The following is a 57,328-nucleotide window of genomic DNA, read 5'->3' as shown; positions in this document are numbered from 1 at the left end:
ATTACAGAGACTATTGGCATCTTTGTAACTAAACCGCCCAGAAGTGGGATTTCCCTTGTTCCGGCTTTGTGCTGGAACATACCGCATACCATGAAGAGTACAGCCGCGATGATACCATGGGCAAACATCTGGAATATTGCTGCAGCGATTCCAAGCTCTGAGAGAGTGGCGATTCCTAGCATCACAATACCCATGTGGCTGATTGATGAGTATGCAACCATTTTCTTGAGGTCTGTCTGCGCGAGACAAGCAAAGGCACCATATACCATCGAAACGACACCTATGGCGGCCAAGATCATCTGCCAGTTGATTACAACTCCAAATATCTCGTACGAAACATCGACCGGGAAGATTGGAAGACAGACACGAATTATTCCGTATGCACCCATTTTAAGCAGAATACCTGCAAGTAGCACGGATCCTGCTGTAGGCGCCTGCACGTGAGCATCTGGAAGCCATGTATGGAATGGAACCATAGGCATCTTGACGATGAATCCAAAGAACAGGGCTGCGAAGATCAGAGTCCTCATGCCGGATTCCAAAGATCCAGATACAGATGCTATCTGAGCCATGTCAAATGTGTAATAGCCTAGATCTCCTGCAGCTGTGAAGTACAGTGCAAAGATACCAAGCAGCATTACCAAAGACGCTACGTGTGTGTATATAAGGAATTTAATTGATGCGTATGATTTGTTTGGTCCTCCCCATATAGATATGAGGAAGAACATTGGAATAAGCACGATCTCCCAGAAGATATAGAAGAGGAAATAGTCCAGAGACATGAAGACTCCGAGTACACCTACTTCTAGCACTAACATGAGAGACATGTATGTTCTTGTTTTCTCTGAGACGTCCCAGGAGAACAAAGTTGCAAGGAATACCAGCAGAGTAGACAGGAAAACCATTGGAAGGCTTAATCCGTCTATTGCAAGGTTGTAGTTGATACCAAGCTGTTCTACCCATACGTAGTTCTCAGAGAACATGAAGCCCCCATTGCCTGAGCCGTAGTATGCAATCAGCACAAGGGCTGAAAGAACCAAGGCTACGAATGAGAACGCCAATGCTATTGATTTGGCGAGCTTAGCGCTCTTCTTTCCAAAGAAGAAGGCAGCTAATGCCCCGATTAAGGGAATTATGATTAAGAGGGACAATACTGGAATGCCCTCTAGAGTATCAGCCAGAGATGTGGCGAGATTATCTAACATTAGAACATACCTCCGAAAGCAAGGAGGAGAATCACAACTAGCGACACTCCAACCACAACGATACTAGCATAGGTCTGGACAAGACCGTTTTGTACGAATCTCAGTAATTTTCCAACAAGTGTACAGATCAATGAGATCAGTTTGACAATTCCATCGATGATGTTTCTGTCAAACCAGTCAACTGCCTTTGCTATACCGTATATCACTTTTGTTCCGAAAAGGTCGTAACCGGCAGTAAATCCATACCTGGCCAGTAAGACATTTCCGAGTTTCTTTCCGATTTTGCTTTCAGAAATCCTTGCAGGATCGATTGTCTTGGAGTAGTACATCAGATATGCTACTGCAATACCAAGGATTGCAACGACTATTGACACATACGTAAGCGGCTGCTGGAACATGTCAATGATCATGTCTGTTCCTGAAGCAATGTGCATTGTTTGCAGGTATGCCGCAGGTTCAAGTGTACCTTCCATTCCAAGGAGAATACCGGCAAGACCAGATCCTACTGCTAATACAGCTAAGATCACGAGTGGAATCCACATCACTTTTGGAGCTTCGTGGGCGTGATCATAGATCTCCTGATCTCTCGGCTTTCCGCTGAAAGTAAGGAACCATAGCCTGAACATATAGAATGCTGTGATGAATGCTGCAATGATACCAAATGCATACAGCAGGTAGAATCCTGTATTATACGCACCAGTTTCAAACACAGTCGCCAAGATTTCATCTTTAGACCAGAATCCGCTGAACGGCGGAATACCTGCTATAGAGATACAACCCAGCAACATCACAGTAGACGTGATTTTCAGCTTCTTTGACAAGCCTCCCATCCGCATCATATCTTCCGTATGCACAGCGTGTATCACCGCACCTGCGCTTAAGAAGAGCAATGCTTTGAAGAAAGCGTGGTTCATAAGATGAGACATACCAGCCATGTATCCAGTGTTTGGATCTCCAGATACTGCAAAGAGATAACCTGAAGCTCCTAATGCAAGGAACATGTAACCAAGCTGGCTGATTGTAGAGTATGCAAGGACTCTCTTGATGTTTGTATTGTTGAGAGCCATTGTTGCAGCGAACAGCGCTGTGAATCCACCTACTGCTGCGATGATTATCAGAGTGTCTGGTGTTTCTATGAGCACTGGATAGGACCTTGCTACTAAGTATACACCAGCTTTAACCATTGTTGCTGCGTGGATTAAAGCAGATACTGTAGTTGGACCTTCCATAGCATCTGGAAGCCAGTCGTGCAGAGGGAACTGCGCAGATTTACCGATTGCACCTCCAAAGATCATGAAGGTACCGATTGTCAGTAATGTGTCGCCGCCTGTGAACAAGTCTACATTGTTGAAAATGTAGTCAAAGTCCAGATTGCCTTTGAATCCTACAAAGAAGATTATCAGGCCGAGCATTAACATTATGTCACCGATTCTGGTGACGAGGAAAGCCTTCTTTGCTGCAGAAGCAGCAGACGGCTTTGTGTTCCAGAATCCGATTAACAGATAGGAACACAGACCAACTAACTCCCAGAAGATAAACATCTGCAGATAGTTGGATGCAAGGACTAATCCAAGCATTACACCAATGAACAGGGAGATGATTGCATAGTATCTGCGTTTCTTTTCTCCCTCATCATGCATGTATCCTATTGAGTATATTACAACAAGAGTTGCAATGAATGATACTACAATAAGCATCAATGCAGTCAGGTTGTCGATGTAGATACCCATGTTGAATGTGAATCCATCAACGATCATCCACTCAAGAGATGCTTTGTAAACATCACCGGTGGTTAAAGTTTCATAAGCTACTAACAGAGAAAGAACACAGGATATAGCTGCCATTATGATGGCGATTGGTGCTCCTCCTTCCGCTTTTTTAAACAATTTGTTTCCCAGGAATCCAACGACTACAAATGCAATCAATGGAAAGATGGGAATTAACCAGGAATATTCAGCGAACACTTTACCACCTCAAGAGTTTGACTTCGTCAACGTTGACAGTGTCCCTGGCTTTGTACAAGGTCATTACGATAGCAAGACCTACTGCTACTTCAGCTGCAGCTATTGCAATAGCAAATACCGCAAACACTTGTCCAGTCAATCCTCCAGTGTATGAGGAGAATGCGACAAAGTTTATGTTGGCTGCATTCAGCATAAGTTCAACACACATCAGCACGATGATTGCATTTCTTTTTGTGAGAACTCCTACTGCTCCGATTACGAAGAGAATCGCTGAGAGACAGATGAACCATTCCAATGGAATCATTCCTTATCCTCCTCCTCTTCTTTTGCAAGATATACGCCTCCAAGCATAGAGACGAAAAGCACAATTCCTACTCCGATCAGAGCTAGTCCGTAGTTGTCAAACATCAGTTTACCAAGCTCGTAAGTGTCGGTATTCTGCTGAGTGTATCCTGTTGAAAGATCGCCTGTCAGTATAGGCCACAGCAGTACTGATAAGAACAGTATTCCGACGAGGACCATCACGACTGAGTATACTACACGCTTATTCATCGCGATCACCACCCAACAGCTTGCGCTTTGTCAGCATGATACCGAACAGCATCAGAACTGAAACTGCTCCGACATAGATCAAAATCTGAATCAACGCAAGGAATTCAGCTCCTAAGAAGATGTAAGTAAACGCTACGCCCATGAACGCCAAAGCGAGCCACATAACGCTACGTACAATTTCTTTGGAATACAACACTAATATTGCTCCAGCGATTGTCACTATAGCAAAGAATAGGAAGAAGAATTCGTCCCAGCCTATGGATGCTCCTAAAATCTCCCAGGCCATTACTGCACCTCCTTCATACAGAGCGCACTCTTGGGGCAAACTTCTACGCAGTTTTCACAAGATACGCACTTATCATTATCGAAAACAGGCCTTTTAATCGGACGGCCTTTTTCATTTACGCCCATCTCCTTCATTTCAACAGCGTTTACCGGGCAGATTTTTACACATTTTGAGCATCCGATGCACTTGCTGTCTTCAAGGGATGGCAGATCCTTGTTCTCCAATGCAGGTCTGGGAGCTGCTCCAGTATGAAGTTCTGCTGGCAAGACTTCCAGAATATGAACTTCATTTCCAGGTACTCCCTCATATTGCAACTGATAAGGATCGTAGATTAATGCTCCACGTGTAAAGGAGGCTAGCTCGTATTCGGGCGTGACGATCATGGCATCAGTGGGACAATATTCCGCACAGTAACCACACATCATGCAGCGACCGACATTTACTCTCGGCCTCTTTACTTTAGCAGGAGTCTCGACACCATCTTTTGGAAGATCGTCGACTTCCATCATATCAATGCATCTGTTGGGGCAGATACGCATGCATACTCCGCAACCTATGCACTTGTCAAATCTAAGTCCGGGACGACCGCGGTATACATCAGGAAGAACTAGTTTCTCCCATGGATACAAGACGGTTGTCGGTTTATGGATTGTAGACTTGAGTGTTTGTTTTAATGTAAGGGCAAGAGGCTTCAGGAGGAAACCTGTCAGGCCTAGCTCTTTAGACCTTTGTTTATTGGATCTTTTTGCTTCAGCCATTTTAGAACACTCCTGTTGCTTTTAATGCGATTGCAATGAACACGTTGATTGCAGCCAGAGGCAGGAGTCTCTTCCACCCGATGCTCAGGATCTGATCGGTCCTGACACGAGGCAGAGCACCTCTTACCCAGATCATAACGGCAAACACGATGAATGCTTTGAGTAAGAACCAGACTTCCTCCGGTATGATATTCGGGAATGGTCCGTCCCATCCGCCAAGGAATAACAAAGCAACTACTGCACAACCGGCATAACCACGGAAGTAATCAGTAAGCATCATCAAACCAAATCTGAAACCACCATATTCTGTACCCCATCCTTCTACAAGTTCTGCTTCTGCTTCAGGAAGATCGAAAGGAACCCTTTCCGCTTCAGCAGTAATTCCTATGAAGAATACTATGAAACCAATAATCAATGGTATTCCTAACCACATATTGGCTTGCTGCCAGGCTACAATGTCACCGTAGTTCATGCTTCCAGTCAGAATAATAACTGATACTACAGCCAAGAACAACGGAATTTCATAAGAAATAATCTGTGCGGCTGCACGCATTCCACCGATGAGGGTATATTTGTTGTTTGAAGCCCAGCCACCGAGCAGAATAACGAACGGTGCAATACAGAAGATTGCAAAAGTCAGAAGCACACCGAGTTCTGAATTGGACATATACCACTGAGTACTCAGTGGAAGAGTACCTAGCAAAAGTACAGATGTTCCAATGTATAGAACAGGCACTAAGTTGAAAACGCCTTCATCAGCATTTTCGGGAATGATTGTCTCTTTCAAGAAGGTCTTCAAACCATCAGCGATGTTCTGGAAATAACCCAAAGGACCAACCATTGTACCTCTGCGGTCCATCAACCTTCCCAGCATCTTACGTTCCTGCCAGATCATTGTGATATCCACAAGGAATCCGACAATGAAGACGAAGATACCAATGAGCAGCAACATAATTACTGTTCCCAAGGTATCGCTCATCAGGAAGTCGGCGAATCCATGAAGACCCAGCCAGTTGAAGAATGCGCCTAAGACGTCATCCATCAACCAGTTAGCTAAGGCATCCATTCCGCCCCATAAGTCAATAGATACACTGCTCATCTAAATCACCTGTCCGTTTCACCCATGCAGACATCGATCATACCCATGATGGATGGGACATCTGCTACCTTGCATCCGTTTACCATGACAGGTGCGGCAGAAAGCGTAACGAAGAAAGGACTTCTTACTTTCAGTCTGAATGGCTTCTCTGTTCCATCACCTATAACATACATCAGACTCTCTCCACGAGGGTCTTCCATTCTAGCCATACCTGTGCCTTCTGGAGCATAGCGCGGAGGCTTTACTCTGACAGGACCTTTGGGCATCTTTTTGAGAGCGTCACGGATAATTTGAACAGACATTCTCATTTCATCCATTCTTACTCTGTATCTTGCGTAAACATCACAATCAGGCTGTACGCAGGAATGCCAGTCTAAGTTTTCATAGACTTCATATGGATCATCTTGACGGACATCAAAGTCCACACCGCTTCCACGCAGGCTTGGTCCTGTAACGCCGAGGTTAATGGCGTCTGCTGCAGAGAGAGGTGCTAGATCTTCCATTCTCATTCTGAAAACAACGTTACGATCGACGAGGTCTTCGTACTCATCCATACGCTTTTCAAAAAAGTCTAGAGTTCTAACAAGGTCTCTTTCCCACTCAGGGGTCGTATCATTTCTGACACCGCCGATACGAGTGTAATTATATGTCATCCTCGCACCGCACAATGACTGGAAAAGATCCATGAAAAGCTCTCTTTCCCTCATTGCATAAAGGAAAATAGTCAGGTTACCAAGATCTGGACCGATAGCAGCCAACCACATCAGGTGTGATGCGATTCTCTGCAGTTCATCAGCGATTACACGGATGTATTTAGCACGCTCAGGAACTTCCAGTTCCATGAGGTCCTCTACTGCCAAGCAGTATACGTGGCTCCATGTATATGATGAACCATAACAGAGTCTGTCGGCCATGGGAATGATCTGCGGATATGTTCTGTCTTCCACCATCTTTTCCCATCCGCGGTGAAGATATCCAATGACTGGCTCAGAATTTGTAACGGTTTCTCCATCTACTTCGATACGAAGATTCCAGAGACCGTGTGTCATAGGGTGCTGAGGACCCATGTTAATCCACATCTTTGCCATTTCAGAGACCTCCACTCTTGAAGTCCTTCCTCATCGGGAAGAACTGAACATCCTCATCCAGCAGAATCCTCTCAAGTTTTGGATGATTCTTGAAAATTATACCAAACATATCATAGGCTTCTCTCTCGTGCCAGTTAGCTCCACCCCACAAAGGAGTGATGGAGTCTACTTCTGGATTGTCACGAGGCAGATCAACAACAATCTCAATTGTGATTTTGTTGACATATGATGTGATGTGGTAGACTACCTGGAAGCGATCCATACGATCTACACCAGATACACATGAGCAATGTTCAAAGTTAAGCGCGTCTTTAAGGAACGTGCAGAGTTTTAAAATCGAGTCTTTGTCCGCAGTAGAATATATTCTACGGGGTTTATTTTTATCAAGGATTTTTACTTCATCTGATGAAAATTCTGAAGTGATTTTTTCCTTGACCTGGTCAATTGTAAACGCATCAGCCAAATATATTCACCTCAGTCATCCAAAAATGTACCTTGCTGTTCTACCTTGATTTTCTCTTGCAGTTTCAAGAAACCATCAATCATGGCTTCAGGCCTAGAGGGGCATCCGGGGATGTAAATGTCGACTGGAATAAAAGTGTCGACACCCTGCACAACATTGTATGAATCATACCAGGGTCCACCTGAAATTGCGCATTCTCCCATAGCCACGACCCATTTTGGATCGGGTATTTCCTCATAGAGACGACGAAGAGCAGGACGAAGTTTTTTTGTTACCCATCCATTCACAAGAAGAACATCAGTCTGTCTTGGTGAAGAACGGTACACAACACCGACTCTCTCTGCATCGAATCTAGGGGCAGACGCAGCAGCCATTTCCAGAGCGCAGCATGCAATACCAAAGTGCAGAGGGTGCAGAGAGTTTCTCTGTGCCCAACTCCAGATCGGAGCTGTTGCTTTGTCAACGAGTCTCTTTATCCCGCTGGATCTGCTGAGTTCATCAACGACCTCACGGGACCAAGACTTAAACTCATCGGCAGTCATGGCAATGGCATTTGGAAATAGACTCAAATCCATAGCTTCTCCTCCTTCTTGAGAGCGTAATATACACCGACTAAAAGCAGTGCAAAGAACGCCAACATCATTAGTTTAGCATCGAACATGAGATAATCAAACGAGAGTGCCCAGATCATCAAAAAGATTGTAACTACATCGAAAACAACGAAAATAATTGCAAACATATAGAACTGAAAATGGAACTGGATCTGTGCACCACCGATTGGAACCTCACCGCATTCATAGGTCTCCCGCTTAAGAGGCGTCACTCGAGTAGGACGGAAAAATCTTGAGACGTAGAATGCCAATATCGGAAATCCCAACGCAACCACTGTGAAGATTGCGACCGGCAAATAGGTATCCCAGAGCATTGGTCGGACAATATGATGCCTCTATAAATACATTGTCGAAGCGATAATTTTGCAGCCAGTGAAGACGCCTACTTGGCGTTAAACCATCGTTTATTAAAAAAATCCACGGGGATAGATAATACAAAGTCTGTTAAAATCAAAGGGAAGATTCAAGAATCATTTGAGCAGTTAGGCGTTTAGTTTAACATTGAATTGCAAACCAACGGTGCATATCATGAGTAAAAAATTTGGATTTATTGGCGCAGGCAATATGGCCGAGGCATTGATGAAAGGATTGATCAACGGACAGCTCACGACCGCTGAAGAGCTTATTGCCAGCGAAGTTGTCGCTGCCAGAAGAGACTACATTAAAAAGAATCTGGGAGTGAACGTAACTGCCAGCAACAAAGATGTTGTGAATGAAGCTAAAGTGATCGTACTGGCAGTAAAACCAAATGTCGTTGCTACAGTATTAGATGAACTGAAACCCAGTTTGACTAAAGACCATCTGGTGGTTTCTATAGCTGCAGGTGTGAAGATTTCATCCATTGAGTCTCATCTCAACGAAGGCGTCAGAGTGATAAGAGTCATGCCTAACCAGCCCTGTCTAGTCAGCGCATCTGCGTCTGCCTTTGCTCTTGGAACATACGCCGGTGACGATGATAAGGCATTAGTCCAGAAAATGCTGGAAGCTGTAGGAATTGCATATGCAATGGAAGAAAAACAGCTCGATGCTGTAACAGGCCTCAGCGGTTCAGGACCAGCATACATCTATCTGGTGATTGAAGCTTTGTCAGACGGCGGAGTAATGGCCGGCCTGCCGAGAGATGTTTCTACTGCACTGGCTGCACAGACTGTCTTAGGTGCTGCAAAAACAATACTGGAAACAAAAATGCACCCTGGCCAGGCAAAGGACATGGTCACTTCTCCCGCGGGAACAACCATTGAAGGAATGCGTATCCTTGAAAATTCAGCTGTAAGGGGAGCATTCATTGATGCAGTCCTGGCAGCAACTGAAAGATCTAAAGAGCTGGGCAAAAATTAAGCCCTCATCTCTTTTTCTTTTTAAAGATCAAACCTTTGACTACCCGGGGCGCACTGCGGAATACACTCTGGCTGTCCCATTCCAATTCTCTTTTTTGACAGATCGTGGATTCCATCAGCTCCATTCCCCGGCCCCTCAGTGCATCCAAAGCGGCTTTTCGGTCTTCTGAGCTCTGAATCTTTGTGGCTGCTTCTACTTCAGACAGCAGTGCCCTGGCTTCTTTAGACCTGGAAGTGATTTCATCATATTCTTCCTGAGTGATGTGTCCTACGTCAAGCCTCACCCTGCTGAGAAGATCCGCAGCATCATAAGACGTCTGAGCGATCTGATCCCGGGTCATCCATTTTGTTTCGTATGAGAGAACATCCTTCCAGCTGGGGCTTGTAAGCCTGACCCTGTGCTCTTCAAGAGTGTGTGCCAGCAGCTTATAGCCGTATTTTTCAGGATTCTCAAAAGCAAAACTTCCCGGGTCAAGGAATGGAGCCAGAGGTGATGTGTAAATGTGCAGCCTGCTGTCATTGCCGTTGCTGCCGTATAAGTCTCTGGTATATTGTGCTGAACTGATGGCAGACTCTGGAGTCTGTTCAGGAAGACCAATCATGAAAAACATATCGAATCTTTGGCAGTTGTTCTGAAGCGCGAATCCGATGCTTTTATTCATGGAATGGTTGTCAAACTTTCTTCCCAGAGCATAACGTACATTCTCTTCGTGAGAATCTGGAGAAAACTGAATCGAATACCTGCTGAATGTTGAATCTGCAGCTTTAAAGAACGACTCCGGCGGAGGCACAAAGTATTCCAGAATTACATGGGTATCGATACCAAGGTTTTTGCACTCTTTGAAGAAACGTTCAGCATAACTTTCCCCGTGCTGCCTTAAGTCTCCTACTACAAAAACAGGAGCTTTCAGGTAATTTTCCACGTTGCTTATATCCTCTGCAACTTTTTCAGGGCTTCTGAATGCTGGCTTAGAGCGGGACAACACAATCTTGTTTGCTCCGCAGCTGCCTCCGCATACTGCGCAGCAGTGCGAGCATCCTCTGACGGTAAACGATACTGTAAGAGGATATCTGTCCCAGTCTTTGAAAGGCTTAGCTCCTTCCAGATCCATATTTTTTATTACAGACTTTATGATCCAGGCGTAATCAATATCCAGATAATCTAAATCGTCCGGGATGAAAGTCATATCATTTACGGTAATCTTGCCATCTTTCTTCCAAGTCAGATTCGGCACTTTAGACAGATCCCCTGATCTGCTTAATGTGTCCATCAGCGTAACGACTGGCTGTTCAACTGAGTCTCCTCTCAAAACCAAGTCTACCTGCGGATACTGAATCAATTCCTCCTGAAAATATGACGATGAAAATCCTCCAAAAAGTATCTTTGAATCAGGATGCAGCCTCTTGAGAATCTCAGCTACGGCTAGAGAACCATGAGCATGCGGAAGCCAGTGAAGATCAATGCCAAATACGTCTGAGTTAATCTTTGATAAAAACGCTTCTACGTCCAGCTTACTGTCATTCAGCATCATGCTGGCAAGGTTTATGATTCTGACCTTGTAACCGGCTTTGCTGAGATGGGCAGCCATCGTTGTAAAACCAAACGGATACATTTCAAAAACAGGAGTCGATGGTACCAGATCGCTGACCGGCCCGTAAAACATAGACTCTTTTCTGAAATCATATACGCTGGGAGCGTGAATGAATACTAAGTCGTATTTAGCCATAGTCTGTTCGACCCCCCAGCAGATACACTCTAGAAAAATGTTTTCACGTTCCCTGAGTAAGCTGCCGGTGTGGCTGGATGCAATGATTCTGCATCATATATACATTAAATAGAAATTGTATGGTATAAGTTCCTCCATATTGTATAAGGATATGATTTAAATTCACAATATGCGTAGAAGTATTCAAGTTGGAATATATACAGCAGCCCAGAAGAAATACTGCTGCGGGATTGCCGCCTGCTCATCCCAGAGCATTTTGAGCAGAGCTGGCATTTAACTGCAGAAGGCTGATTCTGTAAGCTGTATATTGAACAATGAAATTTCAAAACAGAGGTAGATCAGGTCCCGAAACGCCTCTGACGCATCTGGTATGAACGAATAGCACGAAGAAAATCAATCTTCCTGAAACCAGGCCAATATACATCCGTAAAATATAATTCAGAATATGCGAGCTGCCACAGCAGGAAATTTGAAACTCTCTCCTCGCCTGAAGTCCTGAGAACTAAATCAGGATCTGGAAAGTCAGCTGTGTACAGGTAAGTAGAGACTGTGTCTTCACAGATATCATCTACCTCCATCTCTCCGTCTTTGACTTTCTGCGCAATCTGCCTGATTGCATGAGTTATTTCCTGGCGGGAACCATAGGCCAGTGCAATATTGTAATAGTGATTGGAATACTCTTTAGTCTTCTCTTCAGCGATCTCTATGGCATCAAGAACATTCGGCGGAATTAATTCTCTCTGGCCTAAGACTTTTACTTTTATTCCATATTTGTGTACTCTGTCGTCATCAGCCAGTTTTATGAAATTTTCTTCAAAAAGATCCATCAGCGCAGATACTTCCTCAGCGCTGCGCTTTCCATTTTCAGTAGAAAAAGCGTAAACTGTCAGGATCTTAATGTCAAGCTCCATACACCAGTCTAAGACTTCTTCAAGCTTGTCTTTGCCTTTTATGTGTCCTTCGGTGGAAGAAATCCCAAGCTCTTTGGCAAACCGCCGGTTGCCGTCCATGATAACCGCGATGTGATGCGGTATATCACCCTCCGATACCTCCTTGAATAGAAGTTTCTCATATGTCTGATATGCAGTACTTGAGATCGCTTTAGAGATTTCTTGTTTCATTACCTCACCAAAGATCCCGATGATGATTATTCATCGAGAATGTCTGCGGCCATAAGACCCATATCAAAGCATCCTATCGCAGCAACAGCTCCAATAGTTCCGTTTTCACCGGTGATTTTTATAATTTTCGCTCCGCCATCGGCTGCAGCTTTCTTGGCGTCATCGACTGTGAGAATTTCTTTTTTAGCTCTCAGGCCGTATTCAGAGAGCTCCTGCGGAATTTTAAGACCCTGGTAAACCGCCAGCGTTGTATCATCTGAATATGTATTTTCACGAAGATAGTTCACTACATATTCTGTAAGCTTTTCCACTTCATCTTCCCTCACGGCAAACGATACGCCTACGGCAGCGCAGTTAGTCGTCTTTTCAGGAACTTTTGGATTAAGCTGTGTAATTTTATGTTCGAGGAACTTGCCGTAGGGAGCTGATCTAGCCATTTTCAGCATCAGAACCCATGAAGCCCCCTTTTCTTTGGTGTCTGTATCATCTGCAGCATACACTACGCGCACCATTTTAGGGGTGTAAATATTTACCAAAACTCTGTTGGCTCCCCCTACTTTAAACCCTTCGGGGTATTCAGCCTTAATTACGCCTGGCCCCTGAGCCAGACAGACACCGACACCGACGCTTGCCCCTGCCAGACCAACCCATGTTGTTTTTACAAGATCTCCCTCGATCTTAACGGCTTTCAAAGCAGAGGCCCCTATGCCTTTCGCTGCAGGGCCGAAATTAACTTCACCTTCTCCAAGGTCTGCATCCATGACGAGCATGTTGCCGTCTGTGCGTATACTCCTGAGAACACCGCCGCTGCGTTTCCTGTTGGCAATATCCCACTCCATAGCACCTTTAACATCACAACACTCGATCAGCGTAGCTATGTTGTTTTTTTCATCAACTAAGGTGTAGAAACCTTGGCAGAAAAGCTTACCATGCGTTTTAATAAGCTCATCTGGGGTGATTACTAAAGACATGATGTACAGTCTCCGATTCTTAAACTCATCATTGTACCTATAAATAGCTCTTACGGTCTGGCAGACATAAAAATTATTTGCTGGGCATATATTCTTTGGCAATCTCTATAGAATTTTTCAGACTTTCAAGAGCTTTTCTGCTGTAAAAGGTTGCAGCCGGATGGTAGGCAATCAGGACTTTGATCTCATTGCCTGCGATCATTACTGGAATCATAGTGTTGGCTTCCGAGCCCATTTTAACGTCCCTTCCGATCAGGTCTTTTGCAGCTGACCTGCCCAGAGCAATGATCAATTTCCGATCTTTAAGTTCCTGCTCCAGCCTTGGATAGCATGCTTCCATTTCTTTTGACGTTGGATCCCTGTTGTTGGGAGGCCTGCATTTTACAGTATTTGTGATAAAAACACTGCTCCTGGCAAGACCTACTTCCTCCATAAGTCTGCTTAGTACCTTGCCAGACTTTCCTACGAAGGGTTTCCCCAGCCGATCCTCATCAGCTCCGGGAGCCTCTCCTACAAACGCAACCGGAGACTGAGGATCTCCATCAGGCATGACGATATTTTGTCTGCCTTCGCAGAGGGGACAATCTTCACAGGAGATCATCGTTTCAACACATCCTCTGCAGTTATCAGAGACAGCAGTTCGACTCCTTTTTCTCTTAAGAGCTCTGAACCGCCAGACTGCCTGTCAACAACACAAAATACATTTTCAATAATGCCTCCGGCGTTTCTCACTACATCCACAGCTGTTGAAACAGAACCTGCTGAGGTGACCACATCTTCCACCATCAGGATTTTAGAGCCTTCGGTCATTGTCCCCTCGATCAGTTTCTGTGTGCCGTGATCCTTTTTTTCTTTTCTTACCATAATATATGGAATTTTAGTTCTCAGAGAAAGTGCCACTGCAAGCGGTACAGAGCCAAGGGCCACTCCGCCAATTAAGTCAAACTTTAACCCGGCAGCTGCTATGCTTTTAGCCATCTCGTCCGCGATTGTCTCGAGAACGTACGGGTCTGTGCTGGCTTTTTTAATATCGATATAATACTCACTTTTTTTTCCAGAAGCGAGTGTAAAATCCCCATAAGCCAGAGCATTACAGCTTACTAGCGCGTTCTTAACTCGGTCGTTCATGTTTACCAAGGCTCCTTTTTCTTTCCCATTTTAAAACCGATGATGTTTACAGAACGATGCAGAACCGGCACTATGATTAATACCGTAACTAATGAAATCAATCCTGTGCCTGTGACATAGGTTGAAATCAGCCAGTCTGGGAAAAACAAGCATGTGACAAGCATTGCACCAGCTACAAAATCATACTGATCGAGTACCGGGGCTTTCTGTCCCCTTTCCATTCCCAGCCTGCGTTTGATAAATGCACCGCACATGTCGCCCAGCAGTGATCCCAGTGCGAGAGTGAAGACTATTCCAATGTTCTGCGGGAAAGATCCGTACCCCCAGAAATTTACTGGATCAAATAAATAGGCGATAGCAATCAGAATTATTCCAAGAAATGTTCCAGAGGCTACTCCGCCGATAAGCCCACCCCAGGTTTTACCGTCACCTAAGATGCGTTTTCCCCTCCAGGTCTTGCCAAAATCAATCGGCGTTCCGCCGCCGAAGAGAACAGCTGCTGAATTTGGTATCAGGGCTGGCAGGAAAAGGAAGATGCCGAGTACGATAGCCGTAAGAACTTCTGAAACGTCCATTGAGCATGGATAACTCACAGGGGTTAAATGTTTTCTACATCAGCGGCCTGCAAAAAAGTTAAGAATATCGTTTACAGGAGCTTCAGACAGGTGAGAAACGAAACGGTCTGAAAACTGAACTGCCCGTTTATCAAGTATCAGTGCAATACCAGCATCATCTTCGGTACGTATGAGTCTTCCCAGAGTCTGCAGCAGTCTTCTAGTAACAGGTGCTTTGACAGTATACTCCCAGCCCCTTCCAAACTTAATCTCATAATAATGCAGCAGAGCCCTCTGCTTTGCATTAGGCTTCGGATAAGGTATCCCTTCTAAAATTTCAATTTCCAGTTCATCGCCTGGGAAGTCTATCCCTTCGCTTATTCTGCCGCCCATTACAGCAAATAATACAGCTGGCTTCGAAGACTTGAAACTTTTTACTTCATTCATGAGTTCATGCTGCTGCATGCCTTTTCTTTCCATGAAGACATCATTGTGGATTCTGAGCAGAATTTTGTCTTCGAGGAACTTATTCATTAAGGTGTACGATGAGAAGAATACTGCAGTATTCTTGTTGCAGGTGTTGCATACAGAAACTGTGTAATCTTCCATTTTTTTGATGATTTCTTCATCTTTCAGCAGCTCTTCGTACTTTGTCGTAACATCGTCTGTATAGATTACTGAACGTTTTGAAGGGTCAAAGGGAGATGGAAAGATGATGGAACGCGATTCTTTCGGTATTCCGATTGATGCCCTGTATTCATTCAGAGGAGAAAGAGTTCCAGACATATGGAGGGAAGAATAACAGCTGAAAACAGGCAGACATGCTACAGATGGATCCATGCAGTATGCTTCAAAAGCCGGATTTTCTCCTCCAGTTATCAGCTTGACATAGAATTCTTCATATGTGTCCGCCCAAAGCTGCAGGAAGTTTCCCAGAGAATATATGTATGATCGGGGCAGCCTGCCCTTTTTTCGTTTGGCATCCCGTATTGTATCTCCAAATTCTGAAATATTCTCCGCTGCAGCATCCAAGGCATGAGATGTGATGAAAAAAGCAGACATTAAACCGGCTTCAAGAAAATCTGGAGGGATTATACCGTCATCTTCAATGAGATATTCTTCCTGGGCTTTATTCAGCAGGATGTCAATCTGTTTTACAAAATCTCTTACGGTAATTCCCTTCAAAACTTCGGGATTTCCAAAATCATCCAGTTCCTTATTCACCAGCTCAATAACTTTTGAAGACAGTTTGAACGACTTTATCTCCCTGGCATATTCAGGAAGATTATGAGCTTCATCCACTATGACGATAAGATCTGTTTCTGAAATGTTCATCCAGTCCAGAAGCCTTTGTCTTATGTATGGTGAGAAGAAATAAACATACGGCGCGGCTACAACCGTTGCGCGGGAAAGAAGATCTTTCGTAAGCTCATGCGGGCACATGCCACGCTTATCACAATAATCTGAGAATTCTTCAACGGAAGGCAGGTTTTCTCTGCAGTATTTTTCCACATCCTCAAAATCGGATGTTATGGTTTTCCGGTAAAATCTGCAGCCTCCTTCACTGTCGGAAATGGCTCTTGCTTTCTTTTCTGCACAAAGCTTGGAAAGTTCTTCCGGAGTACCAGACCGGAGATCTGGATCACGCTGCACTAAAGGACATGTGTTCTGTCTGCCCTGAATGGCAACTCCGAAAACAGGCGTGATCTCATTTATCTTTCTCAGCTCCGTCATCACTTGGTGCTGCTGAGAATTCGTTCTTGTAAGGTACAGAACTTTCTTATCATTCTTCAGGGCGGTATCGAGCGTACCTGCTAAGGCACATACAGTCTTACCGGTTCCTGTCCCAGACTCAAGAACAAGATGGGAAGCGGAAGATGTCGAATCAGCTATAGATTCGACGAGTTCTTCCTGAAACTTACGAAATTTATAGGGAAAGAGTCCCATTGGCACAAGATAAGGAGCTAATGCTCCTTAAAAACTGCTTGCGCCGGGATTTTTGAGAGTGTCCCAGACACCGTCTTCCAATTCTTCATAGATGGAGACATCAGAGTCAGCATCTTCACCCTTCATATCGTAACCGCATACCAATTCCAGAATGCGTTCCTTACGGAAAAGCCAATAGTGGATTCTCCACTCTCTTCCATCATAGAGGGTTGTCTCTTCACGTTCCGTAGTCAAAATCCCGGTGTCTTCCAACATATAGAAAGCATCCCGGTCTTCAGGCTCAAGAACGTTGTCGATCATGCGCTCGCTGTATCCAAAGAAATTCAGAATGTGCTGAGCCATCTCCTTTGCCTGCTCTTCTGGCATACCTTCCCTGTCTATGCCATTCCTGATAGCGATTGTTAAGTTTTCGAGAGTTAATACGCTCTCCATATCCATTTTTGATTTTGATGTCATACCTACACCCCTTGGTGATGGCTTTAACCTTCACTCTTCTGCAATCAACTTTCTAAACTTACATATATAGCAATTTAGTGTTGGTTATCACAATCTAGAATAATGCCTATATATGTTATCTAGTGCATATCACAATATGTATAAAGTTATGTCCATAACTTTAATTGAATAAGTATGAACATATAATCCAATAAAGCTTATTTTGGCCTTGTTTTAACGGTGCTGAACTTCTTCCAGACTTTTTGATTTTATATTTAGGATTACGGTTATCGCAAACGCCAAAAATGCAAATAATGCACCACAGATGCCGACATACCTCAGACTTGCAAAAGTTACGATAGCGCTCCCGCAGACTGACCCTAAAGCTATGCCGAAATTGAACGAAACAGGGCTTAGGGAAGATGCTAGATTGATAGATTCCGGAACATTCTGAGACGCTATGTTCAGAAAATGCATCTGTATTGAAGAGTTCATGAGATACATCAGAACGCCAAGGGCAAAGATGTTGATCAGGCCTGCTGCAGAATACAGAGTAGTAAGAGGAAGAACTGCCAGACAGATTGTCTGAATCAGGAAGGCCTTGGGCATCTTTTTCATTCCGCCTGAGGAAGCAATCCTTCCAGAGATCAGATTGCTTACGATAGAAGTTACTCCAAACAGCAGCAGGACGATACTTACATATTCTACTGGAACACCCAATTCAGTCTCTAAAATTGGAGTCAGATATGTGTAAAACACATATGATGCAGCAGCGCCGAAAAATACAATCAGCACTCCGAGAATTATCCGGACATCTTTGAACAGGATGAATTGGTGCGTCAGACTCTTAGATGTCATAACAGACCCTTGTCTGGGCAGAGTTTTGTACAACAGCAGAGTTACAAAAACGCTGACTGTGCAGATTACAAAGAAAACATACCTCCATCCTATGACCTGAGTCAATGCAGTTCCTATTGGAACACCAATTATCGATGCTATGCTGAATCCAGAAAAGATCCATGCTATAACTTTAGGCATGTTTGCAGGCTCAGTCGTGTCCTTGGCAAAGGTCATTCCGATTGACAGCAGGGCTCCTGAAACCACGGCGGTCACGATTCTTGCAATCACGAGAACGACATAACTGGGCGCAAATCCGCAGAGAAGATTTCCCAGGATAAAGACTGCAGCCAGAAAGATCAGCAAATGCAGCCTGTTGAACCTGCTGCTTATTGTAGTTATAAAAGGCGTCCCGATAGCATATGCAAATGCAAACAAAGATACAAGATTGCCGACAAGGGCAAGAGATACGTTCAGCCCTTCGGAGATATCCGGCAGAATGCCTACAATTATGAACTCACTGGTACCTAAGATAAAACTTAACAGAATCAGAGAGATTACAGGTAAAGTAAAAATCGTTGCAGATGATCTCACAAAGCCGCCTTCTTCCAGCCGATTGTCGTGTTATGTGCATCTTATACTTTTTCATTTTGCTTTTGAAGCGAAATAATACTTTTAAAAAAAATAAATAAAAAGTGGTTTGTTTAGAACTGAAGGTATTCCCTTGAGTCTAAACCACTGAGTTTGATTGTGCGGACTTCTTTGAAATCCTTCACCTGGTTCATCTCTTTTATGAGATCTAAACTTACAGGCGTATCTACAGAAATCAGAAGAAGTGCATTTCCGCCTTTGTCTTTCCTTCCCAGGCCCATTCTGGCAATGTTGATTCCCTTGTCTCCCAGAATGGCTCCTACACGACCGATAATTCCTGGTACATCGGCGTGGGCGGAAAGCAGGAAGTCTCCTTCCAGCGGTATATCTAGATCGAAGTCGTCAATTCCAAGCAGACGAGGCTCAGACTCGGGGAATGCGGTTCCGCGGACTTCTCTCTTGCAGTTTTCAGATTCAATAGATACAGAGATCATGTTGACATAGCGCTTGGAATCTTCTACTTTTGATTCCATAACCTGTATGCCTTTCTCCTTAGCGATATAGCTTGCATTGATGATGTTTGGAGACTCAGTTGACAGATTTGAAAGAACTCCCATCAAAGCAGATACTGTGATCATTTTTGTATCTACAGAAGCCAAGTCGCCGTATACAGTGACGTTTATTTTAGAAACCGGTGCATCGACCAGCTGTACTGCAAATGCTCCCAGTCTTTCTGCAACTGAGATGAAGGGCAGCACTTTTGGATCCATGCCGCGGACTGGTGCGTTGATGGCATTCTTGATTTTATGATCAACTAAGAAAGACATGACTGCTTCTGCCATCTCCACAGACACTTTTTCCTGAGCTTCTTTTGTAGACGCTCCCAGGTGAGGAGTGACAACGATATTATCCAGTGTAAGCAGAGGAGATCCTGTCGGAGGTTCCTGCTCAAACACATCGATTGCAGCTCCAGCAATCTTTTTCTCCTTCAAAGTATCATATAAAGCCTGGCTGTCAATAAGTTCTCCTCTGGCCACATTCAGGATCATGGCAGTCGGTTTCATTTTAGAGATCAGATCTTTATTGATCAGATGGAATGTTCCAGGAGTCAGAGCTGCATGAATCGTGATGATATCTGCCTGCTCGACCACTTCTTCCAAGGACATCAGGCGTACACCAAGTTTTACAGCTACTTCCGGAGAAATGTATGGATCATATCCGATAAGCTTCATGCCGAATGATTTTGAGCGCTTTGCCACCTCTCCTCCGACACGGCCTATTCCAATAATTCCCAGAGTCTTACCGTTCAGTTCAATTCCGGTGAATTTAGAACGTTTCCATTCTCCGGCTTTTAGAGAGACGTTTGCAGGAACCACGTTGCGTGCCAGAGACAGCATCATTGCCATCGTATGCTCCGCAGCTGAGATGATGTTCGCTGCTGGAGTGTTCATTACTAAAATACCCTTTTTGGTAGCGGCATTGACATCTACATTGTCTACGCCTACTCCGGCTCTTCCAACTACCTTTAATTTTTTACCTGCTTCTATGACATCCTCTGTTACCTTTGTACCGGACCTGATTACAAGAGCGTCATAATCGCCTATGATTTTTACTAATTCATCGTGAGGAATATTTGGTTTGGCATCGACTTCTACAGCGCCTCCCTTCCTCAGCATATCGAGACCCTCTTTGGAGAGTTCGTCACTAACTAACAGTTTTATCATTGCAATTCCTCTATGATTTCATCAATGTTTTTGAGAAGACCTTTTATCTCAGGAACGGTGAGATCTCCCATATGACCAATGCGGAATGTCATTTCTTTGATATCCCCATATCCGTTAGAGATTTCAAATCCGCGTTCGTTAAGCTTGCTTTGAAGCTTGCCGAATTCTATATTTTTCTTGAATATGACAGAGATTGTTTTTGATCTGAAGCCTGCTTCTGCGAAGAGGCCCAGATTTTTCTCAGCCCATGCATGTACCGTATCGGCCATCTCCTGATGTCTGGCGTATCTGTTTTTGACGCCTTCTTTCAGAATTCTGTCCAGCTGGAAGTCCAAGCCGTACAGCAGAGATACCGGCGGAGTAGTTAGTGAGAAACTCTTGTCTGCCATTTTTTTCATCTGAATAAGATCGAAATAATAACCCCGGTTGGGAACACTTTCTGCTTTTTTCAGCAGACGGTCTGAGCAACAGATAATTGCCAGTCCCGGCGGAAGTGCGAGTGCTTTCTGAGTGCCGAAAACCACTGCGTCCGCATCCAATTCTTTCAGGTGCATATCGCTTCCGTAAGCGGCGGTAACTGCATCGATGAAGATCAGAGGGTCATGCTTGCTGCGGATCTCATCGCTTACTTCCTTCACTGGATTCAAAACTCCAGTAGAACTTTCATTAGCGATCATTGTAACGGCTTCAATCGAGTCATCGATCTGTCCATCCACATGCTCCGCCCTTACGGCTTTGCCCCATTCCACATCGATTTTCTTGACATTTTTACCATTGTCGCTGCCGATGCTCTGCCAGCGGTTTCCAAATGATCCGTTTGAGATACCAGCCATGTTTGACTTCACGCCGCATCTTACACAGGCTTCAAGGAGTCCTGAAGCTGAAGACGGGGACATCATGATATTCATGTCTGTGTCCAGGGTCTTGTGCAGTTTTTCAACTAGATTTGCCTGGAACTGTTCATAGTCTTTGCCACGATGAGTTATCATCGGTTTTGTCATGGCTTCGAGGACTTCTTTCCGGACCTCGACTGGACCAACTGTAAAAAGCGTGCGATTCAAACTATCCCCTCTCAATTCCGCGGTCATTAAGCGCTTGTGGCTATATTGATTTTCATATATAGTCTCTGATACTTCATGCTCTCAGCGCTTCTTTGTTCCGCGATACGGAGCAATCCGGTATGGAACATGCACCTGCAGCATTTTTCAGTATCGGGCAGGTTCAATTTGACAGTTTATGAGACTAGTGTCATTGAAGCCTGTACATGGATAAGCGCACAGAGGCGGATCATCCTGTCCAAGGCTCATTTTTTAACTGTCAAGCGTTAGAGTCGCTCAGTGAGTTGCGGTTCTAATACAAGAACTTTATTTATACATGAATGCTCAGATTTGTACTGACAGTGAGATTGATTCCGTTATTCGGAAATTTCATGCAGTATAATGTCAGGCATCGGAAGAATCTAACGTTTTCAGCACTTCTTCATCCTTAGCCAATGCATCGCTGATAGGCTGGAGTTCTATGATATCAGCGTCGAAAGCCCCATTGAGATGTAGAGTTTCCATCATACCGTCCAGTTCATCTAATGACTCGGCTTCCACAATAAGAACTGCAGAACGCTGCCCGTGGAATAAGCCTCCCTCAAGTTTTCCATCGGCTTCCCACGATTCCAGGATTTTCAAACCGGGAATGATCTTTTCCGTGAGGATTTTACGATTCTCCTCATCGTTGTTTCCTATCCCGTCATTGTTAATTTTCATAAGTGCAAGAAATTTCATAAAATCCCACATACCAACTGATAGAATAATCCTTTCTACAGTCCGGCAGCCTTCTTGACTTCTCCAACAATATTGCGGTCACGGTCAAGAGCTGAAGATATTGTCTGCAAAGGGGCTACATCAACATCATACACATTCATAATCGGCAGGGAAGCCAATGTTTTATCCAGCTCTTCATAATCTTTTACAGAAAAAATGAATGCGCCTGAACGCTGCCCCTCTATGAAGCCGCCCATGACTCTATTGTCACTCTCGATTTCAGAAAGACGCTCCAGCGAGGGGATGATTTGATCGGAGAGCATGAATGCGGCCTCCTCTTCTGAGCCGCCGTATGATTCTTCCCTCAGTTTGAACATGACGAGATATTGTTCCATGCCCTCCAAGTCTGAGCAGAGCGGATTTTATTCTTTTCCGCTCAGTTCTCGGGAGGTTAAACGCGTATCAGCACTGTTTCTGCAGAGTGCCCAGCCGATGATCATTACTGCCGTTGAAATCGGCAGTGCTATCAGAAGGGGATCGATGAGCTGCCAGGGCTGCCCGAGAAGGGCATCGACTCCGAAGATCGCTCTGCATATTCCAAGCTGAGAAGACTCAGCGATGTGTACAAAGACAGTCCAGATGAACCATGAAACAATGCCTGACAATATGCTCCACAAAGCCGGTTTTTCAAGAGGCCTCTTGGAGAAGAGCGCCATGCAAAACGCTGGAAGCAGAGCACATGCACACAGTCCCATATACATAGCCGTGGCCCGTGCAATGATGTTTGCCGGCATACAGAACGCCAGTGCCAGACTGAGAATGATCATTACAAGCATTGCATATTTTGTAAGTTTCATTGAGGTCTTGGGTTCAACATCAGGATGTCTGATTTTTTGTACAGATTTGTAGATATCAAATCCTGCAGAAGTTCCCAGGGAGTGAAATACAGAACTCAGTGTAGACATGGCTGCAGACAGAAGAACGATCATGAAGATCGGAACGAATAGTCCAAACAGCGAATTGGAGAACGCCCCGTCAATAAATGCCGGAATTATCTGGTCTACATTGTGCAGGTATGACCATGCGTCTACTCCGTAAGTGTCTACGAACCAGAGATTGCTCATCGGTCCGACTGTGTATATGATTCCTGCAGTCAGCAGAATAAATATTCCGCCGATCGGGATTGATCTTTTGAGAGTTTTGTCATCTTTGGCAGTCATGAAGCGCACTACCAGCTGAGGCTGTGCCAGCACGCCTATGCCGACCCCGAGGATCATAGTAGTGACTAAAGTATACCAGATGGGGCTTCCGAAAGTCGGCATTGAAGTCCATCCAGTCATGCCTTGGCTTACAAGATCAGCCGGAGGAGTCATGTTTGATAAGGCCTCGTTTATGCCTGTCAGACCTCCCAGATCAGGGAATAATGAATAGGTCAAAATGAACAGCACAACCATTCCGCCGATCATGATTACACCCTGCATAGCCTCGGTGTACATGACAGCGATTAAACCTCCCACAATGACATAAACTGCCGTAACTACTGTGAAAATTATGAGTGCTGAATTGTAACTCAATCCCAGAGTAATAGACAAAAATTCAGAGCCGCCGATCAGAACTGCAGCCGCATAAAGCGGCATCGCCACAAGAATGGTTATTCCTGTAATGAGATGGATAATATTGGAATTGTAGCATTTTCCCAGCAGATCCGGGAAAGTGACTGCGTTCAATTTTTTAGCCATTTTTCTGGTTCTTCCGCCGAAGACTATGAAAGCCAGCAACACTCCTACCGCAATGTTCAGCATGGCAAGGAATACCAGACCCATTCCCAGTTTGGCACTCTGGCCTCCGAAACCAATGATCGCTGAGACGCTGATGAATGTTGCCCCGTACGAGAGGCCGATGACCCAGGGACTCAGTTTTCTGCCTGCAAGCATGTAGTCTTCAGACCCGCGGGTTTTTTTCCAGCCCAGATAACCCAGATAAATGACGGCTATTATGTAGAGGATCGTAAGGACGGCAAATGCAGCGGTATTCATTCTTCATCCTCCTTGCTATTTTTCTTCAGCAGCGGATATACTATGCAGATTGCCGCCGACAGAAACATCAAAACGTATGCTGTCAGTATCCAGGGATCTTCAATGCCCAACACGGTTCATCAACTCATAACAGCAGCTAGGCTGTGCGTTGGGATATTAGATTGTGTATATATGCATATTGCTACGTGCTATTACGGCACAATGTACCTTTGAGCAATTTCTGCTCCGAAAGGAAAGTTCTTTCACAATTCTGAGATTCACTGCAGATATTCAGAATGCATCCGAACCGCCTGTCAGAAACTGCACCTGCTGGCCCCGCTGAGTGTGAAGATATAAACGGGGTTCTGAGCAGTCATCAGGTTGTAGTTTCCAATCTCCCTCGACTTTGACACCGAAAGCTGTATGACTTCACGGCATTTGAAATCAAAATTAGTCATACAGGACAATGCTTCCGAAACTGTTTCTAAAGTCACGGCTGTAATTACGATCTTCACATCTTTGTTTTTAGACAAAAGCGTCTGCACTATCTCGCTCAGATTACCTGAAGAGCCGCCGATAAACGCGTGTGTAGGTGCAGGAAGATCCTTTATGGCTTCTGGAGCGGTTCCATGGATTATCTCAAGATTCGGAGTTCCAAATTTAGCTTTGTTATGTCTGATCAGATCCGCTGCTTCCTCTTCTTTTTCAATTGCATAAACAGTACCATCGTGGGAAACCAAAGCCATCTCTACAGATACTGAACCTGTTCCAGCTCCGATGTCGTAAACAACTGAATCTGGTTTTAGCTTAAGCTTTGTTACTGAGAGCGTCCTGACTTCGCTTTTAGTCATCGGGGCGGTTCCTCTGATAAAATCATCATCTGGTATGCCAAGAGGATTTGTAGAATCCGCTTGATCATTAACGATTAAAACTACGCACAGCTTTCCAAAATCCCTGTCATTTAAGTCTGCAGCACATCCCGAGGTAATTTTTTCATTATCATATGATAAGTTTTCACCCACATAGAGCATGACTGATTCCAGACCTGCTTCGATAAGAGAAGCGCAGATCCTGCGTACGCTGTCTGATCCGCTGAGGAGCGTGAAAGTTTTCTTGTGAGATTTGACTGAAGCGATGATGTTTGCATCTCTGCCATGAACACTCAGGAGATTGACATCTTCCCAGGAGGTATTCAGTCTGGAACACAGATAAACTACGGAAGATATTCCGCATACCAGTTTAAGCTCATAGCCTTCCTTTTTGACTGCTTCAATTAATTTCTTTGCTGCGCTGTAAAATCCTACATCACCGGACAGAGCTACGACAATATTGCTGTATTCTTCATGAGACTTTATGAAGTCAATTATTTCATCTGAGATGTATGCATTGAACGTATTGCTGCAGTATGTTTTTACAGAAGAGAGCATTCTTTCAGCGCCTATGATTATGTCAGCATTTTCACAGGCATTCACAGCTTCCAGAGTAAGCTGGTCTGAGTTCCCCATACCTATTCCTACGAGAGTTACTTTTCTTTTCGGTTTGTAAGATTCGTTTGATGAAGTGTTTATTCCAAATCTTAAATTTAACTCAGATATGACTTCATCGTAAGATCTGCCCTTGTCGCCCTGCGGCCTTCCAACCAAAACAACCTGCACACCGGCCCTCTTTGCCGCCCGGATCTTATCTTCGAATCCGCCGACTTTGCCCGAATCTTTAGTAACCATATATTTCGCAGAAATTTGCTTCAGCATGCCATAGTTCAGCTCTTCGCAGAACGGCCCCTGCATGCAGATGAGATTCTTTCCTTCAAACCCGAGATCTGAGCAGGCTTTTGCTACGGATGCTGTGGAAAGAACCCTGGCGAAAACTCTTTCTTTATAATTATCCAGCTCAGTAAATTTAGCAATCTCTTTGCTGCCTGTGGCAACAAGAATGTTTCCTTCTGTACCGCGGAGATATTTTACTGCCTCTTCCACACTCGAAACTTCAACTACATCTCCCTGACGTGATCCTTCCTGCCTCAGAAGCCTCATGTATTCGACTCCAGTCTTGGTACATGCGTCCTTGATATTGGAAGAAACAATCACCGCATAAGGATGGGTGGCATCGATCACCAGTGAAAAACCTTCTCTGATTAAATTCTGCATTCCTTCGCAGTCCAGTCTTCCAGCGGAAACAGTTATGCTGTCGCTTTTCTTAACCAGCTGCTCTCCATATTCTGTTGCAACGCAGATGTGCGCAGAAATACCGTGAGAGCCTAGATATTCAGCCAACAATCTGCCTTCCGTGGTTCCTGCAAATACGAGAATTTTTTCAGACATATAATCACTTATCCAGATGAACAATGTATGGTTCAGATACTAACGCAACTGTGACCCCGTTTTCTGCGACTTTTTTCTGTATGAGTTTTCCGTCAGCCGATGCTTTTAAAGCTGCTCTTTCGCACACGTTGCCAACCCCTGTTATGCTTTTAACGAAAGGAGATTCTGAGAAATCCCCTTCTACGCATTCAAGCTCCTCTTTGGAAAAGAATTCCGATTCCAATCCATATTTTTTACAAAAGTTCAGAATTCCTGGCTCATTCATTTTAAGGTCTATGCTGGCTGCTGACTTCACGCTGTGAATTGATAATTCATTACTTTTTAATACCTTAATAACCAACTTCTCGATATTCTCAGCCGGAGTGTCTTTTCTGCAGCCCAGTCCGATGATGGTAGTTTTAGGAATTAAATTCAATGTTTTACAGAATGGTCCCTTTGCATCATTGGAAGTTATATGAATTCCTATGTCTCCGTCATCTGCAGAAACCAGACCATTCATCAGCTGTCCATAGACTGGAAAATCGCTTTTGAATCCAACGTTTCCCTTTTCTAGAATATATGCAGAAATATCCTTTGCACAGGCCATGCTGCTGATATACATGCCGCGCTCCTCGGCAAATGAATCCACTGAGAATTTTCCATTGATGTCTGTAGCAGTGGTAATGACCGCTTCAGCGCCGATCATTTCTGCAATAATCTTAGCAAGAGTGTTTGCCCCGCCGATATGCCCTGACAGCAGCGGAATAGAGTAAGAGCCCCGTTCATCTAAAACAACAATTGCCGGATCAGCTACCTTTGTTTTAACAAACGGAGCGATGGCACGGACTGCTATCCCGACTGCACCGACAAAAATAATGGCATCGGAATCTTGAAACGCTACTTCAGTCCACGCATGAAGAGTCTGGGTAACCGGAATAACGCTGCATTCTGAAACAAACGTACATTTCCCGTATGCCTCACATTCATTGCCTTTTGATGATAAACCTTCTGAGATTTTATTCACCAGTGAGCATCCTGCACTGGAAAAACCGATGAGTTTTATTTTCATGGAGCATCCTCCAAAATTTTCAGGAGTTTGTCTGCATTTTCTGTTTTCCCCAACATCCCATGGTTGGAAGAGAATATGATTGCACCCGTGATGACCTGCCCCTTCGCCCGGTTATCCAGATAGAAATTAATTTTGTCAGTAATTGATTTCATTACCGGCTGGAGCAGATTATTTTCGCTGAGAACATCCAAAGCATCTTCAGTCATCACCGAGTCCATGATTCTCAGCAGAATTTTATTGTCCGCACCTGCCAGAGCCGCGTGTGCTGTGAGAATCTCCAGTCTGCAGTCTGCGTTTCTGGAGTGAGTGTTCATTATTCCGCCGGCGACTTTTACGAACTTGCCGATATTGGAAATAAAAAGCAGGCCCTGCGCACCGAATTCTACCGCACTGTCGATAGTTTCTCCAATAAAATTACTGCATTTCACCATCTGCTCCGCAGGCACGGAACAGACTGTCTGCGAAAAATCTTCACCGTAGTTTCCAGGAACCGCCAGAATTACAGCAGACCCGTTTGCAAGCCTCATCTTCATTTCTGTTCTGATTGTTTCCACCAAGGCTTCCTGGCTCATAGGCTCTACAATACCGGTGGTGCCGATAATTGAGATCCCGCCCATAATTCCAAGCCGCGGATTGAAAGTCTTTTCTGCAATCTGCTCACCCTCGGGCACAGAGATTATTACATCTACTCCTCCACTGTAGTTATAGAGAGTGCACACTTCCTTCACAGCCTGAAAAATTGTCTGTCTGGGTACACTGTTTATGGCGGCATTTCCTACAGGCTGATCCAGCCCCTTTTTGGTTACTTTCCCTACACCTTTCCCTCCATCGATGTTTATCCCGCTGCCGATGAAAGATACTTCAGCGTAAACTAAAGCACCGTGGGTAGCATCAATATCATCTCCGCCGTCCTTCCTGACAGCACATGATACAGAATTCTCAGAGATTTTAACATCCAAAACTGGAAGGTTCAGGACAGTCCCGTTGGGAGTTGTGATCGAAACTTCACTTAGTGATTTTTTTGAGAGCATTATTGTAACTGCAGCCTTAGCCGCAGCAGTAGCACATGATCCCGTAGTATGGCCACAGCGCAGACGCTGGTTATTCTTATAAACATACAGTTCTCCGCCAGGCTCAGATTCCATATACATACCTGCATTTCTTAGTACCAATAAATCTAGATTAATAATCTATCTACCGTACATTATTGGATATATGTGCCAAATTTATAATACTTAGCATTTCATTACGGCGCTAAGCTAAGCATATTTACAATAAAAATTTCATAACTTGGAGACAACAGCTATGGCAGGAAAATTATATGGAATTGGAGTGGGGCCAGGCGATCCTGGGCTTCTCACGCTTAAAGCAAAAACGATACTTGAAAACTCCGAGGTAATTGCTATACCAGTCAAGGTTCTGGGTGAACACAGCGTTGCAATGGATATTGTTGAACAGGTTGTTGATGTTTCCGGCAAGAAAGTCATTGAGGTTCTTTTCAGCATGAATCCGGATGATGATGTCCGTGTACAGTGCAGAGCAGAAGCAGGAAAACTGCTCACAGACGAACTGGAAAATGGAAGAAATATTGCCATGATCACAATCGGAGATGTTTCTGTTTACTCTACATACATGTACATAAATCAGTTCATAGAAGAAGCTGGCTTTGAAACCGAAATCATTCCTGGAATTCCTTCATTCTGCAGCGGGGCAGCACTTGCCAAACTTCCTCTGATGGAGGGACGGGAATCACTGGTAGTAATTCCGTCAACACAGGATGGGGATCTGCTTTCCAATGCTCTCGGCATGTTTGAAAATGTCGTTGTCATGAAGGTAGGTGGCAGCAGCATGCAGAAACTGGCAGAAGCTATGTCTGAAAAAGGCATAGAGCTCTCAAAAGCTACTGTCCTGAGCAGAATCGGGCTTGAAGGAGAATACATCGGCCCTGTTGACCTTTCCAAGGAATACAACTACCTCACAACCGTAATTATCAAGAAAAAATGAGGGCTGACAATGATATCATTTATAGGTGCAGGACCAGGAGACCCTGATCTGATTACAGTAAAAGGAAAAAAACTGATAGATAACGCAGACGTCATCGTCTATGCCGGTTCTCTGGTAAATCCAGAGGTGCTTTCTGGAGCCAAAGATTCGGCAAAAATCTACAACAGCGCTTCTATGACCTTGGAAGAAGTCATAGATGTGATGAAGGACGGGGAAGAAAGAGGCTTGAAAGTTGTAAGAGTTCATACCGGAGACCCTGCGATATACGGAGCTCACCGGGAGCAGATGGATATTTTAGATAAGTTAGGAATAAAATATGAAGTTATCCCGGGCGTAAGCTCCTTCCTTGCTACAGCAGCAGTTCTTAAAAAAGAGTACACTCTGCCGGGAGTGAGCCAGACTGTTATCATTACAAGAATGGAAGGCCGTACACCGATGCCGTCCAAAGAAAGCCTGGCTTCTTTATCAAAACATCATTCCACAATGATAATTTTCCTCAGCATGGGCATGATGGATGAAGTTGTCGAAGCTCTGAAAGAAGGATATGAAGCCACTACGCCGGTAGCTGTTGTGTATAAAGCAACCTGGGAAGATCAGAAAATTGTTACCGGCACTCTTAACGACATCGCTGCGAAAGTCAAAGAAGCAGGAATAAAAAAGACTGCCCTCACAGTAGTCGGAGATTTCCTGGGTGACGAATATGAGTTATCTAAGCTGTACGACAAGACGTTTACGCACGAGTTCCGCCAGGGTGTGAGTGAATAATATGAAAAAACTCTATGTTGTAGGATTCGGACCTGGCGGAAAAGAGCACATGACGCTGAAAGCTGTTGAGGTCATCGAAAATGCGGATGTCATCACAGGCTATACAACGTATATTGATATTTTAAAAGAGTATTTTCCAAATAAAAATTACATTACAACTCCAATGATGAGAGAAGTAGAACGCTGCAAGATTGCCGTAGAAGAAGCTATGAAAGACAAAGTTGTAGCAATGGTGAGCAGCGGAGATTCCGGAATATATGGAATGGCCGGAATCATCTATCAGGTAGCAGAGGAACTCAATGCAGATATTGAAATTGAGACCGTTCCTGGAGTTACTGCAGCCAGCTCTGCAGCTTCAGTATTGGGAGCTCCGCTCATGCATGACCTTTCAATCATCAGCCTCAGCGATCTCCTGACTCCGCTGGATCTGATAATGAAAAGAGTAGACTGCGCTGGTATGAGTGACATGATTGTCTGTCTGTATAATCCAAAAAGCAAGACGCGTACGGATTACCTTGAACAGGCTGCCGAGATACTTCTGAAATACCGCAGTAAAGATACTCCAGCCGGCATAGTCAGAAATGCTGGCAGGAAGGATGAGTCGAAGTGCATCACTACACTGGGAGAATTGAAAAATGCTGATGTCGACATGTTTTGCACAGTGATTATAGGAAACTCGCAGACGTATGTGTCAAATGGAAGAATGATAACCCCCAGAGGTTACAATTTATAAGGTGGATTTTATGAATAAGCTTCAAATTGTAAAGCCGGAAGATATTGAAAAAAGAAGCATGGAAATAATTACAAGCGAGCTCAACGGCAGAACATGGCCTGAGCCTCAGTTTTCTATAATTAAAAGGTGCATTCACACTTCTGCAGATTTTGAATATGCAGATAATCTGTGTTTCTCCAAGGGTGCCGCTGAAATAGGCATCAAAGCACTGCGCAACGGTGCATCGATAGTAACAGACACAGAAATGGCAGCCGCAGGAATTAACAAGAAAAAGATGGAAGAATACGGCGGCAAAATCTACTGTTTTATGAGAGATGCAGATGTTGCAGAAGAATCTGTAAAACGCGGATGCACAAGAGCTACTGTCTGCATGGAAAAAGGAGCAGACATCAGAGGAGAGGTCATCTTTGCAGTTGGAAATGCTCCTACAGCATTGGTAAGACTTTACGAACTTATTCAGATAGGATTGAAGCCAACGCTGATTATCGGTGCCCCGGTAGGCTTTGTAAATGTAGTGGAAGCAAAAGAGCTGATTATGGAAACCAACATTCCATATATCGTTCCAAAAGGAAGAAAAGGTGGAAGCAACATCGCCGCAACAATCTGCAATGCGATGTTGTATTATAAGGGATAATCACTCAAAATAAGTGATATCGTATAATTCCATACCGGAGTCTAGAAGCTTTTTTGCGGCAAGCTCCGGATCTTCCACTCTTATTATTAAAACATCTCCGTTTCTGCCTTCGAAGGCATATGAATACTCGATGTTGATGTTGGACTTGCAGAATGATTTGATAACCTCATAAAGTCCGCCTGGCCTGTCTTCCATTTTTAATGCCAGAACATCTGTGTATGCGACCATGAATCCTGCATTCTGAAGAGCGGTTTTGGCAGCTTCGTGATTATCAACAAGCATGCGTATGACACCATATCCAGCTCCCTCTGCAATTGTAAATGCATATATGTTGACGCCTGCATCCTTCATAGCCTTTGCAGCCCTGGCCAGCTTACCAGGCTGGTTCTCAGAGAAAATAGAAAGCTGCTTCAGATAATACTTTTCGTACATCAGAATTCACCTCTTTTATCAACTACAAACTTAGTTTTTCCTTCATATCTGGGCAGAGTTCCCGGTGCCACGAGCTCCACTGCCGAGCTTATGTTTAAGGCATTCTTGAGACGATATGATATATTTTCTCTGATTTCCATGAGTTTTACGATGTTGTCTGTAAATGACTCTTCATTCAGTTCAACTCTTACCATCATAGTGTCAAGGACGCCCTTTCTGTCGACAACAATCTGGAAATGCTCTCCGACTTCCGGTATACCCATAAGGGTATGCTGCACCTGTGAAGGGAATACGTTGATTCCCCTGACAACCAGCATATCATCAACCCTTCCAGAAATTCTGTGTATCCTTGGGTGGGTCCTTCCGCACGGACAGGGCTCTTCATAAAGAGAAGTGATGTCGCCTATGCGGTATCGTATGATCGGCAGAGCTTCTTTCTGAAACATCGTAATGACCATTTCTCCTTTTTCACCCGGGGCTACTGGTTCTCCAGTTTCAGTATCAAGAATTTCCACATAGGCCAGATCACCCCAGATATGCACTCCGTCCATTTCAGAGCATTCAGAAAACATCGGTCCTGAAAGTTCAGATGTTCCGTAGCAGTTTTGGCCTTTGACTCCAAGCCAGTCTTGGATTCTCTCTCTCATCTTATCCGACCAGGGCTCTCCGCCTAAAAGTCCAATCCTGAGGTTCGTATCATTCTTAATGGAAATTCCATTCTTTTCAGCCACTTCTCCGATATGAAGCAAATAGGAAGGAGTGCAGGCCATTGCAGTTACACCCAGATCTTGAATCAGCTCAATCTGCCTCTCGGTGTTTCCTGTAGAAGCCGGTACAGCGGCGGCTCCGATCATTTCCGCGGCATAATGAAAACCAAGTCCGCCTGTGAAAAGCCCGTATGTGTTGCTTACCTGGATTACATCGTCTTCTCCCAAGCCCATTGACTTCATTGCTCTTGCCAGTGAAGTCGTCCACATTTCAATATCATTTTTAGTGTATCCCACTACGGTCGGCTTTCCAGTCGTTCCTGAGGATGCGTGATATCTGATGACCTCTTTTTTTGGAACAGCAAATGTTTTATCTGGATATCCATCGCGCAGATCCTTCTTTTTCATGAAAGGCAGCTTGCGGATGTCCTCCAGGCTGTTGATGTCCTGCGGCAGAACTCCTGCTTCCTTCATTCGTCCATGGTAAAATTCTGAAGAATCGTAAAGTCTGACAACTAACTTTTTCAAAAGCTGATACTGAAGGGCCTCCAACTCCTTGGCTGGCATAGTCTCGATGTCTTTGTTCCAATAGGCCATTTGAAATTTCTCCTCTCTGAACCCGAAGTGACTGTAACGCATCTCGGCGTGATACCTGATAGCATGAAGCAATTTGAACCTTGCCCTTAAAATCAAAATCTGAGCTGTACATTTTACGATTTATGAAAATTCAATACGACACATCAGAAAATACTGCTCTCAACAGACGTTTAACCGCACGCTGTTGAGTTTTTCATGAACATGCATCCAGAAAAATATTTACTTATGATTACTAAACATATCTGAATTAAAGACACTACCGATATTCTTCAAAAAAAGACGAGTAATCGTCTAAAAATTGCGGAATCTTAATGACGTATGCCACCTATCTTCCAATTATGATGAATAAGATTGATCTGTTCTACATCCTGTTGGACGACCTTGAAGAAGACCTGTCAGCAATGCAGGAGGACTTAGAAACAATCGTGAGTCTTTTGGACGAGGGAAGAGTCAGCGATGCAAAAAAGCTCATTGAAGAAATGAACGCATTCCTTGTTGATTTCCTCAGCCCTGTTGAATTTGATGAAACGGAATGCGACTGCGAGTGCTGTTCTGAAGGACACGAAGAACACAAGCATGAATAAACGGCGTTACTGTTAAGAACATACAAAGCTTCTCAGAGACTGTGCACAAAATTGCAGATATCTCTGTAGAAGCTGACATTTTAGCTTGCAACAAAAAGATAGGCGAAGACAATCTGAATCGTCTTCATGCCAAGGGCATAACATCTGTAGATTTTATGGGTGCCATCGGTTCAGGAAAAACTCTTCTGATTACTAAACTTGCAGTTTTAATGAAAGAAAAAGGCTTCAGGCCGGCTGTAATCGCGGGTGATCTGGTAGGCCAGGATGATTATAACCGTTTTACAGCTGCGGGAATTCCAGCATTGAATCTCAATACCGGAAAAGAATGCCATCTGGATGCTCACATGGTGGATCATGCCTTGGATGATCTTGATCTGGATTCCATCGACTTCCTGTTTATTGAAAATGTAGGAAATCTTGTATGTCCTGCAGATTTTCCACTGGGAACAGACAGAAGGGTTGTCGTTATATCAGTAACTGAAGGCGATGATATGGTCAGAAAGCAGCCGATGATCTTTTCTTCCTCGGACATTACAGTTCTGAACAAAATGGACATCGCTCCTTACATGGACAGCGATATCAGCCTTCTTGAGAAAGATTATGCAACCGTAACCGGCGGCAAGAAACTTATAAAAACATGTGCAAAAACAAATGAAGGATTGGAAGAGCTTCTTGAAGCTCTTGTAATAAAAAACTGAGATCATCTGTCTAATTTAGACAGAGCCTCTCCAATTCTTCTTAATCCTTCTCTTATATCATCCCTTGAACAGGCATATGATATTCTGATATGCCCATCACTGCCTGGACCAAATGCCGAACCGGGAGTGACTGCCACATGAGCAGTTGTAAGAAGATATTCTGTCAGATCCACAGAGTTCATTTTATAATCATATTCAGGGAACACATAGAATGCGCCTTTTGGTTTAGGCGTATGCAGAGTAGGGATCTTTGCCAGTTCTTCCATGACGATTTCACGGCGGACCCTGAATTCATCAACCATGTTTTTTACAGAATCCTGCGGTCCGCTTAATGCTTCTACTCCGGCCTGCTGGGCAAAGGATGTGCAGCATGTGACAGAATGAGTCTGCAGGATATTGAGGATCTTGAATATATCCGGCGGGGCAACGGCCCAGCCTATTCTCCATCCAGTCATGGCATAAACTTTAGACATTCCATTGATGGTGATTGTCCGCTCAAACATACCAGGCAGGGAAGCTATGGAGACATGTTTTCCTTCAAAAAGGATCTTCTCATAGACTTCATCACTCATGACATAAAGGTCATGGTCGATCGCAATGTCTGCAATGCCCTTGAGATCTTCTTCCGTGGCAACTGCACCGGTAGGATTGGCAGGAGTATTGAGGAAGATCATTTTAGTAGCTGGAGAAACCAATTCCGCTACTTCCTCAGGAGTTATCCTGTATTCATTTTCCGGTTTTACTTTGACATATTTCGGAATTCCGCCGGCAAGCCTGATACAAGCATCATATGTCACCCATGACGGATCTGGAAGAATGACTTCATCTCCCTCGTCTATCAGAGACAGCGCAGTCATGAAGATTGCCTGTTTGGCAGGTGTAATAAGAATATTAGAGGCTTCGCACGGAATATTGTTTTCATTCCTGCTCTTTTCCGCAACTGCCTTTCTAAGCTCTGGGATACCAACAGACGGAGTGTAGTGTGTAAAATGCTTGTTTAATGAGTCTACACATGCTTTGGTAATATTGTCAGGAGTTGAAAAATCTGGTTCTCCGGTAGAGAATGAGATTATGTCGACACCTTCGCTTTTGAGCTTACTTACAGTATTTGCGATTTTTACAGTTCCGGATTCTGGTACTCTGCTTAGGCGCCTTGCGGACATCTTGCAGAAAATAAAGGGGGATGTACATAACGCTTTCCAAGAATTGCATCGATTCTATGCAGAATGTTTCGCAAAAATACGTAAACTGAAGAACTGCTGCCGGAATACCACAGCAATCCTGAAAGTTTGATATATCAGACATGGATAACGAAAGCAAGGTGAATTGAAATGCCTTTTGAATTGGACATGGCCAAGCTTCGTTATGGAACCGACCTCATAAAAAGAGGATTCGCAAAGATGCAGCAGGGTGGAGTTATCATGGATGTAACTAACGCTGAGCAGGCTGCAATCGCTGAAGAAGCTGGTGCTGTTGCCGTAATGGCCCTTGAAAGAGTTCCTGCTGACATCAGAGCTCAAGGTGGAGTCGCAAGGATGTCAGATCCTCTCATGATTGAGGAAATCATAGATGCCGTTTCTATACCAGTAATGGCCAAATGCAGAATAGGACACTTTGTAGAAGCACAGGTCCTGGAATCTCTCGGTGTAGATATGATTGATGAATCCGAAGTCCTTACTCCGGCAGATCCATTCTATCATGTTGAGAAGAAAAAATTCACCGTTCCGTTTGTATGCGGCGCCCGTGATCTTGGAGAAGCTCTCCGCCGTATTGACGAGGGAGCTGCAATGATTAGAACAAAGGGAGAAGCGGGAACAGGAAACGTCATTGAAGCTGTCCGTCATCAGAAAGTGATCATGGGAAAAGTCCGTGAACTTCAGAATAAAGATGAGATGGAGCTCCGTGCTGTAGCCAGGGAAATCCAGGCTTCATATGAACTTGTTAAAGAAGTAGCGCAGCTTCAGAGAATGCCAGTCATCAACTTCGCCGCCGGCGGAATCGCTACTCCTGCAGATGCTGCCCTTATGATGCAGCTCGGCTCTGATGGAGTGTTTGTAGGTTCTGGAATCTTTAAGTCTGACAATCCTGCTAAGAGAGCAAAAGCAATTGTTGAGGCTGTAACTCACTTCGATGATCCTAAGATCATAGCTGAAGTTTCAAAAGGCCTCGGAGATGCTATGAAAGGCATTGAGATTTCAACAATTGCCCAGGAAGAAAGGCTTCAGGAAAGAGGCTGGTAAATACAGAGGAGCAATCCTCTTTTTTCTATAGTTTTGTTCTCAATTTTTAAGCATGCTGGTTCATGTGTATTGACAGCTATGATTTAATAATTCAACAGACGTCCGTCATCATTCCAGTTGCCATACATTTTATTTAGTTTCGTATTTTGAATGAATTTTTCCAATCGGCTTTGAAACAGCTGCGGCTGACTCTTTTTTATCTGATTGTGTTGATCCTTACCCGCTTATACAAGTCTGGAAATTCTAAGAAATTGGCATATGTTTCTTCATCAGCCTGCAGTGCTTTGAGAATCTATTCATCAATCACAAAGTCAAGAGACATGTCGGGAAGGCGCTTTCTGCCTTCATCAGTCATGAATCCCAGTTTTTCAAGTCTTCTTACTCTTTCTTTGTTCAGCTCAGACCACTTGCTGTTTTTAGATCTCGGGGTCAGTCTTTGAATCAGTTTTCCATCAGGCAGTTTCTTTCTCGTAGTATCAATCCAGCCGAAGCACAGACATTCTTCAACAACATCCAAATAACAAAGTGTGCCGGGGGAAGGTTTCATAGATACGCATACCCAGCAGGAGTTTTCACATGTGCAATTTTCCGAAAGCCATGTTCTTAACTCCTGCCTGTTGGATAACTGAAGGATATTGTATTCCATTTTCTCACTCAAAAATTCAATTCATGCAAAACAGACATGATGACTTCCGGTACCGTCAGGATACGGTCATCGATGGAAACTGAAGAGTCACAGAGTTCATAAACTGGACTGGAATAATCTCCATCTGAAAAAGCTCCGATTATCAGAACGGTATGACCGTCAGTCAGAATTTCATTTCTCAGAGAAATTTTGTCGCCATCGGGAGACAATGCTACGATTTTATCAGCATGCAGAGACTGAATGAAATCAGAGAAATTCATTCTGGTCAGCTTGTATCCCTCTGATTCTCCGCCAGATAGAAGAGAAGACACCTGAGACATAAAATCAAGATAATTCTGAACAAATGTATTCTTCTCAGGAATTATTATTTCCCCATGCTCTGTGCACACTGCCACATCAATATGGTTCCATAACAGCGAGCTCCGTAGGATCGTCAGAGCATTATGCACAATGTCAGGTCTTCCGCGCCTGCCTTCAACGTCCGGGTAGAAATAAGCATCCAGAAGAGGGATTTCCCCGTCTTCCGGAGCTTTTTCTATTTCTGCGTCTGCGAAGACAATTGTCAGTTTCAAGACACCACTTCGCTGAGCTTTCCGGCAGCGATGGCGTCTTTGATCTCTCTGGCTATTCTGCGCCCGGTGCTCATGCCCGGCTCGGTCATATCAGAATAAGAAGATCCGCTGGTGAAAGGATTGGTACCTGCTACAATACGGCAGGAGATTTCAAAGACTTTGAAGTCCAGGTGATCTGTGACAATAGATTCCAGACAGAACGGGCCGATCAATCCTCCGAAAAGCTCGTAACTCCTGTTGATGACGCTCTCGCCCATCTCGAATACTTTAGCAAGAAGACTTTCTCTGATAACTACAGGAATATTTCCTGTGACTACCAGTGACGGGAACATACCGTGTTTTTTCAGTTCTTCGGTTGATCCCAGTTTATACAGCTCATCGATGTTGCTTTCATCTCTGCGGTCCATCGACATCAATTCGAGAGATCCGTTGCCGACTCTGTATCCACTCTGCTTTATTGGCGAATAGAAGTAATGGAGGTAGTATCTCGTACCGAGAACGTACTCTTGAATTGTATATGATTCTTCACTCAGATCAATTCCCATCTTGAATTCCATGAAGTCTTTGGCGATGAAGAATCCGCGGCCGCCTTTCGCGCCGTTGTATTTAACAAGCACAGGTTCCGAGATATCTTTGGCATCTGCAATCCTTTTAGGCATGGAAATTCCCGCACTCTCCAGCCACTCACGCTGGCTGTCGCGGCTCTCTTCCCACTTGAGCACTTGCCTGCTGCCGAAAGTAGGTACCTCCATCTGCTCAAAGCGCTTTGTGCCCATGTATTCCACAAATGATCCGTGAGGGATGATGATTACATTTCTGTCAGTGAGTTCTTTTGATTTTGTTATGAATTCATCATAACTGTTGAATCTAAGAATCTCATCCGGTTTGGCAAGCGGAAAAGCATCATAAAACTTTGTATTCTGGTTCACAGCCAAACCCAGAGTCTTGAAGCCTTCCTTCTTTGCACCGTGAAAAATTTGTAAAGCAGTATGTGAGCATAAAGTAGCGATAGTGATCTCTTCAGGATCATATTCGCTGAGAATTTCTTGAATTCTGTTCTTAGGAACCATAACGTCAAATTTCATATCTTTCTAATAAGCCTTCTGCTTAAGATCGCATTTAGATAAGCATGAACTCAGTTCCCTGCGGTGCATCGTAGAGCTGAATTCCAAAGAATGTAGCTGCTACATAGACTATGATAGATCTGGTAAATCCAGCAAGGAAACAGGTTATGGCGAATCCTCTCACAGTCATGTGGCTCTCATCCTTGAATAGGGAGAACAGATACAACGGAACCGTGTCTGACATAAATGGAATACTGAGAATTAGATAAAGCCCCACATAACCGAACTTTGACACCAGCCAGTAGCATGCTTTGTAGATATAATTGAACCATTTCCATTTCGTGTACCTTTTGATTACACCTTCGAGAGCTCCTCCAATCTGGAAAGCAATGACGCCCCCGATCATCTTTCCTAAGCTGATGATCAGAGCTTTTACAAAGAAAGGCGTTCCAGCAGAAAGGAATAAAGCAATCTCAACAGGCAGCGGAAGGATTACTGCTGCCAGAATAACATAGATGAAGAGGAAAATACAGTAAATAACTGGATCGCCGCCAAGCGACCCCAGGTAATTCATCAGGTCTTCAAAGACCAATGGTGTATCCTCCTGCTGACATCATACTGACTCATGCCGCACGTTATAAAATACTTTTGCTTTTTCATATCCACTCTGAACAAAAGCAGGTACTTTCACCCACCCCTCAAAACATATTAAATATCCACTATGGTATCAAAAGAACAAACTCATCACAAGGTGAAAAGAAATGATGACGAAAGAAGAAATTGCACCTCATGTTTTAGAAATCGTAAGGGTGCTGGACGGAAAACTTACAGAAGAGAAGATAGAGAATGACCTTAGCACATATTTGAACACATACAGAATGTCTCTGGAAGCTTCAAAGAGACACATTGTGAGGAAATATGGCGGAGACCCCAACAAACTCACTAAAGGCATCAGAAGAATGGTTTCAACCCTAGGCACAAGCGAGCAGACTGTGGATATTCTTGTCAAAGTGATTTCAGCAAATGAAAGGGAAATCAAACAGAACGATGACACGATGAAGACGATTATATACGGCGTGGTCGCAGATGAAACCGGCAGTATACAATACACACTCTGGGAAAAAGACAAATGTGAAATGACTCCCGGAGAAGTTTACCTTATCAGGCATGCATACACCAAAGAATGGAGCGGGCAGCCTAAACTCAATATCGGTGTCAGAGCTGTAATTGAAAAGCAGAACAAAGATTCTGTCAACCTCCCGGACGGGACTGTGCCGGAACCTAAACAGGTAAGCTCCCAGCCGATCAATGCCCAGATTGGAGATCTGAAAGAAAACATGATCGGGCTGAAGATTACAGGAAGAGTTTTATCAATAAGACCAAGAGAGGTTGAAGCCAACGGAGAGACAAAAACTGTATTCTCAGGAATTCTGGCTGATGAAACAGGAAAAATCGACTTTTCCGCATGGTATGATTTTAAACTGCAGGAGAATGAAGTTGTCACTATTGCAGGAGCATATACCAGAGGATGGAAAGGGATTCCTCAGCTGACTTTTGGAGAAAAGGCCTCAGTTACACGCCCGGAAATTGATTTCCCCGACAGAGATTCTCTGGACAAAGGAACGCGGTGCACTGTTGAAGATATAGAAAGAAGAGGCGGCTCTGCTGATACTGTCATTATTGGAAGCATTGTTGACATTAAACAGGGATCGGGAATATTGTTCAGATGCCCTGAATGCCACCGTCCGGTTATGAAAGGCATATGCCAGACACACGGACAGGTTACGCCTACACCAGACTTAAGGATAAAAGCGATTCTGGATGACGGCACCGGCTCGATGATGATCGTTTTAGGAAAAGAGCTTACTGAAAAGCTCACCGGAATTACTTTGGCAGATGCACTCGAAGAAGGAAAAACCATCATGGACTTTGATTTCCTGGGCCCGAGATTTGAGAAGAAGCTTCTGGCTCAGCCCATAGAGGTCAGAGGAAGAGTAACTTCTGATGAGTACGGACTTACCATGACCGTTCATGATGTCAGCCCTGTGAATCTGGACATTGCCAAAGAAGCTGAAGATCTCATTTCAAAAGTGGAGGGATTCTAATGATATCAAGAGAAGTAGCATGGAGAATGTTTGCATCTGAATACAACGCTTCGACCCTTGATATCAAAGGTGATGGGGAAAGAGCGCCTTCATATGTGATTACTCCGCTTGGAGCAAAAGTCAACCGCATCATGGTTGTGGGAGTGCTTACTGACAAACAAAATGTAGGTACTGATGTTGAACCAATGTGGAGAGCACTTCTTTCTGACGGCACCGACAGATTTTATGTCTACGCAGGAAAGTTTTCTCCTGAAGCCGTGCAGATCTTGTCAAATCTTCAGACTCCCTGCATAGTAGCAATCATCGGAAAATGCAGAACATACACTCCCCAGGGAGGCAATATGTATGTTTCAATCAGGCCGGAGCAGATCGTCGAGACCACTCCGGAGATCAGGGATTACTGGATAGTTGAAACTGCAAAGTCCACCCTCAAAAGGATTGAGCTTACTGAAGAGGCACTGGAGATTGATTCGCCTACCAAAGATGATCTGCGAATCCACGGCTTTACACCAAACATGGCAGACGGTGTCTCACAGGCAATAAGCCATTATGGAAAAATAGATACCAACCGCTACCGCGGCATGCTGCTGGAAGTTTTAGGCCAGGTGACATCAGACGAGGGAATTTCAATGCCTACCGGTGATCAGATGTTTTCATCTCCTGAAGAATTTGACATTGACGAGGATGAACTGATCCCTGCAGAAGAAGAGATTGTCCCGCCGCAGAGCAAGGAAGAAGAACAGCAGATCCCGCCTGCGCAGTTAGACGATGATCAGAAAGAAGAGCTGATCCTCAAGCTTATTGATTCACTGGACACAACTAAAAAAGGTGCTCCGCTGACAGAACTTGCCAGAGAAGCCGCCAAGTCCAACATTGGAGAATCAGAGCTGGAAGAGATTACCACTTCCCTGCTTGACAAAGGTCTGGTATACGAACCGACAATCGGAAAGATGAAACGCATTTGAACCAGAGTCTGTTTGAAAACAGCATTTAAAACAAGGCCGGCGCTTATCACAAGGCGCCGGACCTTAGAAAAACTAAAAGCATTCGAGAAAGTTCATTTTGATTTTCAAAGATTAATTTCACATCCAGCGTAAGATATCTCCAGCCTCAGGTCATAATGATTGAAGCATATCCTACAACATCTTTCATTTCACAGGCATCTCCGGACGTACCGTATGCCAGCAGACCTGCGCTCTGAGATCCTGAAGCCAGCATGGCAGTCATTACCGGCCCGTAGCCGCACATTGTTATTTTGTATCTCTGAACAGTGTCAATAACTTCAGGAACGTTCATGCTGAGGATGCGGTCGATTACTTTTCTATCCTGAGCTTCAGCTACATCTGGAGGAACATAGTGAGAAAAGTCAGAACTTGCTAAGAATACAACGTCTTTTCCTCTGCATGCGTCTGACAGGATTTCAGCCAGATTTATTGCTGTTTCGTATGTCTGGTCAATCATCACAATTGGTACAATCTTAGCTTCCGGGCAAAAGTACTGAATAAACGGCAGCTGAACCTCTATTGAATGTTCGAGTCTGTGAGCGTCATGACTTTTAGGAACTGCCGAACCGATCCTGTCAAGAATTTCAGTATCCACCTCTACTTTTCCCATTGGCATCAGGAAATCCTGGTCTGTAGTAGCTACCAGCGGTCCTAAGGCATGATGGTTTGGTCCCAGTATTACAAAGGTTTCCGGAAATCCGTCTTTAGCCATAGCGGCGAATGTGTGTGCTGCAACAGGCCCCGAATAAAAATATCCTGCATGAGGATTTACTGCAGCTTTGATAGCCCTTGGACCCTTTGGATCCAGCGCTGGAATGTAACCGGGTCCAAACTTAGATTTAAATGAATTTTCAATTTCACTTTTTAAATCATCTATATTTTTGGGGTAAAAAGATCCAGCTACTGCAGGATATCTCATAGCTTCATAATCAATTTAGATCGTATTTTTAATTTGCCCACTAGTGCATTCTAAAACAGAGATACCAACGAAAACGTCATAAAATTATATCTGACAGCGCTGCTGAAAAACAAACCAGATTAAAAAAAAGAATTTTTTAAGGTCAAGATGCGAATCCTGACCTTGGTAGTAAAACTTTAAAGACTTGCTTCAAAGTCATCCATTGTAAGTTTGAACTCATCATCGCTGCTGATGATTCCCTTTTCTTTGAGAATCTCACGGGTGAGGAGCCAGTAAACGCATGCGAGAGCACGGCGTCCTTTGTTGTTTGTCGGGATGACTAAATCAACATTCCTTGTTTCATTGTTAGCATCGCAGAGAGCAACGATTGGGATTCCAACGTTGAGAGCTTCGGCGATAGCCTGCTGATCTGCAGCTGGATCTGTTACCAGAAGGGCTGCGGGTTCGATGAACTCAGGCAGTATTGGATTTGTGAGTGTACCGGGAACGAACCTTCCAGCAAAAACTTTGCATCCAAGTGTTTTTCCAAAAATCTTGGCTGGCTTTTGTCCATATTGTCTTGCAGAAGAAACCAAAATGCGGTCTGCAGGGAATCTGGCTAAGAATTTAGCTGCTGCCCTGATACGAGCATCTGTCTGCTTGACATCCATTACATACAATCCATCAGATCTGACTTTGAAGATGAATTTCTTCATGTCAGCACTTTTTTGCTGGGTACCGATATGGACACCAGAAGTAAGATAGATATCCTCAGGAACCAGTAAATCGGCGTTAATTTCCTCACTCATTTAAAAACCTCATGTATCTCTTTTTACTGTGATAGGGATCATATCCGTATCATATTCGAGCATGGCAATCTCTACTGGATCTATCATGCCTTCTGGAATGTCGATAAGAACTGGCGCACCAAGAGAAACCTGTAATGACCTGGCACCAATGATACGCGCCTTTTCAAATCTAGTGTACTTCATGTACTCACCACGTGGGGTAGCGTGTACTATTAGTTCCTTTATAAACATTTCGAAAGGCAGCGAAAGTGCCCAAGTTAGATACTGACATGCTTTTTCATCTCTCTTTGCTTTAATTCACCTTTGTCCTTCATTTGTAGGTATGACTAGGGTTTGTAATCACCCGAAACAAAGAGGTAGAGATAAGTCTTCCGCTTGCAGGACGGCAGGAATAAAGAAGAAATCTCTACGAATTATACAAATAACTGAGGTATATCGCAGAGATAGGCACATAATGTGAATGATTCTACGATTGTCGAACACGGAATTCGATAATGCTTTATATGGTGTGTCTTTTCATTGGAAGTATATAATGGAGAGAATTGGCATGGAAGGGACCATACCGCCCAGAAAAATTGGTAATCTCGAGGATTATGAGACTGCCTGTAAAGAGTTTGCATGGGCCTCCGTCGACAAGGAATTCAGCTGGTCGGAGGGGGGAGTCTACAACGTAGCCCACGAAGCAATTGACAGGCACGCATCTAACTGGAGAAGAAACAAGATTGCACTCTATTCGATCACTGCCAATAATGAAGTACGCAAGTATACTTTTGGCGAAATAGCTGAGATAAGTAGCAAGCTGGCTTCAGGTCTCACCAAGCTTGGTGCTGAGATAGGTGACCGTGTATTCATCTATCTCGACCGTACATCAGAGCTGTATATTTCTCTGATCGGAGTCACCAAGATGGGTGCAATGGCAAGCCCGTTATTCTCAGCCCTTGGTCCAGAAGCTTTCAAAGACCGTGCTTTAGACTGTGGAGCTAAGTATGTCATCACATCTCCATATCTCTACAAGAGAATAGAGCCTGTATTGGACGATCTTGTGGATATTGAAAAGATCATTATTGTCGGAGACAACGCTGATCTTGGAGACATAACCGTGAAGTTTGACGATGTCGTGGCTTCCGGAGATTCATGCTTTAAAACAGTATCTATGCAGCCTTCAGATCCGTATGTCATCCATTACACATCTGGATCAACTGGAAAGCCGAAAGGAGTCCTCCATGGACACAAGGCCATGATTCAGCAGGCATATACTGCCAAAATGATTCTGGATCTTAATGAAGATGATACATATTGGTGTACAGCCGACCCAGGATGGGTTACGGGTACATCATACGGTGTCTTGGCTCCGTGGTATCTCGGAGTTACAATCGTATCATATGAAGGCCGCTTTGATGCCGATGTCTGGTACAATCTGCTCGAGAAATACGGCATCACAGTCTGGTACACAGCCCCGACTGCTTTGAGAATGCTGATGAATGCTGGCGATGAAATCGTTGAAAAATACGACCTTTCCCGCCTCAGGCACATCTGCTCTGTCGGAGAACCACTCAACGCAGAAGTAGTGAAATGGGGAGACAGGGTCCTGAACCACCGCATTCATGATACATGGTGGCAGACGGAAACAGGCGCTCATATGGTCTGCAACTACCCGTGCATGCCGATTAAACCCGGTTCAATGGGTAAGCCGATTCCAGGAGTTACAGCTTCAGTAGTAGACGAAAACGGCAACGAAGTGCCTCCAAAGACCGAGGGATATCTTGCGGTCAGACCAGGCTGGCCGTCGATGATGCTGGGAATCTGGCGCAACACTCCAAAGTTTAAAGAATACTTCAGAGTCCCGGGATGGTATATCTCGGGGGATCTGGCATTCAAAGACGAAGACGGATACTTCTGGTTCCTTGGCAGATCTGATGATGTTATCAAGACATCTGGGGAACGCGTAGGCCCGTTCGAAGTTGAATCTGCTTTGATCGAACATCCTGCCGTAGCAGAAGCTGGAGTAATCGGAAAGCCTGACGCTCTCAGAGGAGAGATCGTGAAAGCTTTTGTCATGCTTCGTCCAGGATATGAAGGAAGCGATGAACTTAAGAAAGAAATCACCAACTTCGTCAAAACCCGCCTTGCATACTATGCATATCCAAGAGAAATGGAGTTTGTAACTACTCTGCCTAAGACCCGCAGCGGCAAGATCATGCGCAGAGTTCTGAAAGCTCAGGAACTTGGACAGCCGGTAGGCGACCTTTCAACATTAGAGGACTGAGTCCTCTCCTTTTTTTAATTTCTGCAGATTCACCAGTTTTGAGAGCATTCTGCTCAAGATTTTATTCTCTGGTGCCAGATGCATATTCTCCAGGACAGATATCCATTACTTCCCTTGAAGGCTGGATCAGACCCATCTCATACTGGCATTTCCACCTGACGCCGCGGTCGATTCCAATTTCAGAAATACCATCTATCGTTTCACCGCTTTTAATCGGTGCGTCATTCTCGAAGATGTACGAGGCTACATTATACGCATGATTTACAACCTTGTTAGGATCTAAGCCGTGAAAATGATATTGTATGTCAGGAAGTCCGACTGCATACAGACCAAGAGTGTCTACAATCATATCCTCGGTTCCTTCTATGTTGAAGAATCTGGCATTCACTCCGAAAAGCAGAAATCTGCCTGCTCCTCCAACAGGGTTTTCTAAAATCTTCTTCCGCCTGAGAAGCTTGCCGCTGGAAGGAGTCCAGACAGCAGTGCAGTCGGGAAATAGTCTCAGCATTGTTTCCAGCCAGTCTGCCAGCATTTCGCATCTGCATTTATAATCCAATCCTGAGGCCATGAAGTCAGACAGCATCAGTTTATACCGGCAGTTATCTAGCAGGGGCTCCGCATCGGGGCAGTCCCAAAGCTGGCTCTTTTCCAAGGCAGTTATGCTGTTTTTGTCAAAAGGCTCAAAATCAGAGATGAGAAGCTGAGCCGGCACAGCCTGATGATCCTTATACTCAACAGGATACTTGCGGATGCCGAATGCAGTCAGGCTTCCTGCAGAGATGAGGTCGACTTTGCCGAAGGTCTTCTCCATCTCCGCAAGGATATTTTCTGTTGAAGGCCTGACGCCATTTTCTTCAAAAAGAAGCTGTATCTGAAATGTACGCTGAAACTCGGCTTTCTCATGAAGATTCTGCTTATATGATTCCTGTGCCATTTCAGATCCTCAGTCAATCTCGCTTCCGTCCGGCAGCACTATGTCCCCGTCTCCGCTGACATCAAAGAAACCTACGCCGCATTTCTGTGCCAATGAGGTTGTCAGTGTATATGCTTCTTCAGCCCGTGCCCATGAAAACGCTGTATAGATTACGCTGCTGCCGATTGAATAATCAGTCAGATATGATTCCTCATCCTCGTCTAGATTTTCGTCCGCTGAGCTGTTTTCATTCATCGGCAGAAATGTCTTTTTCATTTTTGCATACCAGTCTTTCAAAGCTGGAGATGCTGCTTCAGGGTCGCTGTAACTGTGATCTTCCGACCATTGGGTTTGTTTTTCATACCAGTCCAGAAACTCTTTTTTAGTTTTCGGGGCTTTTGATATTTCAAATACCATCAGATCATAGCTCATGTTATTCCTCCCAACAGAAATTAATAAATGTCTCGAGCTCAAACATTCTTCTGTCTGATACCCACATTCACATATGGATGGAAGGAATATTAATCAGTAATTGAGAATTGTAGCTTACTATGGAAAAACATGGTGAGCAAAGTAAAAGCCATAAATAGATATAAATATTGGATATTACATCCAATGTATAGCTCATTAAGTCAACTCCGCCCCCATTTCTCCTTAAGAAATGGGGAAGTTCCCCCACACTGCCTTTTTGAGTTTGTCTTTTTCAATACTTCAGAAATTTAGAATAACCGCTGAGACCATACTTATTGAAGATGACGAAGCTGGTAATTTTAGAGCCTCTGGGAATTTCCAAGGAAAAACTTCTAAGCCTTGCAGAGTCCGCAGTTCAGAACAGGATGGAAATAACAGCATACGATGACAGAAAAGAAGATCTGCAGACACTCATAGAGCGTTCTAAAGATGCAGATGCTGTTGTTCTCTCAAATTTTCCTTACAGAAAAGAGGTCATAGAAAAATGTCCGCATCTGAAAATGATCTGCGTGGCTTTCACAGGCACAGATCATGTTGATGTTGAATACTGTAAAGAGAGAGGCATTCTGGTATGCAATTGCGCCGGATATTCCACCGCGGCTGTTGCTGATTTGGTTTTTGGAATGATTATTGATATTTACAGAAAGATAATTGAATGCAACTGCGCCGTAAGAGAAGAAGGCACCGGGAAGTGTCTTACCGGGCATGAATTAGAAGGCAAGAAGTTTGGAGTTATTGGCGCCGGAGCCATTGGAAGCAGAGTAGCAAAAATAGCAGATGCGTTTGGATGTGAAGTTTATGCATACAACCGCAGCGTGAAAGATCTTCCGCACGTTTCATTTGTCAGCCTGGATCACCTGCTTTCAACCTGTGATATCATATCTCTTCATCTACCTTCCACTCCTGAAACCAAGAATCTTATCGATGGAGATAAAATTAGACTCATGAAGCCCTCTGCTGTTTTCATAAACACTGCCAGAGGAGCAATAGTAGACTCGCATGCTCTGGCTGAGGCCCTCAGAGAAGGCCGTCTGGCAGGTGCAGGGATTGATGTTTTCGAAATGGAACCTCCGATTCCCCCGGAGCACCCGCTTCTGAATGCCCCCGGCGTAGTGGCTACACCTCATATTGCATTTGCCACTGAAGAATCTATGATGAAAAGAGCAGAGATTGCAATGGACAATATCCAGCTTTGGCTGGACGGCAGGCCTCAAAATGTCGTCTGATCTTTTGTTAATTTTTATAAATTATTTATCCACTTTTTTTGAATCAATTCTAGCCCGATTCAGATTTATTGCCCTCTGAGAAACTTTATCCATCTGCGCTGAAAGAATTGCAAGCGATGTCTCATCCAAGGGATTGAGAACTTCCGACCACCATTTGACAATCTCTTCCTCCAGCAGTGCAGCGATTTTCTTACCGCTGTCGGTCAGCATAAGCGTGTAAGACCGCTGATCTTTCAGATCCCTTTCACGTACGATATATCCCTCAGTTTCCAGAGTCCGCATTGTGCGGGTGGCAAGAGATTCATCAAGTGAAAGTATATCGCATAATTTTCTCTGATTCAGACCTTCATTGTGATATAGATAAACAAGAAGAGGATAACTGAATGAAGTCAATCCGTATTCCTGCATGATGTGGTTCAGATGCTTCTGCTCCTGCCTGTGCAGGATAGAGAAATACTTCCCAAAAAGTAACTTGCTCGGAATCATGAGCTCCCCGCAGTAATCACTTGATTCATCAAGCAACTGCAGTCCCATAAATCTTTCTGCAGAAGAGCAAAAATCAGAATAAAATTCAAAAGAAGGGGTTTAAGTTGAGTGCTCTCTGCGGAACTTGGCAAAGAGTTCTTTCCAAGAGAGGAAACCGATCATTCTTCCTTCAGAGTCCACTACCGGAAGACGGCGTATATTCTTAGAGGTCATCATTTCCAGAGCTTCTTGGATAGGCGTGTCCTCAGAGACTGTAGCGACTGGAGCACTCATGACTTCCGAGACCTTGAGATACAGAAACTTAGTCTGGTGTGTAAGATAATGGCGCAGCACGTCACGCTCTGTGAAAATTCCCAGAACATGTTCTGCATCGTCGATCACAATTACACTTCCCTGATCGTGATCCACCATGAGTTCTATTGCGCTTTGTACTGAGTCGTCAGGGGATACAACTTCCCTTTTGATCGACATATATTTTTTTACGGTAGACATGCTATCAGTTCCTTAATATCCCATATGATTGATAAAGTGATCGCAGGAATATTTCAGGATTTACGAGTTCCGTACCAAGAGGCTTTTCTTTTAACATCCTTGTAGTGAATATTTGATGCGAACATAATTGCTGCCGCTGCAGCGAATACAGCCGCTGGAATGTACAGCTTAAGAAGCAGGCTGGCTGCTGCCGCTGCCGAAACTGCGGTGCTTACGCAGAGCAGGATCTTTCTCTGTCTGTACTGCCTAAGGCTTTTATTTCTCATTTCAAAACTGTTCTCAGCCGGAGAAAAAACTGAAGCGAAGATCAATGCTGAATAGTAACTTCCTGTCTTCAGCGCCTTGTGCGGATTCCTTTTGTTTTTCACTGCGGTAATACACTCCCTTACAAAATCTGGAGAAGAACAGGCTTCGCTGAATCCGCGTCTGATTTCTTCTGCTGGAACATCCAGTCTGCTGACCGCTTCCTCCCTCATGTCATGAGTCCAGCCTCTGAATCCTCTTGAAACGGATTTATCCTGCACATAATGAAGAGCTCTGCCGATGCTTCTCATCGCTGCAGCCTCATTGTTTTCTAAGTAAAATTTCCTTGCCTCCCAGACATATGACATGACCATGGAGGTGGAGGGATGATGGTGAGCCATCCTATTGAAAGTGTTTCTGCCATTTTTAGATCTTTTACGGTGATAGTCCGGAGAGCGGTCCGGGTCTATCACTCCTTGATACAGTGCCTGCCTGCATTCTCCGTGAATATCTGCTTCTTCGGCGATTGCCCTGGCAATTGCTGTGTGACTCTTCCATTTCATCCCATTCCGGCTGTTAATCGCTGTCAGTTTATATAACCAAAACGGAGGGGTAGGTGAAAGTACCTCCCCTGCCGGACAGCCGCATATATAATGTCTGCTGATTTGCATTATTTGTCAGTCAATTGTCAGACATATTTATTTAGCAGAAATTACATGCGTTAGATCATGTCACCGGATGGGAAAAGAAACCAGCTTATCCAAGCCATTGGCTTTTCTATAATTGCCATAGGCTTAGCGGTTCTTTTAGTGACGTACTTTGAAGCAAGTATGCTGCTAATCGTGCCGATTGCGCTCCTGGTAATAGGCGCCTATGTAATGATAGCCGTTGGCATTCTGGGAAGAAACAAAAACAACTGGAATGCCGGAGAGAAGAAGACGGGCAGAATCCTCTTTGCAGGAAGTCTGCTGGCTGTTGTGGGAATATTGTTCATTGCAAACTATATCTGGCCTGGAAACGAGATCATACTGCTCGCACTTGCTCTGATCTGGCTCGGTGTATCTGTAATGCTGATGAGCAAGAAAACTGACAGCTTCGCCTCGGGAAGGAAAGTCGCAAACTAAACAACATATGCAGGCGCCAGCCGCCTCTATTTTTACTTTTATAACCAGCAGGCTGTGCACATAAATCTTATTAGGTGCATAGGCATGCGGCATTCTAATGTCATATTCGACAAAGAAAAGATCGGTGCATTCCCAGGTCATGTACAACAAGTGGCGTATGGGTTCGGTTTTCCTGAACATCATAGGTCTGATGCTGTTCATGTTTGCAATCGGCTTTGAAGATAACCGCCTTATCTACATGGCTGCATCGGTAATCGTACTCTGGATTGCATTTGCTGTCACCTACATCTACTTCAACCGCAACAAAGGAACTCCGCTTGAAGCTCTTTCCAAAATATCCTATGTGATAAGCCTGTTCCTTGCGGTTATGATCACAGCAATGGTTGCCATATCACTTCACAACATGCTTTGACGCACATTCATTTAGAAGATCTGACAAAGTATAATGCGTGTCTTGGTACGATGAGGTAGTTTACGGAAGTATCACAATCCGTGAATTACTCACATTTATTTTTTCAATTATTCTCATCTACGCTATAGCCAGATTTGCTTTTTACATCATACGGAAAGAACTGTCTAAAAAAACTTCCAGAAACTCCGCGATTCAGAATGCCAGAATTTTTGAGTATATCATCATCGCCATGGGCATATACATAGCTACCTGGGTAGTTCTGAGGATGGACTTTTCGGCGATGCTGCTCTCCCTGAGCTTTCTTGGTGTGACTATTGCGTTTGCCGTCAGAGAATTCTTTGCCAATGCCGTGGCGGGCATAATCATTGCACTGACAAAACAGGTAGAGGTTGACGACTGGGTGCAGATTTCCGGGATTCCGGATACAGGAATGTGCATCGTCAGAGAGATCACAGTTGTGAATACAGTCTTGGAAGACCGCGATAAAAGAACGATCTACATTCCCAATGGGTATCTTTTCAGAAATAAAACTATAAACTACTCCAAAAGAAAGGCTGTTGCTGTCGAAATGAACTTTAAAGTTGCAGTACTGGAGGATTTTGATAGGTTTGCTGATATTGTCTACGAAGAAGCTGAGAAGTATCCGTACACCATGCCTGATGCAGTAGGAAAAAAAGCCCAGAAAAACAACCGGCTGCTGGGTTTTACATTTTTTCAGAGTTTTACAGATGAAGAGGTCGATAAGGACAACTACGACCCGCAGATTGAAATTTTATCAGTAGACAGCAGCGGCATAAGCCTGATGATAAGAATCTGGATAAGAAGACCTGCCAAAAGCGAGACGGCCATGACTGACATGTATATCTCTCTGACAAAAAGATTTAAAGACGAAGGGGTGGAGATCGTATAATCACAGCAGAGGCGAGAACAGCCTGGAGATGCCTGACTTAAGCCTCATCATATAAGTTCGTTGAGCATACATTTCTTCAGTCCATTCATAGCAGGAGTTTATATCTTCAAAAAAGGCCTTTTCCTGCTGGATCGCGGTTTTCTTACAGTATATCACAGCATTCGTCTCGAAGTTGAGCTCCATGCTCCTGATATCCCAGTTTGCACTGCCGATCGAAGCAACCTCTCCATCCACAACGATTGTCTTAGCATGCAGAAACCCGTCTTTGTAGATGTATGCCTTTACCCCGTATCTTATCAGCTCGCCTAAAAAGGAAAGATTGGCCCAGTGCACGAAGATATGATCTATTTTTTCAGGAATCATGATTCTGACGTCTACACCTGACAAAGCTGCCGACTTCAGAGCATCAAGAAGACTTTCATTGGGAATGAAATAAGGCGTCTGCAGATACACTCTGTTTTTTGCTGATGCAATCAGTTTGAGGTACGCCTCCTGAATATGGCTTCTCTTGCGGTCCGGTCCTCCGGAGACTATCTGCACCGGCGATCCGTCTGCCTCCGGACTCTTGGGAAAATAGATCTTTGAGGCTTCCAGACCCGTGTGGGCTGCAAAGTCCCAGTCAAGCATGAATCTGATCTGCAGGTCATGCACCGCTCCCCCTCTGATTCTCAGATGAGTGTCTCTCCACTTCCCAAAGGGACCGTTTCCCAGATACTCATCGCCGATGTTGTATCCTCCGACATATCCTATTTCTCCATCGATGACTGCTATTTTTCTGTGATTCCTGTGATTGAATCTGGCATTGAATAAAGGGATGTGCCGCAGCAGAGAAGGGAAGAAAGAAGCCAATTCGGCTCCCGACTCTTTCAGCCTTTTGATATCTGAACGTTTCAGGACGGTTCCGAAGCCGTCGGTCAGCAGGCATACCTTCACCCCTTCCGAGGCTTTCTCACACAATAAATCGATCAGCCTCTCTCCCAGTTTATCCTTTCTGATTATGTAATACTCCAAATGAACATGGCTTCTGGCCTGTCTTATATCCTCAAACAATGCTCTGAATTTTTCCTCACCAGAATTCATAATCGTTACTTCATTGCCTGCAGTCAACTCTGCACCTGCTGATCTGAGCAGTTCAACAAGATTATCGTAATGTTCCAGCTCGCCGCATTTTAGGGAGCAGGTTCCGTCACAAAGCTGCTTCTGCTTCGATACCGCCCCCAGTCGGAACATGTCTGCGCGCTCTTTTTTTCTTAAACCTGGCCGGCTGAGCCTCATGCTGTATCCGTAGAAAATGTACAGCAGCAGCCCGGCAGGAGCATAAATCAGCATCAGGAAAAGCCAGAGCACTGCCGAGCGCGGATTGTCCCTTTCAAAATAAAGTATAGCTATTGCTCCCGGCATTGTTACGATCTGCGGGAGGATAGCAATCAGGTCCACTCTAGACTATTTTGACCTGCACCTGCATCAATCTTTCTTCAGGACCTGTCGAAGAAGATGTTCTTGCCTGTTGCTGAGATCGGTATTCCCTGTGTAATGTTTGCCTCTGTCATACCTAACCGCTTTGCCGCCGCTCCTATCCTGTACATAATGCGGTTGTCCACATTCAGTTCTGAAGCTATTTTAGCTGCAGATCCTAAGGCGATGCCCAAATCCAGCATTCTGATGGAACAATTCGGACCGTCAAATTCAATTGTTGTATGGTGTTCGTTGAACTCTGAGCAGGAGTCACAGCCGCAGGCTCCGCAGTTCAGCCCTACTCCCTTGTGAGGCAGGAGGCCGATCAGCACTACCGCATCTGAATTAAGAACGTTATTGCCGTCCCTCTCGTAGCCAGGTCCCTTCTCTTTTGCCATAGCCACCATCTCGCTGCCCAGTTTTTCTTTTTCCTCATCTGTAAGAATCTTCACCTCTATGAAATCCTTGCCCACAGCCTTGGGTGCTGTTCTGGCAGCCACTTCCATAAGGTCTGCAACAATTCTGATACCATTTTCTAAAGACATGGCTCATATAATGATTCACATAGTATTAACGTTATTCGCAGATATTGGCATAAAAATAATTTAATTATAAAAATAAAGAAAGTGGTTTGCTGACTTCATTGAGTTCAGCGTGGTTATTGTTTTCTCTTGACGATGAAATATGCTGCTGCAGCTATTACAATCAGGATTGCTACGACTGCAATTGCATAATACACCGCATTGCTGCTGCCTGCCGGTTCTTCAGGCATTGGTTCAGGCACTTCGTAAGAGATTGCAAAATAAGACAGGTGGCTGGTTTCAAAAGATACGTTTCCATCTTTATAAACACAGTTCATTTTTTCAGTATTGCCATCGTCTTTTACATAATAGACCACAATGTTGTCTGGAAGTTCATTTTCCTTTAGTTCATAAGGCAGGGAAACTGTGATGGTTTTACCATTGAAACTCGTTATTTTCTCATTTCATTTCAGCATTGTGATGTCATATACCGGCCTGTCCCCTATTGCTTCCTTCTGCTTTTCATTCAGCTCATCTTTGGCATCTGACACCTTAATCGTTATCGAGCTTTCTTCAGTTGTTTCAAGTATCGAAGACAGAACATCCTTTCCGATTGAGACTGAACCTTCTGGAAGCTTCACGACTGCCTCAGATATTGAATCATCTGCGACAATCTTATCCAAAATCTCTTGGAGATTCTCTTTGCCTATTGTAACTGATGAAACATCTTCAATGTCGCTGACATCAGTAATTGTCACTGATTCAGAGCCGGAAGACACTGCATCATCCACGATTTTATCGATGTCGCTTTTTGGAATCTCTATATCGATGTTTCCATTTTCATCCGGCACCGGCACTTCAGGAGTTACAGGAACATCTGGGACATCAGGAAAAGTAGGTGTATCAGGCACATCTGGAACAACTCCCGGAATATCTGGTTCTAATCCGCTGAGTGTGTTGCTTTCTGGATCGTATTGAGTATACCAGGAATTAATCTCAATTGTAGATTCACATTCGGAAAGTATAGGAAACGTATCAACCGTCGGATTCGTTCCATTCCAGTAATTTCCAGAAGCAGATATGTGTGTGTTTGAGTGTGTTATTTTTAGATATGTGCTGCCTAGATCATCACCATCAAGTTCTACTTTCTGAAATGAATTTAAATAGATTTTAATTTCATCAATATCTATGTAATCAAAACGGAATGCTCTGCCTCCATTGGCTTGGTCATAATCCCAGTTTTCAAGATGATTATTTTGAATTATCAATTTCCCACTGGACTGATTGAAAACTTGAATCGAATTGTGATAGGTATTCTTAATCCAATTTCCTTCGATTATTACAGTACCTTTTGCAGATGAGATGCTTATTCCAGAGGGACTATTTCCATAAGATCCAATATTTTCAATAAGATTGTATATAATGGTTATATTGTCAACTGCCATTTGAGATGAAGTATTGAAATGAATGGCTGCGTTGTTTCCATCATCAATATCTGTGAAACGATTGTTTTCAATCGTTATGTTGGATATGCTGCCGTTTTCCCACCATCCCACTATTACAAATCCTTTGTTTTTGAAATCAAATCCTTTTATTGTCAGACCATCAACAATGGTTGGATTCGGATTTTCATGAGTGCCGTGAGTTTCTATGCTGATTCCATTTGTTAGTATCGTTCCAGAAGCATCCCAAGAATTATCTAAAGGATTATTATCTGAATTAACACCAAGCAGTGTAACATCTCTCAAGCCTTCAGATATAGAAATTGTTTCATTGTAAGTACCTGGCAATACAGAGATTGTTTGACCAGAATTTACGACTTCAATAGCTTTAGAGATTGTATTAAATGGAGCGCTTTTAGACCCATTTCCAGAGGTTTCAACTGAACTATCTACATAGATAGTTCCAATTATCGTTTCGCTCACTAATTCTGAAAATGATGAATTTACAGGATCATACAAGTTATACCAGTTAGACAATTTCAGATTACCGCTTATTTCTGGAGTTCCTCCCCAGTAATTACCAGAGACATCTATAAGCCCAACTGTTGGTTTTTTATTTATTATTTCAGAAGAGTATAAAAACGCATTATCTGAAATTGTCATTGATAAAGAATAGACTTTAAATGTTACACCATTAAGAATATTATTTTTAAATTCCACATTATTACCACTTATAGATACGCTCCCATTCGATATATCATTGCCAGTTATCTTGTAATTTGGCATAGTTGCTATATGAATTGCGTAATTATTGTTTTTGAAAATATTGCTATATATGGTAGTAGTTTCAGAATTCGTTGCGATTTCAGAGTATATGGCATTAATCCAGCCGTCAAAGTAATTATGTTCAATTAGACTTCCAGAACCAGCATAGACTGCTGTTGATTGATCAGCATCACTGGTTGGAGTGGATTTTGTAAACTTACAATTCATAACTTTTGCATTGACGGAATTTCCAAGATCTATCGCACCGCGCATACCATTACAGTTGTCACCATTAGCTCCAATCGCATTTGAATCGATGTCGATCCAAATTGAATCTAAAGTAGCAGAACTTTCAATACGAATATTTACAACTAGACTAGTATCAGAGGATCCTTGGAACCCAGTAATTACAGATGAGGCTTCTTTAGTCTCTCCGATAATTCCTTTTAGAGTTATATTCTTATCAATTGTAATGTATTTATCAAGGTTATATGTGCCAACATCCAAGTTGATAATATCCCCATCACTAGCATAATTGATTGCTGTCTGTAGGTCTGGATATTCCAATCCATTT

At 44.0% G+C, this 57,328-nt stretch carries 62 protein-coding genes and 1 pseudogene (2 of these 63 running past the window's edge); 15 read left to right on the top strand and 48 right to left on the bottom strand.

From position 1 onward, the window contains the following. The 11 genes in view from H729_RS00990 to H729_RS00940 are tightly spaced (at most 23 nt apart) and all read right to left on the bottom strand, a layout consistent with a single transcriptional unit that may run on beyond the window. Nucleotides 1-1,205, bottom strand: partial view of a complex I subunit 4 family protein gene (locus H729_RS00990; RefSeq protein ID WP_020448136.1) — the 5' portion only. Its footprint begins 361 nt before the window's first position; 1,205 of the gene's 1,566 nt are visible here — the first part of the coding sequence; it begins with the start codon at nt 1,203-1,205; the stop codon falls past the left edge of the window. Next, complete coding sequence (nuoL, locus tag H729_RS00985) at nt 1,205-3,169, bottom strand: NADH-quinone oxidoreductase subunit L (RefSeq protein ID WP_020448135.1); 1,965 nt, start codon at nt 3,167-3,169, stop codon at nt 1,205-1,207. The genes H729_RS00990 and nuoL overlap by 1 nt, the downstream gene beginning before the upstream one ends. Nucleotide 3,170: 1 nt before the next feature. Beyond that, nucleotides 3,171-3,473 (bottom strand): F420H2 dehydrogenase subunit FpoK, encoded by a 303-nt coding sequence (gene fpoK, locus H729_RS00980; RefSeq protein WP_020448134.1) that lies wholly within the window; start codon nt 3,471-3,473, stop codon nt 3,171-3,173. Continuing rightward, the gene (locus H729_RS00975) at nt 3,470-3,721 is read right to left on the bottom strand and encodes an NADH-quinone oxidoreductase subunit J (protein ID WP_020448133.1); all 252 of its coding nucleotides are present in this window, start codon (nt 3,719-3,721) and stop codon (nt 3,470-3,472) included. Before H729_RS00975 ends, fpoK begins: the two co-directional genes overlap by 4 nt. Then, nucleotides 3,714-4,007, bottom strand: a complete 294-nt coding sequence (locus H729_RS00970; protein WP_020448132.1) for an NADH-quinone oxidoreductase subunit J family protein — start codon at nt 4,005-4,007, stop codon at nt 3,714-3,716. The genes H729_RS00975 and H729_RS00970 overlap by 8 nt, the downstream gene beginning before the upstream one ends. Continuing rightward, a complete protein-coding gene (locus H729_RS00965) occupies nt 4,007-4,765 on the bottom strand; it encodes a 4Fe-4S binding protein (RefSeq protein ID WP_020448131.1) in 759 nt (252 codons plus the stop codon). The genes H729_RS00970 and H729_RS00965 overlap by 1 nt, the downstream gene beginning before the upstream one ends. Nucleotide 4,766: 1 nt before the next feature. Then, the gene (gene nuoH, locus H729_RS00960) at nt 4,767-5,864 is read right to left on the bottom strand and encodes an NADH-quinone oxidoreductase subunit NuoH (RefSeq protein ID WP_020448130.1); all 1,098 of its coding nucleotides are present in this window, start codon (nt 5,862-5,864) and stop codon (nt 4,767-4,769) included. A 5-nt stretch (nt 5,865-5,869) separates the two neighbouring features. Beyond that, nucleotides 5,870-6,952 (bottom strand): NADH-quinone oxidoreductase subunit D, encoded by a 1,083-nt coding sequence (locus H729_RS00955; RefSeq protein WP_020448129.1) that lies wholly within the window; start codon nt 6,950-6,952, stop codon nt 5,870-5,872. A gap of 1 nt (nt 6,953) precedes the next feature. Next, a complete protein-coding gene (locus tag H729_RS00950) occupies nt 6,954-7,415 on the bottom strand; it encodes an NADH-quinone oxidoreductase subunit C (protein ID WP_020448128.1) in 462 nt (153 codons plus the stop codon). An 11-nt stretch (nt 7,416-7,426) separates the two neighbouring features. Further along, nucleotides 7,427-7,957, bottom strand: a complete 531-nt coding sequence (locus tag H729_RS00945) for an NADH-quinone oxidoreductase subunit B (protein WP_048134174.1) — start codon at nt 7,955-7,957, stop codon at nt 7,427-7,429. A gap of 23 nt (nt 7,958-7,980) precedes the next feature. After that, a complete protein-coding gene (locus tag H729_RS00940; protein ID WP_236608641.1) occupies nt 7,981-8,322 on the bottom strand; it encodes an NADH-quinone oxidoreductase subunit A in 342 nt (113 codons plus the stop codon). 232 nt (nt 8,323-8,554) lie between these two features. On the opposite strand from H729_RS00940, the gene proC reads away from it, so the two are divergent. Continuing rightward, complete coding sequence (proC, locus tag H729_RS00935) at nt 8,555-9,364, top strand: pyrroline-5-carboxylate reductase (RefSeq protein WP_020448125.1); 810 nt, start codon at nt 8,555-8,557, stop codon at nt 9,362-9,364. 4 nt (nt 9,365-9,368) lie between these two features. Here the strand turns inward: proC and H729_RS00930 are convergent, their stop codons facing one another. The 18 genes from H729_RS00930 to cbiD form a co-directional block, all read right to left on the bottom strand. Continuing rightward, on the bottom strand, nt 9,369-11,090 hold the full coding sequence (locus tag H729_RS00930; RefSeq protein WP_020448124.1) for a TIGR04190 family B12-binding domain/radical SAM domain protein: 1,722 nt from the start codon (nt 11,088-11,090) through the stop codon (nt 9,369-9,371). A gap of 338 nt (nt 11,091-11,428) precedes the next feature. Beyond that, nucleotides 11,429-12,211 carry a polyprenyl diphosphate synthase gene (gene uppS, locus H729_RS00925; RefSeq protein ID WP_020448123.1) on the bottom strand — a complete coding sequence of 261 codons (783 nt, stop codon included), beginning with the start codon at nt 12,209-12,211 and terminating at the stop codon, nt 11,429-11,431. 26 nt (nt 12,212-12,237) lie between these two features. After that, nucleotides 12,238-13,182: a TiaS agmantine-binding domain-containing protein gene (locus H729_RS00920; protein WP_020448122.1), complete on the bottom strand. Its 945-nt coding sequence runs from the start codon at nt 13,180-13,182 to the stop codon at nt 12,238-12,240. 73 nt (nt 13,183-13,255) lie between these two features. Continuing rightward, entirely contained in the window at nt 13,256-13,783 is a 528-nt protein-coding gene (locus H729_RS00915) for a uracil-DNA glycosylase (protein WP_020448121.1), read from the bottom strand. Further along, on the bottom strand, nt 13,780-14,310 hold the full coding sequence (gene pyrE / locus H729_RS00910; protein ID WP_020448120.1) for an orotate phosphoribosyltransferase: 531 nt from the start codon (nt 14,308-14,310) through the stop codon (nt 13,780-13,782). The genes H729_RS00915 and pyrE overlap by 4 nt, the downstream gene beginning before the upstream one ends. A gap of 2 nt (nt 14,311-14,312) precedes the next feature. Next, a complete protein-coding gene (locus H729_RS00905; protein ID WP_020448119.1) occupies nt 14,313-14,885 on the bottom strand; it encodes a CDP-2,3-bis-(O-geranylgeranyl)-sn-glycerol synthase in 573 nt (190 codons plus the stop codon). 39 nt (nt 14,886-14,924) lie between these two features. Continuing rightward, complete coding sequence (locus H729_RS00900; RefSeq protein WP_020448118.1) at nt 14,925-16,811, bottom strand: ATP-dependent DNA helicase; 1,887 nt, start codon at nt 16,809-16,811, stop codon at nt 14,925-14,927. A 27-nt stretch (nt 16,812-16,838) separates the two neighbouring features. Continuing rightward, complete coding sequence (locus tag H729_RS00895) at nt 16,839-17,267, bottom strand: DUF6015 family protein (protein WP_020448117.1); 429 nt, start codon at nt 17,265-17,267, stop codon at nt 16,839-16,841. 213 nt (nt 17,268-17,480) lie between these two features. Beyond that, on the bottom strand, nt 17,481-18,677 hold the full coding sequence (locus H729_RS00890; protein WP_020448116.1) for an MFS transporter: 1,197 nt from the start codon (nt 18,675-18,677) through the stop codon (nt 17,481-17,483). Nucleotides 18,678-18,787: 110 nt separating this feature from the next. After that, nucleotides 18,788-20,398 carry a phosphoglycerate dehydrogenase gene (gene serA, locus H729_RS00885; RefSeq protein ID WP_020448115.1) on the bottom strand — a complete coding sequence of 537 codons (1,611 nt, stop codon included), beginning with the start codon at nt 20,396-20,398 and terminating at the stop codon, nt 18,788-18,790. After that, the gene (locus tag H729_RS00880) at nt 20,395-21,486 is read right to left on the bottom strand and encodes a pyridoxal-phosphate-dependent aminotransferase family protein (protein WP_052312404.1); all 1,092 of its coding nucleotides are present in this window, start codon (nt 21,484-21,486) and stop codon (nt 20,395-20,397) included. Before H729_RS00880 ends, serA begins: the two co-directional genes overlap by 4 nt. Nucleotides 21,487-21,840: 354 nt before the next feature. Next, complete coding sequence (locus H729_RS00875; protein ID WP_020448113.1) at nt 21,841-22,173, bottom strand: hypothetical protein; 333 nt, start codon at nt 22,171-22,173, stop codon at nt 21,841-21,843. A gap of 35 nt (nt 22,174-22,208) precedes the next feature. After that, nucleotides 22,209-22,547, bottom strand: coding sequence for a muconolactone Delta-isomerase family protein (locus H729_RS00870; protein ID WP_048133770.1), 339 nt, complete (start codon nt 22,545-22,547; stop codon nt 22,209-22,211). A 27-nt stretch (nt 22,548-22,574) separates the two neighbouring features. Beyond that, on the bottom strand, nt 22,575-24,188 hold the full coding sequence (locus H729_RS00865) for a sodium:solute symporter family protein (protein WP_020448111.1): 1,614 nt from the start codon (nt 24,186-24,188) through the stop codon (nt 22,575-22,577). After that, the gene (locus H729_RS10260) at nt 24,185-24,301 is read right to left on the bottom strand and encodes a symporter small accessory protein (protein WP_394295668.1); all 117 of its coding nucleotides are present in this window, start codon (nt 24,299-24,301) and stop codon (nt 24,185-24,187) included. Before H729_RS10260 ends, H729_RS00865 begins: the two co-directional genes overlap by 4 nt. A 180-nt stretch (nt 24,302-24,481) precedes the next feature. After that, the gene (gene cobK, locus H729_RS00860; protein WP_020448110.1) at nt 24,482-26,488 is read right to left on the bottom strand and encodes a precorrin-6A reductase; all 2,007 of its coding nucleotides are present in this window, start codon (nt 26,486-26,488) and stop codon (nt 24,482-24,484) included. Nucleotides 26,489-26,492: 4 nt separating this feature from the next. Then, complete coding sequence (locus H729_RS00855) at nt 26,493-27,536, bottom strand: cobalt-precorrin 5A hydrolase (RefSeq protein ID WP_020448109.1); 1,044 nt, start codon at nt 27,534-27,536, stop codon at nt 26,493-26,495. After that, nucleotides 27,533-28,681 carry a cobalt-precorrin-5B (C(1))-methyltransferase CbiD gene (gene cbiD / locus H729_RS00850; RefSeq protein ID WP_020448108.1) on the bottom strand — a complete coding sequence of 383 codons (1,149 nt, stop codon included), beginning with the start codon at nt 28,679-28,681 and terminating at the stop codon, nt 27,533-27,535. Before cbiD ends, H729_RS00855 begins: the two co-directional genes overlap by 4 nt. 160 nt (nt 28,682-28,841) lie before the next feature. Here cbiD and cobI point away from each other — a divergent pair, with 160 nt between their 5' ends. From cobI to H729_RS00830, 4 genes are read left to right on the top strand one after another with little or no spacing between them, the layout of a single operon-like run. Continuing rightward, nucleotides 28,842-29,540, top strand: coding sequence for a precorrin-2 C(20)-methyltransferase (gene cobI, locus H729_RS00845; protein WP_020448107.1), 699 nt, complete (start codon nt 28,842-28,844; stop codon nt 29,538-29,540). Nucleotides 29,541-29,549: 9 nt separating this feature from the next. Continuing rightward, nucleotides 29,550-30,305, top strand: coding sequence for a precorrin-4 C(11)-methyltransferase (gene cobM / locus H729_RS00840; RefSeq protein ID WP_020448106.1), 756 nt, complete (start codon nt 29,550-29,552; stop codon nt 30,303-30,305). 1 nt (nt 30,306) lies between these two features. Continuing rightward, nucleotides 30,307-31,038, top strand: a complete 732-nt coding sequence (gene cobJ / locus H729_RS00835) for a precorrin-3B C(17)-methyltransferase (protein WP_020448105.1) — start codon at nt 30,307-30,309, stop codon at nt 31,036-31,038. A 10-nt stretch (nt 31,039-31,048) separates the two neighbouring features. Next, entirely contained in the window at nt 31,049-31,672 is a 624-nt protein-coding gene (locus H729_RS00830; RefSeq protein ID WP_020448104.1) for a precorrin-8X methylmutase, read from the top strand. Here H729_RS00830 and H729_RS00825 read toward each other — a convergent pair whose 3' ends face one another. Both H729_RS00825 and H729_RS00820 read right to left on the bottom strand, forming a co-directional pair. Continuing rightward, complete coding sequence (locus H729_RS00825) at nt 31,673-32,104, bottom strand: ACT domain-containing protein (protein ID WP_020448103.1); 432 nt, start codon at nt 32,102-32,104, stop codon at nt 31,673-31,675. Next, complete coding sequence (locus tag H729_RS00820; protein ID WP_020448102.1) at nt 32,104-33,408, bottom strand: phenylacetate--CoA ligase family protein; 1,305 nt, start codon at nt 33,406-33,408, stop codon at nt 32,104-32,106. Before H729_RS00820 ends, H729_RS00825 begins: the two co-directional genes overlap by 1 nt. Nucleotides 33,409-33,719: 311 nt before the next feature. Between H729_RS00820 and H729_RS00815 the strand changes: the two genes are divergently transcribed. Together H729_RS00815 and hypB are read left to right on the top strand one after the other, a co-directional pair. Continuing rightward, nucleotides 33,720-33,992, top strand: a complete 273-nt coding sequence (locus tag H729_RS00815; RefSeq protein WP_020448101.1) for a hypothetical protein — start codon at nt 33,720-33,722, stop codon at nt 33,990-33,992. A gap of 41 nt (nt 33,993-34,033) precedes the next feature. Further along, nucleotides 34,034-34,690 carry a hydrogenase nickel incorporation protein HypB gene (gene hypB, locus H729_RS00810; RefSeq protein WP_020448100.1) on the top strand — a complete coding sequence of 219 codons (657 nt, stop codon included), beginning with the start codon at nt 34,034-34,036 and terminating at the stop codon, nt 34,688-34,690. A gap of 2 nt (nt 34,691-34,692) precedes the next feature. Here the strand turns inward: hypB and H729_RS00805 are convergent, their stop codons facing one another. After that, a complete protein-coding gene (locus tag H729_RS00805; RefSeq protein WP_020448099.1) occupies nt 34,693-35,853 on the bottom strand; it encodes a pyridoxal phosphate-dependent aminotransferase in 1,161 nt (386 codons plus the stop codon). A gap of 186 nt (nt 35,854-36,039) precedes the next feature. Here H729_RS00805 and pdxS point away from each other — a divergent pair, with 186 nt between their 5' ends. Further along, complete coding sequence (gene pdxS / locus H729_RS00800) at nt 36,040-36,930, top strand: pyridoxal 5'-phosphate synthase lyase subunit PdxS (RefSeq protein WP_048134172.1); 891 nt, start codon at nt 36,040-36,042, stop codon at nt 36,928-36,930. A gap of 83 nt (nt 36,931-37,013) precedes the next feature. On the opposite strand, the pseudogene H729_RS10265 reads toward pdxS, so the two are convergent. From H729_RS10265 to H729_RS00780, 4 genes and pseudogenes are all read right to left on the bottom strand, one after another. Next, nucleotides 37,014-37,576 (bottom strand): annotated as a pseudogene (locus H729_RS10265) (YdeI/OmpD-associated family protein). Nucleotides 37,577-37,584: 8 nt separating this feature from the next. Beyond that, nucleotides 37,585-38,148, bottom strand: a complete 564-nt coding sequence (locus H729_RS00790; protein ID WP_020448096.1) for a ribosome biogenesis protein — start codon at nt 38,146-38,148, stop codon at nt 37,585-37,587. Continuing rightward, entirely contained in the window at nt 38,145-39,218 is a 1,074-nt protein-coding gene (locus tag H729_RS00785; protein WP_020448095.1) for a formate--phosphoribosylaminoimidazolecarboxamide ligase, read from the bottom strand. The genes H729_RS00790 and H729_RS00785 overlap by 4 nt, the downstream gene beginning before the upstream one ends. A gap of 49 nt (nt 39,219-39,267) precedes the next feature. After that, nucleotides 39,268-39,804, bottom strand: coding sequence for a hypothetical protein (locus H729_RS00780; protein WP_020448094.1), 537 nt, complete (start codon nt 39,802-39,804; stop codon nt 39,268-39,270). Between the two features lie 169 nt (nt 39,805-39,973). Between H729_RS00780 and H729_RS00775 the strand changes: the two genes are divergently transcribed. Beyond that, the gene (locus H729_RS00775) at nt 39,974-41,317 is read left to right on the top strand and encodes a replication factor A (RefSeq protein ID WP_020448093.1); all 1,344 of its coding nucleotides are present in this window, start codon (nt 39,974-39,976) and stop codon (nt 41,315-41,317) included. Further along, complete coding sequence (locus tag H729_RS09365; protein ID WP_020448092.1) at nt 41,317-42,282, top strand: RPA family protein; 966 nt, start codon at nt 41,317-41,319, stop codon at nt 42,280-42,282. Before H729_RS00775 ends, H729_RS09365 begins: the two co-directional genes overlap by 1 nt. Before the next feature lie 145 nt (nt 42,283-42,427). Here the strand turns inward: H729_RS09365 and amrB are convergent, their stop codons facing one another. From amrB to H729_RS00755, 3 genes are all read right to left on the bottom strand, one after another. After that, the gene (gene amrB / locus H729_RS00765; RefSeq protein WP_020448091.1) at nt 42,428-43,240 is read right to left on the bottom strand and encodes an AmmeMemoRadiSam system protein B; all 813 of its coding nucleotides are present in this window, start codon (nt 43,238-43,240) and stop codon (nt 42,428-42,430) included. 176 nt (nt 43,241-43,416) lie between these two features. Next, a complete protein-coding gene (gene rpsB / locus H729_RS00760) occupies nt 43,417-44,028 on the bottom strand; it encodes a 30S ribosomal protein S2 (protein ID WP_020448090.1) in 612 nt (203 codons plus the stop codon). Nucleotides 44,029-44,037: 9 nt separating this feature from the next. After that, nucleotides 44,038-44,211 (bottom strand): DNA-directed RNA polymerase subunit K, encoded by a 174-nt coding sequence (locus H729_RS00755; RefSeq protein WP_020448089.1) that lies wholly within the window; start codon nt 44,209-44,211, stop codon nt 44,038-44,040. Nucleotides 44,212-44,560: 349 nt separating this feature from the next. Between H729_RS00755 and acsA the strand changes: the two genes are divergently transcribed. Next, nucleotides 44,561-46,294, top strand: coding sequence for an acetate--CoA ligase (acsA, locus tag H729_RS00750; protein ID WP_236608640.1), 1,734 nt, complete (start codon nt 44,561-44,563; stop codon nt 46,292-46,294). A gap of 61 nt (nt 46,295-46,355) precedes the next feature. On the opposite strand, the gene H729_RS00745 is transcribed toward acsA, so the two are convergent. Both H729_RS00745 and H729_RS00740 read right to left on the bottom strand, forming a co-directional pair. After that, a complete protein-coding gene (locus H729_RS00745; RefSeq protein WP_020448087.1) occupies nt 46,356-47,228 on the bottom strand; it encodes a DUF4261 domain-containing protein in 873 nt (290 codons plus the stop codon). Between the two features lie 9 nt (nt 47,229-47,237). Beyond that, nucleotides 47,238-47,639 carry a hypothetical protein gene (locus tag H729_RS00740; RefSeq protein ID WP_020448086.1) on the bottom strand — a complete coding sequence of 134 codons (402 nt, stop codon included), beginning with the start codon at nt 47,637-47,639 and terminating at the stop codon, nt 47,238-47,240. Nucleotides 47,640-47,959: 320 nt separating this feature from the next. Between H729_RS00740 and H729_RS00735 the strand changes: the two genes are divergently transcribed. Further along, nucleotides 47,960-48,904, top strand: a complete 945-nt coding sequence (locus tag H729_RS00735) for a 2-hydroxyacid dehydrogenase (RefSeq protein ID WP_020448085.1) — start codon at nt 47,960-47,962, stop codon at nt 48,902-48,904. 21 nt (nt 48,905-48,925) lie between these two features. Here H729_RS00735 and H729_RS09360 read toward each other — a convergent pair whose 3' ends face one another. Genes H729_RS09360 through H729_RS00720 form a run of 3 tightly spaced genes read right to left on the bottom strand, consistent with a single transcriptional unit; the run spans nt 48,926 to nt 50,688 of the window. Next, nucleotides 48,926-49,438, bottom strand: coding sequence for a MarR family winged helix-turn-helix transcriptional regulator (locus H729_RS09360; protein ID WP_020448084.1), 513 nt, complete (start codon nt 49,436-49,438; stop codon nt 48,926-48,928). Between the two features lie 51 nt (nt 49,439-49,489). Further along, nucleotides 49,490-49,882, bottom strand: a complete 393-nt coding sequence (locus tag H729_RS00725) for a CBS domain-containing protein (RefSeq protein WP_020448083.1) — start codon at nt 49,880-49,882, stop codon at nt 49,490-49,492. Between the two features lie 53 nt (nt 49,883-49,935). Then, entirely contained in the window at nt 49,936-50,688 is a 753-nt protein-coding gene (locus H729_RS00720; RefSeq protein WP_020448082.1) for a hypothetical protein, read from the bottom strand. A gap of 165 nt (nt 50,689-50,853) precedes the next feature. Between H729_RS00720 and H729_RS00715 the strand changes: the two genes are divergently transcribed. The 3 genes from H729_RS00715 (at nt 50,854) to H729_RS00705 (ending at nt 52,571) form a co-directional block, all read left to right on the top strand. After that, nucleotides 50,854-51,249, top strand: a complete 396-nt coding sequence (locus tag H729_RS00715; protein WP_020448081.1) for a hypothetical protein — start codon at nt 50,854-50,856, stop codon at nt 51,247-51,249. Nucleotides 51,250-51,346: 97 nt separating this feature from the next. Next, on the top strand, nt 51,347-51,661 hold the full coding sequence (locus H729_RS00710) for a hypothetical protein (protein WP_147554362.1): 315 nt from the start codon (nt 51,347-51,349) through the stop codon (nt 51,659-51,661). Nucleotides 51,662-51,698: 37 nt separating this feature from the next. Beyond that, complete coding sequence (locus H729_RS00705; RefSeq protein ID WP_020448079.1) at nt 51,699-52,571, top strand: mechanosensitive ion channel family protein; 873 nt, start codon at nt 51,699-51,701, stop codon at nt 52,569-52,571. On the opposite strand, the gene cls is transcribed toward H729_RS00705, so the two are convergent. From cls to H729_RS00685, 4 genes are all read right to left on the bottom strand, one after another. Then, nucleotides 52,572-54,008 carry a cardiolipin synthase gene (cls, locus tag H729_RS00700; protein ID WP_020448078.1) on the bottom strand — a complete coding sequence of 479 codons (1,437 nt, stop codon included), beginning with the start codon at nt 54,006-54,008 and terminating at the stop codon, nt 52,572-52,574. 38 nt (nt 54,009-54,046) lie between these two features. After that, nucleotides 54,047-54,571, bottom strand: coding sequence for a ferredoxin domain-containing protein (locus tag H729_RS00695; RefSeq protein WP_020448077.1), 525 nt, complete (start codon nt 54,569-54,571; stop codon nt 54,047-54,049). A gap of 113 nt (nt 54,572-54,684) precedes the next feature. Further along, on the bottom strand, nt 54,685-54,924 hold the full coding sequence (locus H729_RS00690; RefSeq protein WP_020448076.1) for a hypothetical protein: 240 nt from the start codon (nt 54,922-54,924) through the stop codon (nt 54,685-54,687). An 87-nt stretch (nt 54,925-55,011) separates the two neighbouring features. Next, nucleotides 55,012-57,328, bottom strand: the 3' portion of a protein-coding gene (locus H729_RS00685; protein WP_020448075.1) for a DUF1565 domain-containing protein. It continues 977 nt past the right edge of the window; the window shows 2,317 of its 3,294 coding nt (coding positions 978-3,294); the start codon falls outside the window, past its right edge — the gene reads right to left on this strand; it ends in the stop codon at nt 55,012-55,014.

Origin of the sequence: Candidatus Methanomassiliicoccus intestinalis Issoire-Mx1 (genome assembly GCF_000404225.1) — an archaeon.
GTDB lineage: Archaea > Thermoplasmatota > Thermoplasmata > Methanomassiliicoccales > Methanomassiliicoccaceae > Methanomassiliicoccus_A > Methanomassiliicoccus_A intestinalis.
Note: the sequence above shows the minus strand (reverse complement) of the source record. Positions and strands in the feature narration are given on the sequence as shown.

Excerpts from the sequence above, each read along its gene's own strand:
- fpoK (WP_020448134.1), bottom strand. The coding sequence starts at position 3,473 with ATGATTCCATTGGAATGGTTCATCTGTCTCTCAGCGATTCTCTTCGTA.
- H729_RS00975 (WP_020448133.1), bottom strand. The coding sequence starts at position 3,721 with ATGAATAAGCGTGTAGTATACTCAGTCGTGATGGTCCTCGTCGGAATA.
- H729_RS00970 (WP_020448132.1), bottom strand. The coding sequence starts at position 4,007 with ATGGCCTGGGAGATTTTAGGAGCATCCATAGGCTGGGACGAATTCTTC.
- H729_RS00965 (WP_020448131.1), bottom strand. The coding sequence starts at position 4,765 with ATGGCTGAAGCAAAAAGATCCAATAAACAAAGGTCTAAAGAGCTAGGC.
- nuoH (WP_020448130.1), bottom strand. The coding sequence starts at position 5,864 with ATGAGCAGTGTATCTATTGACTTATGGGGCGGAATGGATGCCTTAGCT.
- H729_RS00955 (WP_020448129.1), bottom strand. The coding sequence starts at position 6,952 with ATGGCAAAGATGTGGATTAACATGGGTCCTCAGCACCCTATGACACAC.
- H729_RS00945 (WP_048134174.1), bottom strand. The coding sequence starts at position 7,957 with ATGACTGCCGATGAGTTTAAGTCTTGGTCCCGTGAGGTCGTTGATGAA.
- proC (WP_020448125.1), top strand. The coding sequence starts at position 8,555 with ATGAGTAAAAAATTTGGATTTATTGGCGCAGGCAATATGGCCGAGGCA.
- H729_RS00930 (WP_020448124.1), bottom strand. The coding sequence starts at position 11,090 with ATGGCTAAATACGACTTAGTATTCATTCACGCTCCCAGCGTATATGAT.
- uppS (WP_020448123.1), bottom strand. The coding sequence starts at position 12,211 with ATGAAACAAGAAATCTCTAAAGCGATCTCAAGTACTGCATATCAGACA.
- H729_RS00920 (WP_020448122.1), bottom strand. The coding sequence starts at position 13,182 with ATGTCTTTAGTAATCACCCCAGATGAGCTTATTAAAACGCATGGTAAG.
- H729_RS00915 (WP_020448121.1), bottom strand. The coding sequence starts at position 13,783 with ATGATCTCCTGTGAAGATTGTCCCCTCTGCGAAGGCAGACAAAATATC.
- pyrE (WP_020448120.1), bottom strand. The coding sequence starts at position 14,310 with ATGAACGACCGAGTTAAGAACGCGCTAGTAAGCTGTAATGCTCTGGCT.
- H729_RS00905 (WP_020448119.1), bottom strand. The coding sequence starts at position 14,885 with ATGGACGTTTCAGAAGTTCTTACGGCTATCGTACTCGGCATCTTCCTT.
- H729_RS00900 (WP_020448118.1), bottom strand. The coding sequence starts at position 16,811 with ATGGGACTCTTTCCCTATAAATTTCGTAAGTTTCAGGAAGAACTCGTC.
- H729_RS00895 (WP_020448117.1), bottom strand. The coding sequence starts at position 17,267 with ATGACATCAAAATCAAAAATGGATATGGAGAGCGTATTAACTCTCGAA.
- serA (WP_020448115.1), bottom strand. The coding sequence starts at position 20,398 with ATGATAAAACTGTTAGTTAGTGACGAACTCTCCAAAGAGGGTCTCGAT.
- H729_RS00880 (WP_052312404.1), bottom strand. The coding sequence starts at position 21,486 with ATGACCGCGGAATTGAGAGGGGATAGTTTGAATCGCACGCTTTTTACA.
- H729_RS00875 (WP_020448113.1), bottom strand. The coding sequence starts at position 22,173 with ATGAAATTTCTTGCACTTATGAAAATTAACAATGACGGGATAGGAAAC.
- H729_RS00870 (WP_048133770.1), bottom strand. The coding sequence starts at position 22,547 with ATGGAACAATATCTCGTCATGTTCAAACTGAGGGAAGAATCATACGGC.
- H729_RS00865 (WP_020448111.1), bottom strand. The coding sequence starts at position 24,188 with ATGAATACCGCTGCATTTGCCGTCCTTACGATCCTCTACATAATAGCC.
- cobK (WP_020448110.1), bottom strand. The coding sequence starts at position 26,488 with ATGTCTGAAAAAATTCTCGTATTTGCAGGAACCACGGAAGGCAGATTG.
- H729_RS00855 (WP_020448109.1), bottom strand. The coding sequence starts at position 27,536 with ATGAAAATAAAACTCATCGGTTTTTCCAGTGCAGGATGCTCACTGGTG.
- cbiD (WP_020448108.1), bottom strand. The coding sequence starts at position 28,681 with ATGGAATCTGAGCCTGGCGGAGAACTGTATGTTTATAAGAATAACCAG.
- cobI (WP_020448107.1), top strand. The coding sequence starts at position 28,842 with ATGGCAGGAAAATTATATGGAATTGGAGTGGGGCCAGGCGATCCTGGG.
- cobM (WP_020448106.1), top strand. The coding sequence starts at position 29,550 with ATGATATCATTTATAGGTGCAGGACCAGGAGACCCTGATCTGATTACA.
- cobJ (WP_020448105.1), top strand. The coding sequence starts at position 30,307 with ATGAAAAAACTCTATGTTGTAGGATTCGGACCTGGCGGAAAAGAGCAC.
- H729_RS00830 (WP_020448104.1), top strand. The coding sequence starts at position 31,049 with ATGAATAAGCTTCAAATTGTAAAGCCGGAAGATATTGAAAAAAGAAGC.
- H729_RS00825 (WP_020448103.1), bottom strand. The coding sequence starts at position 32,104 with ATGTACGAAAAGTATTATCTGAAGCAGCTTTCTATTTTCTCTGAGAAC.
- H729_RS00820 (WP_020448102.1), bottom strand. The coding sequence starts at position 33,408 with ATGGCCTATTGGAACAAAGACATCGAGACTATGCCAGCCAAGGAGTTG.
- H729_RS00815 (WP_020448101.1), top strand. The coding sequence starts at position 33,720 with ATGACGTATGCCACCTATCTTCCAATTATGATGAATAAGATTGATCTG.
- H729_RS00805 (WP_020448099.1), bottom strand. The coding sequence starts at position 35,853 with ATGTCCGCAAGGCGCCTAAGCAGAGTACCAGAATCCGGAACTGTAAAA.
- pdxS (WP_048134172.1), top strand. The coding sequence starts at position 36,040 with ATGGCCAAGCTTCGTTATGGAACCGACCTCATAAAAAGAGGATTCGCA.
- H729_RS00785 (WP_020448095.1), bottom strand. The coding sequence starts at position 39,218 with ATGGTTCCTAAGAACAGAATTCAAGAAATTCTCAGCGAATATGATCCT.
- H729_RS00775 (WP_020448093.1), top strand. The coding sequence starts at position 39,974 with ATGATGACGAAAGAAGAAATTGCACCTCATGTTTTAGAAATCGTAAGG.
- H729_RS09365 (WP_020448092.1), top strand. The coding sequence starts at position 41,317 with ATGATATCAAGAGAAGTAGCATGGAGAATGTTTGCATCTGAATACAAC.
- amrB (WP_020448091.1), bottom strand. The coding sequence starts at position 43,240 with ATGAGATATCCTGCAGTAGCTGGATCTTTTTACCCCAAAAATATAGAT.
- rpsB (WP_020448090.1), bottom strand. The coding sequence starts at position 44,028 with ATGAGTGAGGAAATTAACGCCGATTTACTGGTTCCTGAGGATATCTAT.
- H729_RS00755 (WP_020448089.1), bottom strand. The coding sequence starts at position 44,211 with ATGAAGTACACTAGATTTGAAAAGGCGCGTATCATTGGTGCCAGGTCA.
- acsA (WP_236608640.1), top strand. The coding sequence starts at position 44,561 with ATGGAGAGAATTGGCATGGAAGGGACCATACCGCCCAGAAAAATTGGT.
- H729_RS00745 (WP_020448087.1), bottom strand. The coding sequence starts at position 47,228 with ATGGCACAGGAATCATATAAGCAGAATCTTCATGAGAAAGCCGAGTTT.
- H729_RS00740 (WP_020448086.1), bottom strand. The coding sequence starts at position 47,639 with ATGAGCTATGATCTGATGGTATTTGAAATATCAAAAGCCCCGAAAACT.
- H729_RS00735 (WP_020448085.1), top strand. The coding sequence starts at position 47,960 with ATGACGAAGCTGGTAATTTTAGAGCCTCTGGGAATTTCCAAGGAAAAA.
- H729_RS09360 (WP_020448084.1), bottom strand. The coding sequence starts at position 49,438 with ATGGGACTGCAGTTGCTTGATGAATCAAGTGATTACTGCGGGGAGCTC.
- H729_RS00725 (WP_020448083.1), bottom strand. The coding sequence starts at position 49,882 with ATGTCTACCGTAAAAAAATATATGTCGATCAAAAGGGAAGTTGTATCC.
- H729_RS00720 (WP_020448082.1), bottom strand. The coding sequence starts at position 50,688 with ATGAAATGGAAGAGTCACACAGCAATTGCCAGGGCAATCGCCGAAGAA.
- H729_RS00715 (WP_020448081.1), top strand. The coding sequence starts at position 50,854 with ATGTCACCGGATGGGAAAAGAAACCAGCTTATCCAAGCCATTGGCTTT.
- H729_RS00710 (WP_147554362.1), top strand. The coding sequence starts at position 51,347 with ATGTCATATTCGACAAAGAAAAGATCGGTGCATTCCCAGGTCATGTAC.
- H729_RS00695 (WP_020448077.1), bottom strand. The coding sequence starts at position 54,571 with ATGTCTTTAGAAAATGGTATCAGAATTGTTGCAGACCTTATGGAAGTG.